Here is a 57,671-nt window from a genome sequence, read left to right as displayed (position 1 = left end):
AACAGCACCCGGCAATGGCATTTCTGATGCCAAGCATTCACAATCCAACGCTCGCAACCATGCCCTATGAGCGTAGGTTAGCTATTGCCAGTATCGCAGCACGTCATAATGTCTGGCTTATCGAAGATGACACCTACGGGGTCATGACGCGATCAAACATACCGAAAATCGCTGATATTGCGCCGGAACGCACTTTCTTGCTGGGCAGTCTTTCAAAGGCTGTGACTGCTGGCTTGCGTTGCGGATGGGTCGCCTGCCCTCCGCATTGCGCGCAGCGTTTGCGTGTCACGCACAAGCTGATGACGGGAGGCGTTTCGTTTCTGCTTGCTGAAACCACCGCTCAAATGGTGCTTTCCGGTCAAGCGACAGCTCTTCTGGACAAATGCTCTGCTGAAATCGAATGGCGGGAGCAACTGGCCCGCAAAATCTTTGCCGGTTATGACTTTGTTTCTTCGCCGCACGTGCCAATCCTGTGGTTGAAGCTGCCTGAACCCTGGCTCACGAGCACATTCAAAGCAGCCGCATATGAAAACGGCCTGTTGATCGATGACGAAGACGAGTTCAAAGCTGGACGCATTGATCGGACATACCACCGGGTTCGCATTGCGTTTTCTTCGCCAACAGACCGTGCTCTGGTGGAAAATGGCTTCACAACTTTGCGCCAACTGCTGGAAAATGAACAAGCAGGCTATGAAGGCAGCATTTGAGCCGGGAAATCGGCATTTTCCTGTCGCGCTTCTGACAGAGTTAGGTTAAAGAGGCCCCTTGAAACCTTAGGTGTCCGCCCTTCGGCAGAAGTTTTCGGGTACCGCAGCCTGCCACGGGGTCCCTCAGCTCAATGACTATTTCCAATAAGCGCGACATCACGCCGGAACTTATCTCTGCCCACGGCCTCAAGCCGGACGAATATCAGCGTATCCTCGACCTGATCGGACGCGAACCAAGCTTCACGGAGCTCGGCATTTTCTCGGCCATGTGGAATGAACATTGTTCCTACAAGTCGTCGAAGAAGTGGCTGCGTACACTCCCGACAACCGGCCCTCGTGTTATTCAGGGCCCCGGCGAAAATGCCGGTGTTGTGGACATTGGCGATGGCGATTGCGTCGTCTTCAAGATGGAAAGCCACAACCACCCATCTTACATCGAGCCTTATCAGGGCGCGGCAACTGGCGTTGGCGGTATTTTACGTGACGTGTTCACAATGGGTGCTCGCCCGGTGGCAGCAATGAACGCGCTGCGCTTTGGCGAACCTGATCATCCAAAGACCCGCCATCTTGTTTCCGGCGTTGTTTCCGGCGTTGGCGGCTACGGCAATGCTTTCGGCGTTCCGACCGTTGGCGGTGAAGTGAACTTCGACAAGCGCTATAACGGCAATATTCTCGTCAATGCATTTGCTGCAGGCCTTGCCAAACATGACGGCATCTTCCTGTCCGAAGCCAAAGGCGTTGGCCTGCCGGTTGTCTATCTTGGGGCCAAGACGGGTCGTGATGGCGTTGGTGGCGCTACTATGGCATCGGCAGAGTTCGATGAATCCATTGAAGAAAAGCGTCCTACTGTTCAGGTTGGCGATCCATTTACTGAAAAGTGCCTTCTGGAAGCCTGCCTTGAGCTGATGGCTTCGGGCGCAGTTATCGCCATTCAGGATATGGGTGCCGCTGGCCTCACCTGCTCGGCTGTTGAAATGGGTGCCAAGGGCGATCTTGGTATCGAACTCATTCTCGACCACGTTCCTGTACGCGAAGTAAACATGACAGCGTATGAAATGATGCTGTCCGAAAGCCAGGAGCGTATGCTCATGGTTCTCAAGCCGGAAATGGAAGAAGAAGCGCAGGCAATCTTCCGCAAATGGGGCCTCGATTTCGCAATTGTCGGCAAGACCACCGACGATCTGCGGTTCCGCGTCATCCATCAGGGCGAAGAAGTTGCCAACCTGCCGATCAAGGAACTTGGCGACGAGGCTCCTGAATATGATCGTCCATGGATGGAACCGGGCAAACATGCTCCGCTGCCAGCAAGCAATGTGCCTCAGGTTGAAGACTATTCTGAAGCCCTGTTGAAGCTTATCGGTTCGCCTGATGGCTCATCGCGTCGTTGGGTTTATGAGCAGTACGACACACTCATTCAGGGTAATTCTTTGCAGCTCCCGGGTGGCGACGCAGGCGTGATCCGTGTTGAAGGTCACGACACCAAGGCTCTCGCCTTCTCGTCGGACGTCACACCGCGCTATTGCGAAGCCGATCCGTTTGAAGGCGGTAAGCAGGCCGTTGCCGAATGCTGGCGCAACATCACTGCGACCGGTGCCGAGCCGCTGGCTTCAACCGATAATCTCAACTTCGGCAATCCCGAAAAGCCGGAAATCATGGGTCAGCTGGTCAAGGCTATCGAAGGCATTGGCGAAGCCTGCCGTGCGCTTGATTTCCCGATCGTTTCTGGCAACGTATCGCTCTACAATGAAACCAATGGTCAGGCGATCCTGCCAACACCAACCATCGCTGGCGTTGGTCTGATCCCTGATTGGTCACAAATGGCCAAGATAGGCGGCATGCAGGACGGCGATACGCTGGTACTTTTGGGCACCGACGGCACGCATCTCGGCCAGTCCGTCTACCTGCGAGATATGTTTGACCGCGCTGATGGCCCTCCTCCGCCTGTTAATCTTGCATTCGAAAAGCGCAACGGCGAATTTGTCCGTTCGGCGATCCGCAATGGTCAGGTAACTGCTTGTCACGATTTATCCGATGGCGGCCTTGCAATTGCGATTGCTGAAATGGCAATCAAATCAGGCAAGGGCGCTGTGCTTGACGCAGGTGACGGCCTGCCTCATGCGGCTCTCTTCGGTGAAGATCAGGCGCGCTATGTTATTGCCGCAACGCCAGAAATGGCAAAGCTCATTGCATTGAATGCCGAAGGTGCCGGGATTCCATTCCGCGTACTGGGCACAGTCGGTGGTGATCGCCTGCAATTCACAGGAACCGTGGACGTTGCTGTTGCTGATCTCAACCAGGCTTTTGAAGGTTGGTTCCCAGGCTTCATGAGCGGTGAAGCTGCAGTCGACAACTAAACCTTATTGGCCAGAACCATCACCAATGAACGCCCGGCTGGGGACACCTTGCCGGGCGTTTGCTTGCCGACAATTTAAGCCTTCGCTTTTCGCATTATCCGAAGCAATACCGCTGCGCACTTTTGCTGGAAATGCTGTAGACAGTTCAATGTTGACGTATCACGATGATACGTTACGATTCGATATACCTATTTGTTCTTCGCATTATCCAACGCAAAACCGCTATGCACGTTTGTTGGGAATGCTATAAAAAGCCAGAAATGGCGGGAGTTTTTGCATGGCTATGGACTCTCATGAGATCGAAAAACTGATACGCGAAGGGATTCCCGGCGCAAAGGTTACGATCCGCGACCTTGCCGGAGATGGAGATCATTATGCTGCCGAAGTGGTCGCGGAAAGCTTCCGTGGCAAGTCGCGCGTTCAGCAGCATCAGATGGTTTATGACGCTCTAAAGGGTAATATGGGCGGCGTACTTCATGCGCTCGCCCTTCAGACCAGCATACCGGAATAACTGAAATACACCGCCTCTGATTATTACGCTTGCGGGACAAACTATCTGGGCATGGAAACGTGCAAGAGCAGCATCGGAATTAACAATTAGAGGCGGTGATTTTCTTCCTGCGGCAAGATGTTGCCCCCAATCTAGCCCGAATTCGCGCTAATTTGACTTGCTTTCACCTCTAGAGGGTGATTACCAAAGCTCAGCTTACTATATTGAGGCAGAACCTCTCCCTACGCGGGCCGGGATTTGAACCGGCATCCTGAAAGGAATTGAAATGACCGGAATCAACGATTTTATCGACAATGAAGTGAAGACCAACGATATCGTGCTGTTCATGAAGGGCACGCCAGGCTTCCCACAGTGTGGTTTTTCCGGTCAGGTCGTACAGATTCTTGACTATCTCGGAGTCGACTATAAAGGCGTTAACGTGCTCGCTTCCGACGATATCCGTCAGGGCATCAAGGATTATTCCAACTGGCCAACCGTCCCTCAGCTCTATGTCAAGGGCGAGTTCATTGGTGGCTGCGATATCGTACGCGAAATGTTCCAGTCAAACGAATTGCAGACACTTTTTGCTGACAAGGGTATTGCCACCAAGGCTGCTTGAGGATTAATTACCCCTCATACGGCTTTTGCCTCCGTTTTATTCTAAAAGGCGCCGATTAGTGGCGCCTTTTATATTGGCCTGATATTCAGGCTAAACGGGTCTCGCCCGCCAGACTTGTTTAAGAAATCTCCGATCTCACGCCGCCTGTTCTGCAAGTGGCACATAATTATGCCAAGGAATACCAGTCATGCCGCTAGACATCAGGAACGGTTCGCCGGACCAGAAAGCATCCATGCGCGGACGCACCGAATTTATTGCTCTTATCGCTGCAATCATGGCAATCAATGCGCTTGCGGTTGATATCATGCTGCCCGGTCTGCCGCAGATTGGAGCTAGCCTTGGGGTTCTCACTGAAAACCACGCGCAGTTTGTCATCACGGCCTATCTGTTGGGCTTTGGCGTATCGCAGCTGTTTTACGGTCCACTGAGCGACCGCTTCGGTCGACGACTGCCGCTATTTGGTGGCTTGGCGATCTATATTCTCGCAGCTCTCGGAGCTGCGGTTGCAACCGATTTTACGACGCTCATTGTCTTGCGCGTGCTACAGGGGCTGGGTGCCGCAGCAACACGTGTCATTGCCGTTTCCGTCGTGCGTGATCGCTTTGCCGGACGCCAGATGGCTGAAGTCATGTCGCTTGTCATGATGGTTTTCATGATCCTGCCAGTCATAGCGCCGGCCACGGGACAGCTGATCATGTTGTTTGGCGAATGGCACCTGATCTTCCTCTCGATGGCGATAATGGCCGCTGTTGTCGCCGTCTGGGCCTATATTCGCCTGCCTGAAACCCTGCCCGTTGATCATCGCCGTCCGCTTACAGTGAAGAGCGTTATTGGAGGTTTCGGTATTGTTCTCTCCAACCGTGTTGCTCTTTTCTACATGTTCGGCACGTCATTCATTCTCGGCGCGTTGTTTGGCTACATCAATTCCGCGCAGCAGATTTTCGTCGGCATATACCAGCTCGGCACGATGTTCCCACTGGCTTTTGCTGCCGTGGCAATGACACTTGCACTCGCCTCATTCCTTAATTCGCGCCTTGTCGGGCGTTACGGAATGCGCCGAATTTCGCAGACAATGTTGCTGGTATTCGTCGGCTTTAGCCTGCTTTGGGTTGTGCTTTCAGTAGTGTTTAGTGGCCCTGTGCCGTTCTGGATTCTGATGGCGATCTACATGACTATCATGTTCTCGTTCAGCCTGGTTGTATCAAATTTTAACGCCCTCGCCATGGAGCCACTCGGTGAAGTGGCTGGCACGGCATCCTCCGTTCTGGGTTTTGCACAGACGGTGATCGGTGCAGCACTTGGCGCAGTCATCGGTCAGGCATTTGACGGAACGACGACGCCTGTTGCAGCAGGTTACTGTGTGTTGGGCTTCATTGCATTCATCTGCGTTTTGATTGCGGAGCGTGGTAAAATGTTCAAACCGCACAACAAACCGATCTGATTATCAATTAAAAAGCCCGCCAATTGGCGGGCTTTTCCTTATTCAGCCCAAAGGGCTGTCTGAATTGCTTTCCAGCTTTCCTTGTCAGGCGCGACGAGTATCCCGCCGCCTGTATGTGACGGCAGATACGGGCTTTCATCCCAGCGCGCGAGATATCCGCCTGCTTCCTGATGAATGAGTGCACCCGGTAAATGATCCCATGGCATCAGCTTGTTATAGACCGCAAAATGCGCGCCACCGGTCGCGATAATGCGATATTCATGTGCGGCACAGCGATAGCCGATTTGTGACAGGAACTTCGTGTGATTGCGCGCAAGACGCGACCGTGTCGGCTCGGCTGTATATTGCCAGGAAACCGATCCCGTCATCTGCGATATATCCGCAGCTTCTGCCACGCGCACGGGACTCGTGGAACCATTTAGGTAGCGGATATGACTACCACCGCCTTTTGCGGCCAGTATCCAGTCCTTGCCAACCGGATCATAAATAATACCGGCAACCGTTTCACCCTTCGACACAACTGCCAACATCACACCAAACAGCGGAACGCCTGATGCGAAGTTGAAGGTGCCGTCAACCGGATCAATGGTGAATGCAAGGTCCGCATCGCCGAGGCCATTCAACAGCGTTTCATCGTCGGAACAAGCTTCTTCGCCAACAATCAAAGCGCCGGGAAAGCGTTCATTGAGACGTGCTGTGATATAGCGTTCTGCGTTTACATCGGCTTCGGTCACGAGGTCTGCCGGAGAGGTCTTCTGGCGAATATCACCCTGCCCCAACTGCCGAAAGCGCGGCATGATTTCTTCGTTTGCGGCGTCTGCGAGAAGGTCAGCCAACCAATCGATCTGATTTTCATCAAACTTCACTATCATTCTCCATATCACCACCCGCCGTCAGGCCAGCGAAATCAAACAGGTTGCGATCAAGCAGATGGCTTGGGCGCACGTTAGTCATGGCGCGGATCATCGTATCCTTGCGGCCAGGCATACGCTTTTCAATGTCGGTCAGCATCGCCTTCATTGCATTGCGTTGAAGACCTTCCTGACTGCCGCACAGATCGCACGGAATGATCGGAAACTCCATTGCCGTGGCAAACTTTTCGAGATCTTCCTCAGCTACGTACGCAAGCGGACGGAACACCATCAGATCGCCTTCGTCGTTGAGAAGCTTTGGTGGCATGGCCGCGAGACGACCACCATGAAACAAGTTCATGAAGAAGGTTTCGAGAATATCTTCTCGATGATGACCGAGAACGATTGCAGAGCAGCCCTCTTCACGCGCGACGCGATAAAGATTGCCACGACGCAATCGCGAGCAAAGCGAGCAATAGGTGCTCGTTGCAGGCAGCTTCTCAGTCACAATCGAATAAGTATCCTTATATTCGATGCGGTGTTCGATGCCGTAATTGTTCAGAAATTCAGGCAGAATATGTTTTGGAAAATTCGGTTGCCCCTGATCCAGATTGACCGCCAGCAATTCCACCGGCAGCAAGCCACGCCATTTAAGATCGAGCAGCAAAGCAAGCAGACCGTAAGAATCCTTGCCGCCTGAGAGGCACACCATCCAGCGCTCACCGGGCTTTACCATGGCGAAGTCATCAACAGCCTGACGTGTCAGCCGCAACAGGCGCTTGCGCAGCTTGTTGAATTCGACCGACGTCGGCACATCACGAAAAAGCGGATGACAACCGTCAGCTCCGGCATCTTCAGCAATGTTTGGATCGAAAGCGTTCATAGTGCTTCCTACGAATGAGAGAAATTTAGACCTACATACAAAAAAGCCGCCCTTGGGGGAACCAAGGGCGGCCATTTATTTCTGCAGACTGAGCTAGAGGCTCAGAATTAACGCGAATAGAATTCGACGACGAGGTTTGGTTCCATCTGAACTGCGTATGGAACGTCACCCAGAACTGGAACGCGTGCGAAGGTTGCAACCATCTTGTTGTGATCGACTTCAACGTAGTCAGGAACGTCGCGTTCTGCGAGCGAAACTGCTTCGAGAACAATAACGAGCTGCTTCGACTTTTCACGAACTTCAACAACGTCACCAGCCTTGAGGCGGAACGACTGAATGTTGACGCGGCGACCGTTCACGTTCACGTGGCCGTGGTTGATGAACTGGCGTGCAGCGAAGATCGTTGGAACGAACTTTGCGCGGTACACAACCGCATCCAGACGCGATTCGAGCAGGCCGATGAGGTTTTCACCGGTATCGCCCTTGCGGCGAGCTGCTTCGTCATAGGTCTTGCGGAACTGCTTTTCCGAGATATCGCCGTAGAAGCCCTTGAGCTTCTGCTTTGCACGGAGCTGTACACCGAAGTCGGACAGCTTGCCCTTACGGCGCTGACCGTGCTGGCCTGGGCCATATTCACGACGGTTCACAGGGGACTTCGGACGGCCCCAGATGTTTTCGCCAAGACGGCGATCAATTTTGTACTTAGCGGATTCGCGCTTGCTCATCGCATTTCCTTTAAAAAGTTGGTGCGCCTTGCGGCACAGATAGGAAACGCGCCCTCCTCTGCCCTTGTTTTACAAGGACTGACAGAATGAAGCGCGCAGCTGCGATCTTCATCCACGGGACACGTCAAATGAAACGCCGGAGCGTTTAGGCTCCAGCGATGGCGGCTTTTAGTCATGGAGGTGTCATCTTGTCAAGGCTGAAGCCCTGATTTTCGGCCATTTCAGCCGTTTATCGCGCATCCAGAAAAGTGTGAAGCCATTTTCGGGTACATACACGTTGATATCCCCCCGAAGACTAAATGCAACGATCTGCCATCAAGTGTGAAGGAACGACAAGCCCTCCTTCGACATTAGGCCATAGCGCTCGCTATCAAAAGAGGTGAACATGGCCGTTTCTTTCTCTTTCTTTCAAAAGATTATTATTACCTGTCTCGTCGCCGTCGCTATCACGATACTCCCCGGTGAAAACATGACCGGACCTACAACGGCAAATGCACAGAACCTCATTGAAAGGGTGTTGAGCGGTAACGCAAAGCAGCCGTCTGCCAAAAAACGCCCAAAGAAAAAACGCAATACGAAGCGCCAGCAATCAAAGGCCGCCTCTTCGACCCAGAGCAAGGCGTTACCATCCTCCAACATAGTTCCGGTGCCAACGCCTGCCCCGGCACGTGAAGAGGCAAAAGAGCCTACACCAGTGGTGCCTGTGCCTGCGCCCGCCGATGTAACGCCATTGCCTGAGAAAAAACCCGAACAACCTATGAAACAATCCAAGCCCGTTGATGAACAGCCTGAGCCAAAAAAGGCCGAACGTATCTATCAGGTATCGTGTCCAGCATTGATGGCAGGCGACGTGGAGGGAAAGCTTTTGCCACCGATCGAAGATGGCTCGCAATGCAGGGCGCTTTCGCCGCTCTCACTCACTGCTATTGGCAAAAATGAACCTGTAAAATTTGCAAATGCAGTCACGACAAACTGCGCCATGGCCGTCACACTCGCTGAATGGTCTACAAACGTCAAAGATGCCGCTAAAAAAGTGTATGGCGATAGCGTCAAGATCACCGAAATTGGCACTGGATCGGATTATCAATGCCGCAACGTTAATGGCGCATCAACCGGCCGTGTTTCTGAGCATGCATTCGCCAATGCGCTCGATATCATGTCGTTCAAATTCTCGGATGGGTCTAAAACTGAACTCGAAAGCGGCTGGAACGGATCAGAAAAAGACAAAGCGTTCTGGCGTGCTGTGCATGGCGCAAGTTGCAAGCTTTTCATGACCGTGATCGGACCAGATGGGGATGCGGCACACCTTACAAACATGCATCTGGATCAGGGTTGCCACGGCAAATCCTGCCTTGCTCGAATCTGCCAATAAGATATTCTCGAGCTGGTATGATATTGAATCGAGTGTGGTTTACGGATTTGAAGTTCCTAAACGTGGATGCAACACAAATGATGGGAACTTCAAATCCACCACACTAGACGGGGGACATCATTAAAAAGCCCAAACTGCCTTTCTAATAGCATCGTCATTATCGATTTTGCTCACTGCACTTTTGCGCGGTGACCTTTCAAAGGAAACGATCCATGAAATCGACCAAAATTATACTTTCGGCAATTTTTACTCTTGGCATCGCGGGCGCGGCTCATGCAGACGCTGTACCGAAACGCTCCAAGGATTTCACTGGCAACTACCAGACCCTCGTGAAAGACCAGCAAGCTTCGCCACAAGTGGCTGATTGCATCGCCAGCGCCTATGATTACGTGAAGAAGAGCAAGAAATATGATCGTCTCGGCTTCACCAAGGACGATATCGCTGCTGCCACAACCAATGACAAATCATCGAAGTTCAGCGCGAAAGACGCGAGCAAGGTTTCTGCCGTTATTTCAGTACCCGGAGAAGCCCGCACCAAAAGCGGCGGCACACAATGGGATACGATCACCCTGCGCTGTGGCATAACTGGCGGTAAGCTTAAGGCAATTGAATTGGCACCCGGAAAAGGCGCGTAATAAGCGCTGGTTGCTCCGGATATCAGAGCAGCTGATGTTAATCAGTTGCTCTTTTTGTCTGAGACGTGTTCTGGCAGGCCTTTATGTTTGGTCTCAGCAAACTCTTCGAGCTCTTTCTCGGTCATCGATTCGTACATTTCTTTTGAAGCGCCGATCAGCTCGCTTTTCTTGATCTCGCCACGCTTGGCGGCAAGAGCGGCACCTGCAGCTTTTTGCTGAGCCTGTGATTTTGCTGGCATTGTTCTTACTCCCTTTGCTGGGAGAGTAACGAATGCGCCGGTATCAGGTTCCCTATTCTTCGACACCGCCATCAAAGCGTGAACGAGCTTCGCGCATTTCCTTACGATTCTTGACCGCCCACTGGCCAAGAACATCAATCGGCACCGCCAGCGAGTGGCCAAGCTCGGTCAGCGAATATTCAACCTCTGGCGGCGACGTTGGACGGACATGGCGCGCCACAAGCCCATCACGCTCAAGCGAACGCAAGGTGACAGTAAGCATCCGCTGGGAAATCCCTTCAATAGCACGACGCAATGCATTGAAACGCATCGACCCCGTTTGCAAATTGAAAACAACGAGGATGCTCCACGTATCACCGACCCGGTCGAGAACTTCGCGGATAGGACATAAGCCTTCGCCATCGGGGTCAGACTGAAACGCAGCCGTCGATGACAATAGCGGCGCTTTAGCATCCGGGCGTGTGTTGATCGTCATTCTATCTCCTTGGGCAAACTTCTGGCGCTTCATTCTCGACTGATCGCCCTTGCCAGCGGCGCGGTTACTTCCATGTACCCTAATCATGAAAAAGTGCGTTCTTCACAAGGCTCGTCGTATCGACTACCTAGTTACCATAAAGAACCTGATTATTAAATATCACTTCTCCAGTTGGAACTGAAAGGAAACTGTCATGGCTAAAATCGCACTGATCGGCGCTACGGGTTTTGTTGGCACTGCCGTTCTCAAGGAAGCCGCATCGCGCGGCCATAGCGTAACCGCGCTCGTCCGCAATACGGATAAGGTTGCGAAACTCGATAATGTTACTGCGGTGAAGACGGACATATTCGACACCGATGCGCTCGCAAAGCAGATTGCAGGGCATGACATCGTCATTTCTGCGTTCAATCCCGGCTGGGCGGACGCCAACATCCGTGAAAACCACATCAAGGGTAGCCGTTCCATCAATGAAGCTGCCAAAAAAGCAGGTGTTAAGCGTCTCATCGCAGTAGGCGGAGCCGGTAGCCTCGCGATCAAGGGCCACCAGCTTGTGGATTCCCCTGAGTTCCCTGCCGAATGGAAAGAAGGCGCACTAGGTGCACGTCAGGCATTGAATGAGTTGCGCGAAGAGAAGGACCTGGACTGGACCTTTGTCTCTCCTGCAATCATCCTCCAGCCCGGCGAACGCACAGGCAAATATCGCCTTGGTGCAGACGAGCCTGTTTTTGACGACAAGGGCGAAAGCAAAATCTCCGTAGAAGATCTGGCCGTTGCAATCGTGGATGAAGCAGAACAAGGCAAGCAAATTCGAAAGCGCTTCACCGCAGCATACTAAAACCATCTATTTCCGGGCGGGCAACCGCCCGGTTTCCTCAAGGTAACCCAATCACCTTTCAGTGCGTTCTTAACAAGCAGCATGAGTCATCTTAACTAGGTTGCGACAGCCAACGAATTGATGGAACGCCATGGAACTCGGTATTTATACATTCGGCGATATCGGGCCTGATCTCGAAACCAATCGCCTCCTTTCGCCGCAACAGCGGCTCAACAATCTTATTGAAGAAATCGAGCTTGCCGATCAGGTGGGTCTTGATGTTTTCGGTGTGGGCGAGCATCACCGCCCAGACTATGCCGTTTCTGCGCCACCAATTGTGTTGGCAGCAGCCGCATCGCGCACCAAAAACATCAAACTGACCAGTGCCGTGACGGTTCTCTCGTCCGATGATCCGGTACGCGTTTATCAGCAGTTCTCGACGCTTGATCTCATCTCCAATGGTCGCGCCGAAATCATGGCCGGACGCGGGTCGTTTATCGAATCCTTCCCGCTGTTTGGATATGATCTCGACGATTACGACACGCTTTTTGCTGAAAAACTCGACCTCCTCCTCAATACCCGGGAGAATGAACGCGTAGACTGGACCGGAACTACGCGCCCCGCAATTGATGGACGCGGTGTCTATCCCCGTGCCTTCCCGGGCTCTTTGCCAGTATGGCTTGCGGTTGGTGGGACGCCTGCCTCGGTGGGTCGCGCAGCGCTTCTTGGCTTACCGTTGGCAATTGCCATTATTGGCGGATACCCGGAACGCTTTTCACAGCTGACCGATTTCTATCGCGAGGCTGGCCTCAAGGCCGGTCATACCCCTGAAAAGCTCAAAGTTGGAATAAACTCACACGGCTATATTGCTGAAAACTCTCAACAAGCTGGCAATGAGTTTTTCGACCCTTACTCTCATGTGATGAGCAAAATCGGGCGGGAACGCGGCTGGCCACCAACCACTCGAGAACAATTTGATGCCATGTGCCAGCCGCGCGGTTCGCTGCTTGTCGGTAGCCCTCAGCAGGTGATCGATAAAATTCTAACCCAGCACAGCTATTTCAAACATGATCGTTTCTTGTTGCAGACCGCCCTTGGTAACCTGCCGCATAAGCATACAATGAAATCGATAGAGTTGTTCGGGACCAAGGTTGCGCCAGAAATACGCAAAGCATTGAACCTGAAAGCATCTGCATAAAGAAAAAACCGGCCAATCACCATTGGCCGGTTTTTCATTAAAGCGCGTTTCGATCTGATTGGATCAGATCGGCGCTCTAATTATCTGTTTTAACGCGCATCTTTGTCCGAAAACCGTTTCACACTTTTCGGGACGCGCTCTAAACCAGTTCGACTTCCACGACACCGGGAATTGCCTTCATGGCGCTGGCGATTTGTGGACTGACGCGATAGCGGTGCGGAAGTTCGATCTCGACTTCGCGCTGGCCTTCTTCCTTGATCACGATAAGGCTCACCTGACCGTCACCACGCGTGTTGAAATGCGGCACGATACTTTTAACCGCCTCTGCAGAGCGCAGATAAAGCCTCAATGCCTTCTGCATCCGACACGCTTCATCTTCGAGAGACTGGACCGTCTGGATGCGCAGACCAATGCCTTCTGGACGGTTTTCAGCAGCAACAGTTATCACCACCGATTTGCCGCTTTCGAGAAGATCGCGATACTGCGCAAGACCTTCCGAAAAGAGCACGGCTTCAAACTGACCACTGGCATCCGAAAGCTGCACGATACCCATCTTGTTGCCAGTGCGAGTCTTGCGTTCCTGACGGGTCGTGACAGTGCCTGCCAGACGCCCGGCATTTGCACCGCGCTTCACAGCAGCCGAAAAATCGGCCCAGCTCTGAACGCGCATACGGTCGAGAACCTGACGATATTCATCCAGCGGATGAGCGGACAGGTAAAAGCCTACCGCCTGAAATTCACGATGGAGCTTTTCTGACGGCAGCCAGGGTGCTGCCTGTGGCAGGATCAATTGTTCTTTCGGTGCTCCCGAAAGGCCGAAAATATCTGACTGGCCACTTGCTGCATTTTCCTGCGTGCGCTGTGCAAAGCCCATGATGCGGTCCATGCCGGCGCTCATAGCGGCGCGATCACGCCCGAAGCAATCCAGCGCGCCTGCATTGATCAGGCTTTCCGTCACACGTCGATTGACGATTTTCGGATCGATCCGCTCGCAAAAATCCTCGAGACTTTCAAAAGGCTTCTCAGCCCGTACGTTGACGATGTGGTCTACAGCCGCTTCGCCAACGCCCTTGATCGCCGCCAGCGAATAGAAAATCTTTCTTTCGCCCACCTCAAATGTGCGGAAGGAAGTCATGACGGATGGTGTCACGACATCGATACCCAGACGATTGGCCTCGCGCCGGAAGTCATTGAGCTTGTCGGCGTTGGACATATCGTAGGTCATAGACGCGGCGAGAAACTCGACCGGATAATGCGCCTTCATGTAGGCGGTCTGATAAGACACGATCGCGTATGCTGCGGCGTGAGACTTATTGAAGCCATAGTCGGCGAACTTGGCCAACAGGTCGAAGATCATATTCGCCTGCGCCTTATCGACACCGCCTGCAATCGCCCCTTCGACGAAACGAACGCGCTGCTTGTCCATCTCCACGCGGATCTTCTTACCCATGGCGCGACGCAGAAGGTCAGCTTCACCGAGCGAGTAGCCCGAAAGCACCTGCGCGATCTGCATTACCTGCTCCTGATAAACGATAACGCCTTGCGTTTCCTTGATCAGGCCATCAATTTTCGGGTGAATGGAGGCGATTTCCTCCTCACCATTCTTACGCGCATTATAGGTCGGGATATTCTCCATCGGACCCGGACGATATAGGGCCACAAGCGCGATGATGTCTTCAATGCGGTCGGGACGCATGCCGAGCAGCGCCTTGCGCATGCCCGCACTTTCCACCTGAAACACACCGACCGTCTCGCCGCGCGAAAGCATTTCATAGGTCAGTTCATCATCAAGAGGCAGGCGCGTAAGGTCGATTTCAATGCCTTTACGGGCGACAAGCTTAACCGCTGTTTCCAGCACAGTGAGCGTTTTCAGGCCAAGAAAGTCGAACTTGACCAGCCCCGCTTGCTCAACCCACTTCATGTTGAACTGCGTAACCGGCATATCCGAGCGCGGATCGCGATACATTGGCACGAGTTCAGAAAGCGGACGATCACCAATCACGATACCGGCGGCGTGCGTTGAGGCGTGTCGGTAAAGACCTTCCAGTTTCAGCGCCATATCGAGAAGACGGCCAACGACCGGTTCTTTCTCGCGCTCCTCGTTGATCTTCGGCTCTGTCTCAATAGCCTGCGCCAGAGAAACTGGGTTGGCAGGATTTTGCGGTACCAGCTTACAAAGACGATCCACCTGCCCGTAAGGCATCTCGAGAACGCGGCCCACGTCGCGCAGCACAGCGCGCGCCTGAAGCGTTCCGAAAGTTATAATCTGTGCGACCTGATCGCGCCCGTATTTCTCCTGCACGTAGCGAATGACTTCTTCGCGACGTTCCTGACAGAAGTCGATATCGAAATCGGGCATCGATACGCGGTCTGGATTGAGAAACCGCTCAAACAGCAGCGAGAACCGCAGCGGATCAACGTCAGTAATGGTCAATGCATAAGCGACAAGAGAACCGGCACCCGAACCACGCCCTGGCCCAACGGGAATGCCATGCGACTTCGCCCATTTAATAAAGTCCGCAACGATTAGGAAGTAACCCGGGAACTTCATGCGGGTGATAATGCCAATCTCGTAATCGAGACGTTCGGAATATTGTTCTTCCGTATATCCTTCAGCAAGACCAGCTGTTTCGAGCCGCATCTTCAAGCCTTCACGCGCCTGTCGGGCCAGCTCCTCTGCTTCGGCCTCAATAGCTGCTTCCGGATCGTCAGATTCGCCAGTAAAGCGCGGGAGAATTGGCTGGCGTGTCTGTGTGAACCAGCTGCAACGCTCTGCAATTTCAATCGTATTTTCGAGCGCTTCCGGCAGATCGGCAAACAGAGCCGTCATTTCGGCGCGGCTTTTAAGATGATGGTCGGGCGTCAGACGGCGGCGATCATCATTGGAAAGGATTTGTCCCTCAGCAATAGCGAGCAGCGCATCATGCGCCTCAAAGTCCTCCGCCTTGAGGAAGAAGGCTTCATTGGTTGCCACAAGCGGCAAGTCCATCGCATAGGCGAGTTCAACGGTCTTCGCCTCAAGCCCGCGGTCATAGCCTGATTGACGCTGCAATTCGACATATAGCCGATTGCCAAAAGCTTCTTTCAAGAAAGTTAGACGCGCTTCTGCACGGTCCGGGCGATCTGCAGCAAAAGCCCGTCCGATTGGACCGAGCTGTCCACCCGAAAGCACGATGACGTCATCGGACAAGCCGGACAGCCAGCTTGCATCAATGTGAACCGGATCGCCCGATGGGGTATCGAGGAATGCACGGCTGACGAGCCTTACGATATTGGCATAGCCCTCTTCGGTCGAAGCGAGCAAAACGATAGGCGCCAAATCAAGGACCAGTCGGCGATTGGCACTACGGCTATTATCGTTGTGATCGCCGAACCCTACGTCCAGTTGACACCCGATAATTGGCTGCAAGCCATCTTTCGAAGCCTTCTGGGCGAATTCCAGAGCACCAAAAAGATTATTGGTGTCGGTTATCGCGATGGCCGGTGCTTCATCGGCAATCGCCTGTTTGATGATCTTGCCGACGGGCAGAGCACCTTCGAGCAAGGAATAGGCAGAATGTACCCGCAAATGAACGAAACGAGGTGACGACTTGCCCTCGCCCGCTGCAATGCTTGCTGTATCACTCATTCTATTTCCCCGATCTATGCAGAGCTGATAGCACCGCCCTAACATGATAGCGAAATCATGTTCCGGCGCAGACCGAGCACGTCTCAGTGAATGAGAGCTGCACCCGGTAACGGGCGACTCTTATCGCCCACTACGCCAGTTTCGGGGAATACGGCAACGATGTCCAGAGCGACGGTCGTTACAATCAACGGGGTTCACAAGAGAACCCTTATCACGTTTTCAGATTACACTTACCCAGATGGCGAAAGTGGCAACGAACAGGCTGACGGAGACGAAAGACAAAACGTCGTAGACGAGATCGGTCATTGGAATAACTCCTCTTTGTTCACGTATGTTTAGTTTTTGTTCCATTTTTGTTCTAATGTCAACACCTGCCTTAATGACCACGTGTATTTAAGGTTTATGAAAAATAAACGTGCAATCGCCGGCAGCGTGGCTGTCGGCGTTGAACAAATGAGATATGTGGGAAATTGCTTTGATACCGCATGGCAGACACGCTTCCCGCCTTGCCATATGCTTACAGCGGCTCCAGTTGAGATCGAATTGTTGGAACCACTGTTACTATTTGTTTGTACGCATTTACCTCACGCAAAACCGCTTCGCACTTTTGGCTCAAACGCTATGATCAGACGTCGACGACCTTGCCTTCGCGAAGCGTCACGCGACGATCCATACGGCGGGCCAGTTCGTGGTTATGCGTCGCGATTAATGCTGCAAGCCCCGACTGGCGCACAAGAGCCTCCAGAGCACCGAAGACATAAGACGATGTCGTCGGATCAAGATTGCCCGTTGGCTCATCAGCCAACAGCACCAGAGGCGCATTGGCAACTGCACGCGCAATCGCGACGCGCTGCTGCTCACCACCGGAAAGCTCTGACGGACGATGGGATGCGCGCTTGCCGATCTTCATATAGTCGAGCAGCTGCTGTGCCCGTGCTGATGCTGCCTTCTGCGGCAAGCCACGGATCATTTGCGGCATCATCACGTTTTCGAGTGCTGAGAATTCCGGCAACAGATGATGGAACTGATACACGAAGCCAACATCGTTTCGGCGGATAGCCGTGCGTTCATCTTCAGAAAGCGTGCTGCACGAGCGACCATCCAGAATAACGTCGCCGCTGTCCGGACGCTCCAGCAGACCCGCAGTATGCAGCAAAGTCGACTTGCCCGCACCAGATGGTGCAACGAGCGCCACCATCTCACCACGACGCAAAGTGAAACTCGCATCCTTCAGGATAACCAGTTCACGATCGACTTCCTTATAGGCCCGGCTCACATTTTCCAGGCGCAGAATGACTTCAGCCGCCATTATTCATACCTCAGTGCTTCGACCGGATCGAGTTTGGCAGCGCGCCAGGCCGGAAAAATGGTGGCAATAAAGGAAAGGATCAAGGCCATCGCAATGACGGAAACTGTTTCACCGACGTCCATCTTTGCTGGAAGCGTACTCAAGAAATACAGTTCCGGATTGAACAATGTCGTGCCTGAAAGCCATGAGAAGAACTGTCGAATCCTCTCGACATTAAGGCATACCACGACACCTAAAACCACACCGGCAAGAGTACCGGTCACACCAATCGCCGCACCAGTCATCAGGAATATACGCATGACCGCGCCACGCGTTGCTCCCATGGTTCTGAGGATCGCAATATCCCGCCCCTTGTCCTTCACCAGCATGATAAGGCCGGAGATAATATTGAGCGCAGCAACAAGCACGATCAAGGTCAGGATCATGAACATAACATTGCGTTCGACCTGTAGTGCCGAGAAGAAAGTCTGGTTGCGCTGACGCCAATCGACCAGAGAAATCTGCCTTGCCGCCACCTCCTCGACAGGCGCGCGCATCGCATCAACCTTGTCAGGATTGTCGACAAATATCTCTAGTGATTGCACCTTGCCTTCCTGATTGAAGAAAAGCTGCGCCTCTGAAAGCGGCATCATCACAATTGACGCATCATATTCCGACATGCCGATCTCAAAGATTGCGGCAATCGGATAAGCCTTCACGCGTGGATTGACACCAAAAGGCGTGACGTCACCATCGGGCGAGATAACGCGCAATGAATCGCCAATAGAAAGGCCCAGATTTTCAGCCATACGGGTACCGATTGCCACGCCGCCGCTCTGATCGAAGCCCTTCAAGGTGCCCTGTTTTACGTTCGTGGAAACCAGCTTGAGCTTGTCCAGATCCTCTTCCCGAAGTCCGCGCACCAATGCACCGGTGCCAGCTCCGATGTTGCCCTGAACGAGAGCCTGCCCCTCGACCACAGGAATGGCGAACTGGACGCCCTTGATACCATCTATGCGCTGGATGAGGCTCGCATAATCATCAAGCGGCCGATCCATCGGCTGCATGATGAGGTGGCCATTGATACCCAGAATGCGGGTCAAAAGCTCGGCACGAAACCCGTTCATCACCGCCATAACGATGATGAGTGTGGCAACACCAAGCATGATGCCGGTGAAAGAAAAACCGGCAATGACCGAAATAAACGTCTCGCGGCGGCGCGCTCGCAAATAGCGCCATGCGATCATCCGCTCAAAGGCTGAGAACGGACCGGAAGAAGGCGCCTTGCTCGATGCCTTCTGCTTGCCATCAGATTTTGCTGCCGCCGCATTGCTCATATTTAAGCCGTCAACAGGTTGATTGCCGCTTCAACAGTGAGGTTCTGACGCTCACCCGTCTTGCGATCCTTAACTTCGACTTCACCCGCGGCAACGCTGCGTGGACCGACGATCACCTGATAAGGCAGACCAATCAGATCAAGAGTTGCGAATTTGGAGCCCGGACGGTTGTCCGTGTCGTCCAGCAGCGGATCGAGGCCAGCATTAGTGAAGGCTTCGTAGAGCTTTTCGCTCACGCCATCACAACCTTCGTCACCTGGCTTCATATTGACAATGCCAACGCCGAACGGTGCGATTGCCTTTGGCCAGATGATGCCTGCTTCATCATGCGAAGCTTCAATCGCGGCAGCAACCAGACGCGATGGGCCAATACCATAAGAACCCATTGATACAAGGTGGTCCTTGCCATCAGGCCCCTGCACTTTCGCACCCATTGGTTCGGAATACTTGGTGCCGAAATGGAAGATATGACCAACTTCGATACCCCGAGCCGAAACCTGATCGTCGGCTTTCACCGCAGACCATTCTGCTTCGTCGTGCATTTCATCAGTTGCCGCATAAGGCGTTGTCCAGCGTGTAACGATATCCGTTAGCTGCGCATCATTACGGAAATCCGTATCAGCACCTGGAACCGCCAGATCGAGATAAGCCTTGTCGCAATAAACCTGGCTTTCGCCTGTTTCCGCGAGAATGATAAACTCATGAGAAAGATCGCCACCGATCGGGCCGGTATCGGCACGCATCGGGATCGCCTGCAGGCCTACGCGGGCGAAAGTGCGCAGATAGGAAACGAACATGCGATAATAAGCCATTTTCGCGCCCTCATAATCGAGGTCGAACGAATAGGCGTCTTTCATCAGGAATTCGCGCGAGCGCATTACGCCGAAACGTGGACGTACTTCATCGCGGAACTTCCACTGAATATGATAGAGGTTGAGCGGTAGATCCTTATAGGAGCGCACATAGGAACGGAAAATATCCGTGACCATCTCCTCATTGGTCGGACCGAAGAGCATATCGCGCTCCTGACGGTCCTGAATGCGCAGCATTTCCTTGCCGTATGCATCGTAGCGACCACTTTCGCGCCAAAGATCGGCGGATTGGATCGTCGGCATGAGAATTTCGTTGGCCCCTGCACGGTTCTGCTCTTCACGAATGATGTTGCAGACCTTGTTGAGGACCTTAAGACCAAGCGGGAGCCATGAATAGATGCCTGCCGACTGCTGCCGGATCATACCGGCGCGCAGCATCAACCTGTGAGAGACAATTTCTGCCTCCTTTGGGTTTTCTTTCAGAATGGGCAAAAAATACTGCGACAGACGCATCGTGACCACCGATCAAGAGAGAGATTGCCTGAGTATCAACTGAGTGTGTGTAGAATCAGGCAAAAATTAAGCAAACTTGGCGGTTTCATATCGGGTTATGCCGCTGTTGAAAACCCGCCTCTCCGCGCTTTACTGAGGAGCCTTTTTGCCGTCCACAACCATCATCGGCGACTTGTTAAATACAGATAAGGAAAGACTGCTGAAGGATTCACTTTAATTTTCAATGTATTATGTATCTGAGATATTAAAACAGAAAAAAATACGAAGGAAATATGACGACTCGAAAGATTTTTGGTGACAAAAGGTGTGCAGTCCGCTATTTTTTTCATCAACAAGCCTAACAACGGAATAGAACCGTTGTATCACGCGGTCAAAGTCTTGGGAGGATGGATCCAGGCGCGAAATTCCGCCGCCGCCAGTAAAATGGAAACGGGTCGAACGCGTATTCGACTAGCAAGGCGTGAGCCTTGCTTTTTTTTTGGCTTTATCGCGACTGCAATCTGCGAAACCGCAACGCTCAGCACAAGCCTTTGATATTCTTTTTACTTTTCTTATTTTCATCATGCTGAACGGCTGGCGTTAAAGCATTTCCAGCAAAAGTGGAAACCAGTTTTGCGTTCGGAAATGCGTAAAAAGAAATAGTTACAGCGGTTCCAACGATTAAACATCAACTGGAGCCGCCGTAAGCTTAGTTTCGGTGCGCATCCATCTCGAAAAACTTCATTAAAATAAAGCATGTCGCTTCGCTAATTGTCTATCTATTCAAACAGTTATGCAGAAACAATAATTTTTAGATTCAAGGCATATTCTCAATAAAATGCGCCCACTGCCCAACGCAAAACGACGCCTAAATTTTAGGCGCCGCTCCGTCAAATCAGAAAAATAAGCACTATAGAACGACCGCTTTTACTTCAGATCAGGGAAGAAGTGCGGGATATCGTCAAGGCCGAAACCTTTGATCTGCGTCATGTAATAGTAAAGGCAGAAGATAGCCGTAGCCACCAAGGTTGTTCGCAGAAATGCAAGCCCGATGCGCGGCTTGGCAGGAGCGCTTGCAACCGTACCCAGTGTCACATCGTTTTCTTCTGCTTGCGTCCGCAAGCCGACAGGCAAAAGCGCAAACAGCGTCGTCCACCAGATGACAAAATAAATCGCGATGCCTGAAACCCAGGACATTATTATACCTCCTCCAGTTCGATCAGTGTCCCATTGAAGTCCTTGGGATGCAAAAACAGAACGGGTTTGCCGTGTGCGCCGATCTTTGGCTCACCATCACCGAGAATGCGCGCGCCTTCGGTCTTGAGACGATCGCGGGCAGCAATAATATCGGCGACCTCATAGCAAAGGTGATGCATGCCGCCAGATGGATTCTTTTCGAGGAAGGAGGCAATGGGTGATCCCTCACCCAATGGCTCAAGCAATTCGATCTTGGTATTGCCAACATCGATGAAGACCACCGTAACACCATGTTCAGGCAAGGCTTGTGGCGCTGTTACTTTCGCGCCCAATTGGCTGCTGTAAAGCGCGGAAGCAGCCTTTATATCTGGCACCGCGATTGCGACATGGTTCAGGCGTTCAAGCATCAGTGTCCTCCTCCCGAAAACAGAGCTACTTTATCCGGTTGATAAACACCGTCACTACCGGCTTTTTGCCCCATGCCTCATTTGTCGCAGAGCGAACAGCTCGGCGGACCGATTCACGAACCACTTCGAGATCTTTACGACGCGCGCGTGGAATGCTGTCGATGGCCTCGATTGCCGCATCGAGCAGAATGTCTTCCATCAGATCGCCCTGCCCGTCTTCTTCCGGCAATCCGAAAGCCACGAGATCGGGTTCATCCATAATCTTGAAATCACGATCGAGCAGTACTGAAACAGCGACATGACCGACAAAAGCGAGCTTACGACGCTCTACCATGCCTATCTCGTCTTCGTCACCGATCAGCTTGCCGTCCTTGTAGATGCGGCCAACCGGTGCTTCATCGATGATTTCGGCTCTGCCGGGTGCAAGACGCAGCATATCGCCGTCACGAACCTGAGCAATTTCTTCGATGCCTTCCATTGCACCAAGCGACCCTTGGGCAACCAGATGTGCTGCCTCTCCGTGTACCGGAACAAGAATTTTCGGACGCACCCAAGAATACATGCGCTTGAGTTCATTACGACGCGGGTGGCCGGAAACATGCACGAGCGCATCATCATCGCTGATTAGCTTGATACCCTGATCGATGAGCTTGTTCTTGATATCCAGAATAGCCTTCTCATTACCGGGAATAGGCCGCGATGAGAAAATCACTGTATCACCCGCCGACAAAGCGATGCTGCGCATTTCATCGCGAGCAAGTTTTGCAAGCGCTGCGCGTGGCTCGCCCTGACTACCCGTCAGAATAACAACGACATTTTCACGCGGAATATAGCCGTAATCGTCTTCACTGAGGAACTCCGGCAGGCCTTCCATATAGCCAAGCTCGGTTGCCACAGCGATCGTGCGCTTCATCGAACGACCGACCACCAACACCTGACGCCCAGCATCGCGTGCTGCTTCCGTAATAGAGCGGATACGACCGACATTAGACGAGAAGGTTGTAACAGCCACGCGACCGCGTGCATTTTCGATCAGCTCACGCAGGCTATCGCCGACTTGACGCTCGGAAGGAGATTCACCTTCGCGCATCGCATTGGTGGAATCGCAGATGAGTGCCAGAACACCCTGATCTCCAAGCGCACGAAACCGTGCTTCATCAATGAGCGGCCCCATCGAAGGATCGGGGTCCATCTTCCAGTCGCCCGTGTGAACAACCGTGCCAAGTGGCGTGGTAATAGCTAGCGAAACGGGTTCAGGGATCGAGTGCGTAACGGCAATTGCTTCGAGCTTGAATGGACCGACTTCGAAAGTTTCGCCAGCCTTGAAGATCGTGACCGGGATTTCCGGTGCACCAAATTCAGACTGACGTTTTGCTTCAAGCAAGCCTGCCGTGAATGGTGTCGCGTAGACCGGCGCTTTCAAGCGTGGCCAAAGATCGAGCAGCGCGCCGTAATGGTCTTCATGCGCATGCGTAATGATGATGCCGCGCAGATTGTTCTTCTCGGCTTCAAGGAAGCGAATATCCGGCAGGATCAGATCCGCGCCAGGATGTTCTGGACCGGCAAAGCTTACGCCCATGTCGACCACGATCCATTCACGATTGTCTTCTGGACCTAAGCCATACATAGCCAGGTTCATGCCGATTTCGCCGACACCGCCAAGGGGCAGGAAGACAAATTGGGTCGATGGTGAGCGGGGCATAATGCCTCCCTGTTCTAACTCATGGTTTAGAGCGACGACTTGCCGAGTTGATTCAGCTTTACGCTCTAACTTTTTGATTTAACGCATAACCTTTAGCAAAAGTGTCTAACACCTTTTGAGCTATGCGCCGTAAGTTTTCGTTCTTTCGCCTGTCATCATGGGAAAACCTGTTCCCATCATTCAACGACACGCCCTAATTATGACCCAGTTGAACCGGCTGCCGATAGTTTGCAAACCCGGAACAACGCGCACAGCGATCAATTGTGCACAATATTCACTCAGGAAACGGGTTTAACAGAGGCCGCTGTTCCAAAATAAACGTCCCCAGCTGTCACCGGAACACGTGTACCGTCATCCTCGCGAATGACAAGCCGGCAATCCGAATCGATAGTTTCAAAAACGCCTTCGACAATGCGACCATTCAATTGCATCACAACAGGCTGACCAAGTCCGTGTGCCCGCTTGAGCCACAGCTCACGGATCGTGTTGAGGCCACGGCCATCATCCCAAATGCTATAATAATGGCACCATGCATCAGACAACGCCAAAAACAAGATAGTAGCATCGGCGTTACCGCCCAATCCGTTGATGGACGTCGCAGCGTAAGGCAAGCCATCCGGAGCGGCCACGACATTCGTGCCCATACCCACAGCAAGACCAAACAGGCCTTCGGCAAGCAACGTCGATTCCAGGAGAATACCGGACAGTTTTGCACCGTCAACGAGAACGTCGTTCGGCCATTTAAGCGCAACGTTCACGCGGGCCGCAACAGTCGATGGCAGAACCGCATCGACAGCATCGGCCAAAGCCAAACCAGCCACGAAACCTAAAGTGGCGGCAATCTTGGGATCAAAACGATCAACCAGAAGCAATGTTGCTGCAAGATTGCCTTCAGGAGCAGTCCATGTACGGCCGCGTCGGCCGCGTCCGCTCTCCTGCTTGGGAGAAACGAACCAGAGGCGTCCTGCATCGCCGGCATTCGCCCGCTCCAGCGCCTCTGCATTGGTAGAACCAACGACTGGAAAAAACTCCAGTCTGTATCCGTCTGCTAAAGCCGCAGGTGCCAGCGTGAAACCCATGCCATCACCTGCGGCTTTATTTATTGTCATGCTCAGAAGAACGTCTTGGCTGCAGTTTCAGCCAAACCGCCAAGCCAGCCGCCAATCAATCCATAGAACAAAACGAATGCACCCGAAGCGAGCAGTACCAGACGAAGCTCGATTGCTGGTGTAACGAAGGTCGTTACCGGCTCATCGAACCACATGATCTTGATCATGCGCAGGTAGTAGAACGCGCCGACAACGGAAGCGACAATACCGATGATTGCGAGCGGATACAGACCCACTTCAACGGCTGCGACGAAGGTGTACCACTTACCGAAGAAGCCAGCGAGCGGCGGAATACCTGCAAGCGAGAACAGCATCATGGTCATGATTGTTGCCATAACCGGATTGGTCCGCGACAGGCCTGCCAGATCTTCAATCTGCTCGACATTGCCTTCCTTTGTCCGCATGGACAGGATGAAAGCAAAGCTACCAAGCGTCATGACGAGATAGATCAGCATGTAAAGCGCAACGCCGCGAACACCAACAACCGTACCAGCTGCCAGACCAACGAGCGCATAGCCCATGTGGCTGATCGATGAGTAAGCCATCAGGCGCTTAATGTTACGCTGGCCGATAGCAGCAAAGGCACCCAGCACCATCGACGCGATTGCGACGAAAGTAATGACCTGCTGCCAGTCGTGGGTGACAGGAGCGAAAGCGCCTTCCACAACACGAACGATCAGAGCCATTGCAGCCATCTTAGGGGCAGCAGCAAAAAACGCGGTTACAGGTGTTGGCGAACCTTCATAAACGTCCGGCGTCCACATATGGAACGGAACGGCAGAAATCTTGAAGCAAAGGCCTGCCAGAATGAACACCAGACCGAAGACCAGACCGAGCTGACGCTCGCCACCGGAAATAGAACTGGCGATTTCCGCAAAGCCGATGTGACCAGTGTAGCCATAAACAAGACTGATACCGTAAAGCAGCATGCCCGAAGAGAGCGCACCCAGAACAAAGTATTTCAGTCCGGCTTCTGTCGAACGAACGCTGTCACGATTGAAAGCTGCGAGCACATAGAGTGCGAGCGACTGCAGCTCGAGGCCCATATAAAGCGTCAGCATGTTGGATGCTGATACCATGATGAGCATGCCAAGCGTCGCAAGAACGATCAGCACTGGGAACTCGAACTTGTCGAACTTCTCTTCACGCGCAAAACCAACGGACATGACGAGCGTCACGATAGAGCCGATCAATGTCAGCACTTTCATGAAGCGTGCGAAACCATCGTTCACAAAGCTGCCGCCAAAGGCGATACCGTTGTGCGGGAAGATAACGACAAGAGCCAGTGCAGCAATCAAAACGGCGACAGCGAGCCCATTGACGAGTGTGGAGGCGCGCTCTCCGGAGAACACGCCGATCATAAGCAATGCCAGCCCGCTCAGCGCGAGGAGAACCTCGGGTGCTGCGAGAGACAGGGAAGCAATCAGGTCGGTTTGCATCGGGCCTTTGCCTTTACTACTGCGCCAGCGTAGCGCTAGCGGCATTCGCCAGCGCTGCGTCGTAATTATTAACCAGTGCATGCACAGCGCTTGCGGTCGCATCGAAGACCGGCACTGGATACACACCGAAGAAAATGGTGAGGATCACAAGCGGATACAGGATCAGCTTTTCACGCGGGCTGAGATCGAGAAGGCCTTTGAGACTTTCCTTGGTCAGCGCACCGAAAACCACGTTGCGATAAAGCCACAGCGCATAGGCTGCCGACAGAATCACACCAGAGGTTGCGAACAGAGCCACCCACGTATTGACGCGGAAGACACCGAACAGCGTGAGGAATTCACCGATAAAGCCTGACGTACCCGGAAGACCGACATTCGCCATCGTCAAGATGAGGAATGCAACGGCATATTTCGGCATGTTGTTGACGAGACCGCCAAAGGCCGAAATCTCACGGGTATGCATACGATCATAGATCACGCCGACACAAAGGAAGAGTGCTCCTGAAACGATACCGTGCGAGAGCATCTGGAAGATTGCACCCTGCACACCCTGCTCATTGGCTGCGAAAATACCCATGGTGACGTAGCCCATGTGCGCAACCGAGGAGTAAGCAATCAGCTTCTTGATATCTTCCTGCACCAAAGCAACGAGCGAGGTGTAGACGATAGCAATTGCGGAAAGTGCAAAGACGAATGGAGCGAAATCGGCAGATGCCAGCGGGAACATCGGCAACGAGAAGCGCAGGAAGCCATAGCCACCCAGCTTCAGAAGGATACCGGCCAGAATAACCGAGCCTGCCGTTGGTGCTTCAACGTGCGCGTCCGGCAACCAGGTGTGAACCGGCCACATCGGCATCTTTACAGCGAACGATGCGAAGAATGCCAGCCATAGCCACGTTTGCATGCCTGCAGGGAAATCGTACTTGAGCAGCTCCACGATATTCAATGTACCGGCCTGCCAGTACATTGCCATGATCGCGATCAGCATCAGTACCGAGCCGAGCAGCGTGTAGAGGAAGAACTTGAAGCTTGCATAAACGCGGCGCTTGCCACCCCAGACACCGATGATGATGAACATCGGGATAAGGCTTGCTTCAAAGAAGACGTAGAACAGGAACAGATCCAGCGCGCAGAACACGCCGATCATGAGCGTTTCCAGAATAAGGAACGCGATCATGTATTCCTTGACGCGCTTGTCGATAGCGATCCAGCTTGCCAGCACGCAGAAAGGCATGAGGAAAGCAGAAAGCACGACGAAGAGCATTGAAATGCCGTCAACGCCCATGTGGTAGGAAATCCCACCACCGAGCCAGTCGACCTGTTCGACCATCTGGAAGCCTGGATTTGAATTATCAAACCCAGCCCAGATAACCAGAGACAGAATGAACACGAAAACCGTAGTCAGCAGCGCAACATTCTTAATGTTACGACGCGAGGCTTCGCTGTCATCCTTGATGAGAAGGATCAACAAGGCGCCGACGAGCGGCAGAAATGTGACCGTAGAAAGAATTGGCCAATCGGTCATCAGAGAGAGCTCCCGAGCATCATCCAGGTGACGAGCGCGGCGACGCCGATAAGCATCGCGAATGCGTAGTGATAAAGGTAACCAGACTGCATCTTCACAACGCGACCTGTAACATCAAGAACGCGTGCAGCGACACCGTTTGGACCGTATCCGTCGATAATCTTGCCGTCGCCGACCTTCCAGAAGAAGCGGCCGAGCCAACGTGCAGGACGAACGAAGATGCGGTCATACAGTTCGTCGAAGTACCACTTGTTGAGAAGGAACTGGTACAGACCGCGATGACGTTCTGCGAGTGCCTTCGGAATGTGTGGTGCTCGGATATAGAACACCCAGGCCGTAACCAGACCGATCACCATCGCGATGAACGGAGACAGTTTAACCCACAACGGAACGTGGTGATAATGATCCAGGATTTCATTGCCTGGAGCGGTGTAGAGCGCGCCCTTCCAGAACTCTGCATATTCGTGTCCGAAGAAGTATTCCTTGAAGACGAAACCAGCAAACAGAGCACCAACAGCAAGCAGCAACAACGGAACGAGCATCACTGGCGGCGATTCATGCACATGATGCATGACTTCAGCGGAAGCGCGTGGCTTGCCATAGAAAGTCATGAAAATCAGACGCCATGAATAGAAGCTCGTGAACATCGCTGCGATAACCAGAAGCGTGAAGGCGTAACCTGACGCAAGGCTGTGCGATGCGAAGACCGACTCGATAATAGCATCCTTCGAGAAGAAGCCAGCCGTACCGATGATCGTTCCTGGAACGCCCAGACCCGTAATCGCAACAGTACCGATCATCATCATCCAGTAGGTGATTGGGATCAGCTTGCGCAGACCACCCATGCGACGCATGTCCTGCTCGTCCGAAACGGCATGGATAACCGAACCGGCGCAAAGGAACAGAAGTGCCTTGAAGAATGCATGCGTGAAGAGGTGAAATACAGCCGCGCCATAAGCGCCGACACCCAGAGCCGCAAACATATAACCAAGCTGCGAACAGGTCGAGTAAGCGATAACGCGCTTGATGTCGTTCTGTACAAGCGCAACTGTTGCAGCAAAGAATGCTGTCGTTGCGCCGATAATCGTCACGATCAACAATGCGGTGTGCGAATGTTCAAAGATCGGCGACAAACGTGCAACCATGAACACACCCGCGGTCACCATCGTTGCCGCGTGAATAAGTGCGGAAACAGGTGTCGGGCCTTCCATCGCGTCAGGAAGCCATGTGTGCAGCAGGAACTGCGCGGACTTACCCATCGCACCCATGAAAAGCAGCAGGCAAACAACAGTAAGGGCTGTTTCCTTGTGCAGTTCATAGCCGAGGAAGTTGAGAACAACCGCACCGGTATCGGCAGCACCTTCAGCAGGCAAATAATTCGCAGCAGCAGCAAAGATCGTGTTGTAATCGACCGACTGGAACAGTGCGAACAGGCCGAAGATACCGAGCAGGAAGCCGAAGTCACCAACGCGGTTGACAACGAAGGCTTTCATTGCGGCGGCATTTGCCGATGGCTTCTGGAACCAGAAACCGATCAGAAGATAGGATGCCAGACCCACACCTTCCCAGCCGAAGAACATCTGAATCAGATTGTCCGACGTTACCAACATAAGCATGGCGAAGGTGAAGAGCGACAGATAGGCAAAGAAGCGCGGACGATGCGGATCGTGGTGCATATATCCAATCGAATAGATATGCACGAGTGCCGACACCGAGTTGATCACGACAAGCATGACGCCGGTCAACGTATCGACGCGCAGCGCCCAATCAAAGGACAGCGAACCGGACGTAACCCAATGAAGCACGGGGATACGAACCGTTTCGGCATCGTGGCCGAGCGGGATTTGAAAGAACACGACCCATGACAGGATCGCAACGATCACCATCAGGCCGGAAGTAAGATATTCACTCGCTTTGGCACCAATCTTGTTGCCGAAAAGACCGGCAACAAGAAAGCCAATAAGCGGAAGGAAGACGATCGCGTTATAGAGCATTTGCCCGTCAACCTTTCATAACATTGACGTCTTCCACCGCGATAGAACCGCGATTACGGAAGAAAACAACGAGGATTGCCAGACCGATAGCCGCTTCTGCAGCTGCAACAGTCAGAACGAAGAGCGCGAAAACCTGCCCGACCATATCGCCAAGCACAGAAGAAAACGCCACGAAGTTGAGATTGACCGAGAGGAGGATCAATTCGACAGACATCAGGATGACGATGACGTTCTTGCGGTTTAAGAAAATACCGAAAACGCCAAGTGTGAACAGGATGGCTGAAACGGTCAGATAATGAGAAATACCGATTTCCATATTCTTATCCTCAGATGCCTTTGCCCGTTTCGACCTTCTTGATCTCGATCGCCGTTTCAGGCGTACGAGCAACCTGATCCGGGATCGACTGGCGCTTTACATTTGGCTTGTGCCGCAGCGTCAGAACGATCGCACCGATCATGGCAACGAGAAGAACCAATCCGGCAATCTGGAAGTTGAAAACGTAGTCGGTGTAAAGAATGTCACCGAGGGCTGCAGTGTTGGTGCGTTCTGCGAGATCAGGGATAGGAACCGAGCCCTGCCCCAGCTTAGGAGCGAACATCGAACCTGCGAACACAACGATCAGCTCGCCAAGCAGGATCAGACCAACAAGAGCACCAACCGGCGCATATTGCAGCGCACCACGCTTGAGCTCAGAGAAATCGACATCCAACATCATGACGACGAAGAGGAAGAGAACCGCCACAGCGCCGACATAAACGACAAGCAGGATCATGGCGAGGAACTCGGCCCCCGTTAGCAAGAACAGTGCCGCCGCATTGAAGAAAGCGAGGATCAGAAACAGCACCGAATGCACGGGGTTGCGCGCCGCAATCACCATGAACGCGCTGGCGATCATGATAAAGGCGAACAGATAAAAGAACGCTGCCGCAATACCTGTCAGCATGGGGATCCCCCAACACCTTTCCGTGGACAAAGCCCTATTGCTTTGCCCGCTTTAGTCTTTGTTTGTCGCGAAAAATCGCGAAACTTAAATTCAGGCAACAAGCGAGGCTGCCCCCTCTTGTTGCCGCTTTTCAAACCGGATGCCGAAACAGAGGTTTCAGCAAAACCAATCAGCGATATGGCGCATCAATAGCGATGTTGCGCGCAATTTCGCGTTCCCAGCGATCGCCATTGGCAAGGAGCTTGTCCTTGTCATAGTAGAGCTCTTCGCGGGTTTCGGTCGCAAACTCGAAGTTCGGACCTTCAACGATCGCATCTACAGGGCAAGCTTCCTGACAGAAGCCGCAATAGATGCACTTCACCATATCGATGTCGTAACGCACCGTGCGGCGCGTGCCATCATTGCGGCGGGGACCCGCTTCAATGGTGATAGCCTGCGCCGGGCAGATCGCTTCGCAAAGCTTGCAAGCAATGCAGCGTTCTTCGCCGTTGGGATAACGACGCAGCGCGTGTTCGCCACGAAAACGTGGAGAAATCGGACCCTTTTCATGCGGGTAGTTCAACGTCGCTTTTGGCGCGAAAAACTGGCGCATGGAGAGGAAGAAAGCGCCGACGAATTCCTTGAGAAGGAGTGATTTCGCGGCCTGTGCGAAAGAAGCCATTTTTCTTTCTCCTTACACCAGATCGAAGACTTTGATGACGGTCGCGGTCAGAACAACCATGAAGAGCGAGATCGGCAGGAACACTTTCCAGCCCAGACGCATCAACTGGTCGTAGCGGTAACGCGGTACGAAAGCCTTTACCATAGCGAACATGAAGAAGCAGAAGCAAAGCTTGAGCATGAACCAGATGATGCCCGGAACCCAATTGAGGAACCATACGTCGACCGGAGGCAACCAGCCGCCAAGGAAGAGCGTCGTCATCAGGGCGCACATCAGCGTGATCGCCACATACTCGCCGAGGAAGAACAGAAGGAACGGTGTGGACGAATACTCGATCATATGACCGGCCACGAGTTCCGATTCAGCTTCGACAAGGTCGAATGGCGGGCGGTTCGTTTCAGCAAGTGCCGAAATGAAGAAGATCACGAACATCGGGAACAGAACCAGCCAGTTCCAGTCGAGGAACGAAGCCGGCAGTCCGAGCGATGTACCGATACCCGTATTCTGCGACAACACGATATCTGTCAGGTTAAGCGAGCCAACCGTCAGAAGAACCGTAACGATCACAAAACCGATCGACACTTCATAGGAGACCATCTGCGCTGCCGAACGAAGTGCACCCAGAAACGGATACTTCGAGTTCGAGGCCCAGCCGCCCATGATAACGCCATAAACTTCAAGCGAAGAAATAGCGAAGATGTAAAGCAAACCGACATTGATGTTGGCGATTGCCCAACCTTCATTGACGGGAATGACCGCCCAGGTTGCCATTGCCAGCACAGCGGAAATGAAAGGTGCAAGAAGAAACACACCCTTATTCGCGCCGGATGGAATGATCGGCTCTTTGAAGACGAACTTCAAAAGATCGGCAAAAGCCTGAAACAGACCCCATGGGCCAACGACGTTCGGTCCACGGCGAAGCTGCACGGCTGCCCAAATCTTACGATCCGCATAAAGCAGGTAAGCCACGACGATCAGCAATACGACAAGCAGAACGACCGACTTCAGCGCTATAATCAGCGCGGGCAAGACGTAAGCTGCAAAAATTCCGTCCATTATTCCGTCTCTCTCTCGCTTACTCAGCTGCCTGTTGGAAGCTGCCGGCCGCAAGCGCCGAGCACTCGGCCATGACAGCGGAAGCACGCGCGATTGGGTTCGTCAGGTAGAAATCCTTGACCGGGGAAACGAACGCAGCGCCGCCACCCAGGTTGGTTGCCTTACCAGCCAGCGCGACCAGATCGTCGGCAGCGGCAGGTGCAACAGTGTCAATGGCCATCATATGCGGGTAATCTGCATAGAGCTTGGCGCGAAGCTGTGCGAGGCTGTCAAATGGCAGACGCTTGCCGAGCGTGTCGGAAAGAGCGCGCAGAATTGCCCAATCTTCCTTTGCTTCGCCCGGTGCGAAACCAGCACGGTTGCCGAGCTGCACGCGACCTTCAGTGTTAAGCCATGTACCCGATTTTTCGGTGTAAGCCGCACCTGGCAGGATAACGTCAGCCGCATGTGCACCGGCATCGCCATGCGTACCGATATAGACAACGAAGCTCGAACCCTTGGCCGTCATGTCGAGTTCGTCTGCACCGAGCAGAAACACAACATCAAGATTGCCGAGCATTTCGCCTGCAACCTTGCCGCCCTCACCCGGCACAACGCCGAGATCAAGAGCACCGACGCGCGAAGCCGCAGTGTGAAGGACCGAGAAGCCGTTCCATTCGCCATTGATCGCGCCGACATCTTGCGCGAGCTTTGCAGCTTGAGCCAGAACAGCAGCGCCGTTTTCGCCAGTCAATGCGCCCTGACCAACAATGATCAGCGGACGTTCGGCTTTCGCCAGCACGTCGCGGAATGCATTTTTGCCGGAAGCGACAGCTGCAAGTGTGTCTGCACCTGCGCCAAGATATTCGTAGTTGTAACGCAGTTCAGCCTGTTCACCGATCAGAGCGATTGGGAAATGGCCCATGCGCTGACGCTTGCGAATACGAGCGTTCAGAATAGCCGCTTCAACACGTGGGTTGGAGCCGATGATCAGAAGAGCGTCAGCATTTTCAATGCCTTCGATCGTCGTATTAAAGAGATAGCTTGCACGACCCAAAGCTGGATCAAGTGCTGCGCCATCCTGACGGCTATCAATATTGGCAGAACCAAGCGACGCGATCAGGCTCTTCAGAGCATAAAGTTCTTCAACCGAAGCCAGATCGCCAGCAACAGCCCCGATCTTGTCAGCAGATGTTGCCGAAACCTTGGCAGCGATTGCTGCAAAAGCTTCAGGCCACGATGCTGCTACCAGACGACCATCCTTACGAACATATGGGCGATCAAGGCGCTGGGTGCGCAGACCATCCCAGATGAAACGGGTCTTGTCGGAAATCCACTCTTCGTTCACGGCTTCGTTGACGCGTGGCATGATGCGCATCACTTCACGACCACGGGTGTCAACGCGGATGTTCGAACCAACTGCATCCATCACGTCGATGGTTTCAGTCTTGTTCAATTCCCACGGACGCGCCTGGAATTCATATGGACGTGAGGTCAGAGCACCAACCGGGCAAAGGTCGATGACATTGCCCTGCAGCTCCGAAGTCATAGCGCGCTCGAGATAAGTGGTGATTTCAGCATCTTCACCACGACCAATGAGGCCGAGTTCAGAAATACCAGCCACTTCGGTCGTGAAGCGGACGCAGCGCGTGCAGTGAATGCAGCGTGTCATCACAGTCTTGACGAGCGGGCCGATATACTTGTTCTCAACCGCACGCTTGTTTTCGCGATAGCGTGAACCGTCGGTACCAAACGCCATTGCCTGATCTTGCAGATCGCACTCACCTGCCTGATCGCAAATCGGGCAATCGAGCGGATGGTTGATGAGTAGGAATTCCATCACGCCTTCGCGGGCCTTTTTGACCATCGGCGTGTTGGTGAAAATTTCAGGTGCTTCGCCATTCGGGCCGGGACGCAGATCGCGTACGCCCATAGCGCAGGATGCAGCCGGCTTTGGCGGTCCACCCTTCACTTCAACAAGGCACATGCGGCAGTTTCCGGCGATGGAAAGCCGTTCGTGGAAACAAAAACGCGGGACTTCCGCCCCCGCGGCTTCGGCAGCCTGAAGGAGCGTATAGTGATCGGGTACTTCGATCTCTGTGCCGTCAACCTTAATATTTGCCATCGCTTATCCAAACCTGCGGCTCTTGCCGCATCTTCCAGATGTCAAACTCTATTACGGCCCGTGGGAGACGGACCGCACCACACAATGCGTCAGCCTTATTCCGCTGCTTCCAGACGGATGTTGCGGCTCTGAACAGCGTTGCGCGTATAATCGTCAATGCGCTTTTCAATTTCCGGACGGAAATTGCGGATCAGGCCCTGAATAGGCCATGCAGCAGCATCACCAAGCGCGCAGATCGTGTGACCTTCAATTTGCTTGGTCACATCAAACAGCATGTCGATTTCGCGCTTCTGCGCGTTACCCTTGACCATGCGTTCCATGACGCGCCACATCCAACCAGTACCTTCGCGGCAAGGCGTGCACTGGCCGCAGCTTTCATGCTTGAAGAAAGCTGCAAGACGAGCAATTGCCTTGATGACGTCAGTGGACTTGTCCATGACGATCAGACCGCCTGTTCCGAACGACGATTTTTTGTCGCGCATACCGTCGAAATCCATGATGGCGTCCATCATGTCTTCGGCCTTAATAATCGGGCATGATGCGCCGCCAGGAATGACTGCAAGCAGATTGTCCCAGCCGCCGCGAATACCGCCGCCATGCTTTTCGATCAGCTCGCGGAAGGTGATGCCGAGGCCCTCTTCCACGGTGCATGGCGTATTCACATGACCGGAAATCTGGAACAGCTTCGTGCCGACATTGTTCGGACGACCGATCGACGAGAACCATGCGCCGCCGCGACGAAGGATCGTCGGAGCAACAGCAATCGATTCAACGTTGTTCACTGTCGTCGGGCAGCCATAGAGGCCCATATTTGCGGGGAAAGGAGGCTTTAGACGTGGCTGGCCCTTCTTTCCTTCAAGGCTTTCCAACAGAGCGGTTTCTTCGCCGCAGATATAAGCGCCAGCGCCGTGATGGAGAAGAATCTCCATATCCCAGCCGCACTTATTGTTCTTGCCCAGAAGACCTGCATCGTAACATTCGTCAATCGCTGCCTGAAGCGCTTCACGCTCACGCATGAATTCGCCGCGCAGATAGATATAAGCAACGTGAGCGCCCATGGCGCAACCGGCGATAACGCAGCCTTCGATCAGCGTATGCGGATCGTGGCGCAGAATTTCGCGGTCCTTACAGGTGCCCGGTTCGGATTCGTCGGCATTGACGACGAGGTAATGCGGCCGGTCCGTAACTTCCTTCGGCATAAAGGACCATTTCAGGCCGGTCGGGAAGCCAGCACCACCACGACCACGAAGGCCAGATGCCTTCATCTCGTCGATGATCCAGTCACGACCCTTGTCGATGAAGCCTTTGGTGTTATCCCAATGGCCACGCGACATAGCGCCCTTCAGGGACATGTCCTTGAAGCCATAGATATTGGTGAATATGCGATCCTTATCAGCCAGCATGTCTCACCTGTTTCCGTTTCTGTTTGCCAATGTCGAAGTCATCATACGGGCTTCTTTCCGAATACCTTGATGTATTCTTCGACGCCGCCCTTGGCCAAAGCCTTGGCCTGCTTAACCCAGTCTTCACGATCAATGCGACCGTGGAAGCTCAGATAGCCGTCAACCCATTCGCGCTCGGCTTTCTTCCAGGAAGCAACCTGCTTGAAGGTGAAAACACCCAGCTCATGCAGGGTTTCCTCAATCTTCGGGCCGACGCCGGAAATAAGCTTCAGATCGTCAACAGCTTCTGGACGCTCAATTGCTTCCGGACGGTTCTTATCGTCAAGCTTGTAATCTTGCTTGCTGTCAACCGAAGCAGCCTTCTCAGCAGCGTTTGATGCCTTAACATCAGACGGCGTCTTGAGGCTTGGATCGGTTTCTGTAGCATTGGTCACTGGTTTGGCTGCATTCGACGGTGCAACGTTCTTGGCTTCTTCCGCAGCTTTCGCTGCAGCTTCTGCCTTAGCCTTTGCTTCAGCTTCCGCCTTGGCTTTGGCAACTGCAGCATCGGATGCCTTACGGGTTTCCAGACCGATCTTCTTGTAGTCCAGATCTTCAGTCAGCGCTGTTAGACCGCCCATAGGTTCAGACGTAATACGCCCATCCTGCGGACCCGTCTTAACAGTGTCGCCCTTACCTGCTTCGAACGCATCGATAATTTCAGCAAGGCGTTCCGGTGTCAGGTCTTCATAAGCGTCCTTGAAGATCATGACCATCGGTGCATTGACACAAGCGCCCTGGCATTCAACTTCTTCCCACGACAGCGTGCCTTCGGCGTTAAGCTCAAAAGGATCGTGGTGGATTTTATGACGGCAAACATCCATCAGTGCTTCCGAGCCACGCAACATGCATGGCGTGGTGCCGCAAACCTGAATGTGCGCGCGCGTGCCAACTGGCTTCAGCTGGAACTGCGTATAGAAAGTAGCGACTTCGAGAACGCGGATCAGCGGCATATCGAGCATGTTTGCGACATGTTCGATAGCAGCCTTCGTGACCCAGCCATCCTGCTCCTGCGCACGCATGAGCAAAGGGATAACAGCCGACTGTTGGCGGCCTTCAGGGTATTTTGCGATCGTCTTGTGCGCCCAGTTCTGATTTTCCGCGTTAAAAGCGAAACCAGCCGGCTGGACGGCATCATCTGCGAGACGGCGAACGGACATCAGCGGTCAACCTCACCAAACACGATATCGAGCGAGCCAAGAATTGCCGACACGTCAGCCAACATGTGACCGCGGCACAGGAAATCCATGGCCTGAAGATGGGCAAAGCCCGGGGCGCGCAGCTTGCAGCGATAAGGCTTGTTGGTGCCATCCGATACGAGGAAGACGCCAAATTCACCCTTTGGTGCTTCGACAGCTGCATAAACTTCACCGGCAGGCACGTGATAGCCTTCCGTATAAAGTTTGAAGTGATGGATGAGCGCTTCCATCGAACGCTTCATCTCGCCGCGCTTCGGCGGCACGATCTTGTTATCGGTATTGGAGACAGGACCTACGCGTTCCTTGCCGAGCAGAAGATCAACGCACTGGCGCATGATGCGGGCCGATTGGCGCATTTCTTCCATACGGATCAAGTAACGGTCATAGCAGTCACCGTTCTTACCGATCGGAATATCGAATTCCATTTCGTTGTAGCATTCATAAGGCTGCGACTTGCGCAGATCCCATGCTGCACCCGAACCACGAACCATGACGCCCGAGAAGCCCCATGCCCAAGCATCATCAAGCGAAACAACACCGATATCGACGTTACGCTGTTTAAAAATGCGGTTTGGCGTAATCAGATCGTCGAGATTGGCAAGCGTGGTATTGAGGAACGGATCGATCCACTTGCCGATATCTTCCACAAGCTGATCAGGCAGATCCTGATGAACACCACCTGGACGGAAATAAGCTGCGTGCATACGTGCACCACAAGCGCGTTCATAGAACACCATCAACTTTTCACGTTCTTCAAAGCCCCAGAGCGGCGGCGTCAGCGCACCAACGTCCATAGCCTGCGTGGTCACGTTAAGAATGTGATTCAGAATACGGCCGATTTCCGAGTAAAGCACGCGGATCAGCTGGCCACGCTTAGGCACATCAACGCCGAGCAGGCGTTCGACAGCGATCGCATAGGCGTGCTCCTGATTCATCGGCGCCACATAATCGAGACGGTCGAGATAAGGCAAAGCCTGAAGATAGGTCTTCGTTTCCATCAGCTTCTCGGTGCCGCGATGCAGCAGACCGATATGCGGATCGACACGTTCAACGACTTCGCCGTCGAGTTCAAGAACTAGACGCAAAACGCCGTGCGCAGCCGGATGCTGCGGACCGAAGTTAATATTAAAGTTGCGGACCTGAGTCTCAGCCATGTTCAGCTTCCTGTTTGGCTGCTATCGCCGTCAAGAATTCCTCGCCGGTCATCCGGTGGGTCTTGTTGGCAAAATCGTAATTTGCAGGCTTGTTATCGATGAAGATTTCTTCGGCGAAATGAAACAGCTCCGGCTCGGCAAAAGCCTGCATGGACACCATCGTCATTCCATCGTGCACGCCGCGCCAAAACAGCGAGGCACCACACTTCGAACAAAAACGACGCTCACCCCACTCTGAAGAGCTATAGGTCGCAAGCGCAGCTTCATTTTCAATCTCGACCGAAGTACCACAGTTCACAGCCATAAACGCGCCACCGGACCAGCGACGGCATATGCTGCAATGGCAAACGTCCATTTCCATCTTCGCAGGAGAGGCTGTGAATTTCACCTCTCCACAAAGACATTGGCCGTTCAATCTTTCGACAGAGCCCATCATCTCACCTTAATTCGTCTTTGCCTTCTCGTCGCCGGGCAGGACGTAGTCAGTCCCTTCCCACGGCGAGAGGAAGTCGAAATTGCGGAATTCCTGTCGCAGAACGACGGGCTCGTAAATGACGCGCTTTGCTTCATCGCTATAGCGAACTTCAACGAAACCAGTCGTTGGAAAGTCCTTGCGCAGCGGATGACCTTCAAAACCATAATCGGTCAGAATACGACGCAGATCAGGATGGCCGGAGAACAGAATGCCATACATGTCGTAAGCTTCACGTTCGAACCACTCGGCACCGACATAGACAGACACTGCAGACGGCACCAGCGTATCTTCATCAGCGCGAACCTTAATGCGGATACGAAGGTTCTGACGTGGAGACATGAGCTGATAGACAACGTCGAAGCGCTGTACGCGCTGCGGATAGTCTACGCCGGAAATATCCGTCAGGTTCACGAACTGGCACTGCACGTCATCGCGCAGGAACGTGAGAACGCTGATCAAGCTTGCAACTGGAACGCTGAGCGTCAGCTCACCATAAGCCAGATTCGCCTCTTCGATCGCATCGCCGAGACGTTCCTTGATATAGCCGGAAAGTTCACCAAGAGCTTCTTCGCTCATATCTCTAACTTCCTTCTTTAGAACCCGACCCATCCTTGGGAAAACAGATCGACTTCTAACAAACCCTCTTGCACAATTCAGACAGCAACGGCCCGATTAGCGCTCGATAGTACCAGTACGGCGGATCTTCTTCTGAAGCATAAGAATGCCATAAAGCAGCGCTTCCGCGGTTGGCGGGCAGCCTGGAACATAAATATCGACTGGAACCACACGATCGCAGCCACGCACTACAGAATAAGAGTAGTGATAATAGCCGCCGCCATTGGCGCAGGAACCCATCGAAATAACATAGCGAGGCTCAGGCATCTGGTCATAGACCTTACGCAAAGCCGGAGCCATCTTGTTGGTCAGTGTACCTGCAACGATCATGACGTCGGACTGGCGCGGAGATGCGCGTGGCGCAATACCGAAACGCTCTGCATCATAGCGCGGCATGGAAATATGCATCATTTCCACAGCGCAGCATGCGAGGCCGAAAGTCATCCACATCAGCGAGCCCGTACGTGCCCAGGTGATCAGAGCGTCAGCAGAGGTGACGATGAAGCCCTTGTCGGACAGTTCGCTGTTGAGATCATTGAAGAATGCGTCATCGGAGCCGACAGGCTTGCCCGTGCGAGGGTCAAGAATACCCTTTGGCTGCGGGGCAATGAGCGTCAAACCCGACGCCTGATTTGTACCGGTCAATCCCATTCCAGCGCTCCCTTCTTCCATTCGTAGATGAAGCCGATGGTCAAAACACCAAGGAAAAGCATCATCGACAGAAAGCCGAACCAGCCGATTGCGCCGAAGGACACAGCCCACGGGAACAGGAAGGCGACTTCGAGATCGAAGATGATGAAGAGAATCGACACCAGATAGAAACGGATGTCGAATTTCATGCGAGCGTCATCAAAGGCATTGAACCCACACTCGTAAGCTGAAAGCTTTTCCGGGTCGGGCTGTCTGTACGCGACAAGAAACGGCGCAACCAGAAGGGCTACACCAATTACCATCGCGATGCCGAGAAAGATGACAATCGGCAAATAGGAACTTAAAAGCTCGTTCATGATCCTTATCCGGCTTGAATACGAGGCTGCGCCGCCTGTCATAAGCTTTTTAGAGCCTACCACCATGCGACACATTGCATCTCTTGCGACCTCGTCGCCTCAAGCAGCTTCAAAAGGCATGCCGTGCGAACTTAAGTATTTGGCGGGACGGTTAGCGCAGCATGCGCGCGAGCGCAAGCCCTCCAACACGAACAGGCGGGTATAGTCCGGCCAAGATGCTTAATAAGAGGCAACATCAAGCCCATATATGCCACCCAAACCCCATATAGCACGAAAACATCATAATTTCGTGAGGAAAAGGCAAACAGCGATCTTTCGCCATTATCCACCCGATAGAATCAATCGATTTAAATCATTCGGCTCATTCTTGTGACCGATTCAGATGGATCTCAACGCGCGTGAAAGAAAGTAAAGCGTGCAGAAATGTGTAGCGATAATGCAATCCTCAGCGGACAAACTTTATACGCCGGATTTCATATGAGGCATAAGCCTCAACAGCATTTCGGACTCTCTTTATATATAGGGGTCAAAATCGAGCCCCATATCTGAAAGGCATAACAGCGCCCTGCCCCACTGAATGAAACATTCTCCGCGTTCGGAAAATTATCACCGCGATCGTTACGGTTTTTGGAAAGATTTGGCGCATGTGAGCCAACGCGCAAGATTGCTTGCCTTCAATTAACTGGGCGCGCCTCTAAAATCCCATGGATCGCACATAGCGACATCGGCTCAGCACGCAGAATCGATGACTTTCAAATTTATGTACCCGAAGGGACTGACTTTCAGCCTTGGGTGCCGGACAGGATTCGCAAGGAGAGAGCGTTGGGCACATATCTGCTCGCCAGCGGCGACGTTCTGGTAATTCTGGCCGGAATCCTCTCCGTCATTTATCTTTCGTTGAAGAAGAAGGCAAAATAGCCTCAGCTTTCGGCACGGAATCACATCGCTCTTTGGCACGTGAACCCCATTTTTTGAGGCAAACTCACAAACGCAAAAAACGCTGAATCAAAACAATGACTGCAGCGATCAAACTCAAATATTTAGTAGATAAGGAAAAGAACGCGAGGTGCGCCATTTTCATCAAGATTTCTGTTTGATTTCCTGAATGAAAATGGCGCGAGTGACGGGGCTCGAACCCGCGACCTCCGGCGTGACAGGCCGGCACTCTAACCAACTGAGCTACACCCGCGCATTTCATTTTCAGCCGCTTGGCTGAGTAGTCACCGGCGTTTCCGTTCGGTGTGAGCGGTCGTTTAAGGGGTTCTCTCACCAGTGTCAAGCGAGTGGTTTGAAGAAAAAAGAAGAATTTTGTTTTTATTCGAAAAGCCGCGCATTTATGGGGTTCCGAGTTTGGCCTGCTTTATCCACACCGGCACGCCCCTCCCCGGAAGGTATTCAAAATTCACATGAATTGGAATCGCGATTCAAATCGGCGATCATGAAGCGTACAATTCCAGGTGCTCTAATAGGGATGTCTCTGCCAGTTATAATTGATGAAGCTTGTGGATTGTAGCCGGAGAAATAAAAAGAATGCATTTTTGTAATTTTGCGCTTGCACTCTTCGAACGAATTGCCTAAACGGCTCTCACAGCGGCTGATAAGTCAGTCGGGCGATTAGCTCAGTTGGTAGAGCGCTTCGTTTACACCGAAGATGTCGGGAGTTCGAGTCTCTCATCGCCCACCATATTTTCCAATCACTTAGATCGAAAATATAAAGTTTCCCATAGGTTCAATGAACCTCTCCGGCTTAAGAGCCCACATACGTCCCTCCCTAAAATATCCTTCGAACTGGCTCTGAATAATAGACCATCTCAACGCTGAGAATTTGCGCCCTATTTTGTCCTGTTCGGGAGAATCATACGTGCGGGCGGTCCACACATACTTACCCATGGCGGAGATACAGGCGATGGATTCTCTGTAGAAACGCTCGAATCACATTTCGATTTTATTTCCCACAGATCTCGTGATTGCCCGGAATCGCCCACCTCACAAAACTCGTATGAGAAAGACAACTCAAAACTAGCAACAGTTGCTAGGGCTGCGTTGGGTTGCGCCTTGCACGAATAGGCTTGCGTTCTTCAGCCCCTTCAGGCGCCCCCATTTTACAGCACCCAATGCCTGCTCCGATTCAAAACTTCACGCTAAAATTGGCATTAACGCCGTTTTGAATATAATCCGAGCCAAATTGTCCCTGATAAGCAACCCCAAGCTTGGTAGTTGGTGTCATCGCGAAATCGAGCCCGGCTTCGATGAAAGCTGTATCCCTGCCAATCGAATTGCCAGCCGACGTGAAGGCGTTGGAGCCCACCGCAAAGCTCGCCGTTGACGTTGGGATTACATCGCCAAAGGCATGCCTCCAACCGAGATCCATACGGACAGTTGTGAGGGCGTTGCCAAGATTAAAGCTGGTCGCTGCGCGAATGCCGAGCATCGACAGTGTTGTATCCATGCTACCAGATTGAACCGCGAGCGCAGCACCATTCTGATCGCTTTCTGTAAAGCCATCAGTTCTGACATGCACATAAGCAAGATTGGCGTAAGGCTCTAGAGTAGAACGCTGGCTGAGATTGTACTTATACCCAAGTTCGCCAAAGGCTTGGAAAGTACCGGCATTATAGTCAGCCGACAGGTTGTCGGAGAATCCATTGAAGCTGACCGAACGGCTCAATTCAATATTATGCCAGGAATAGCTCAGACCGGTGCGCAGACCGATGGAGCCCTGTGCCGCGGCCCATTCAGTTCCTGTATAGGCACCCAATGTATAATTATCGCTGGAGCCGGAAGAATGGAGGCTCGCAGTTTTAAAGGTAGAACGGCTGTAACCCGCCATAACGCCGAGCCGCCAGTTATCATAGACACTGCCGTCAATACCGGAAATGAAACCACCCAGTGTGGATTTGGTGCGAGCAGCATTGTCATCACCCGACTGGCTTGCCCAACTACCAAACACAGTTCCCCAAGCTGCATAGCGGTTAAGATCTTCCGAACTGTTTGTCTCAGACGCGACTTTATCAATAGCGCCTGCAGCTTGAGTTGATTTTTGTTGCGGAGCGAAGGCAAGTACTGAAACCGGATTGACTGGCGTACCGCCAAATGCCTGCGACAGACGGTTAGTGACCGACAAACGTGTCGCCCCGCTGGCGTTGATCAATACCCCGTTCGCGGATGCATAGGCCTCGCCGCTCAATTGCGGCAATGCCGAACGAATGGTTGAACCGTCAGTGGCTGAGAAATCCAGAGCTGCGATAAGCGGTTCGAGCTGTGGCGAGGGATTAACAACAAGCCTGTCCAGAACATTCCCCACATTGTGGGCGTTTTCGCTACCGGCGTATTGTTCATAGGCATGAACATCACGGCTCAGAGAGACGGTATAGGATGCATTGCCATTATCGGTCGCGGTTGCATTCAGTGTTGGCGAGGCAAGCGTGGTGGTGACTTCGGTAAAAGCACCATTCACCGTATTGGCCTGCAGCCACAGATCCGAAGTAATGCTGAAACCATTGCCATAGAATCCGCGCTCGGGCGCAAAGCTTAAGGTGCCGTCGAGATCGGCACCTCCAGTCACGATCAGGTTGCTGATATGCTTCTGGTTATTAAAGGCCAGTTGCAGTCTGCCACTATCGGACTGCTCATAATTGCCATCAATGAAGATGGCACTGCCCGGCAGAGATGAGAACAAGGTCCCTCGATTAACGAAGTAACGATCGTCATTGATCCGGTACTGACCACGACCTGCAAGTGTCGCTTCTTGACCCACAATAACTTCGTAAAGATCGTGATTGCCAGTAAGGGTTGATGAACCACCCCAAAACTGCAGCGACAGGTTATCGCCAGTAATGTTGTCAGCATAACTGATATTGAAATTTGCGTCCGTGTTATCGGTGGCTTTCCCCTGATCATCAGCTTCCAGTCCGAAGCGAAGCTGGGTCAAACGCAGATCGTTATTCTCATCCATTTCCCGATAATTGGAAACAATGTCACCAGTAATGCTTGCTCCCTGCATCACATTGATTTCACCGACATAGGCATTGTCCGACATGTAGATCGCGGCCCTGCTTCCTGCCACTCGCCCCGTCAGGTCGAACGTTGAGACAAGCGGGCCGCTGACTTCGGCGAGCGCTGCTGCATAATAGTCGGGAAAATAGTTTTCGAGATCAGCCACCTGCGAAGTGACAAAGTAAGAGCCACGATATTCAGTATCGTCACCCATAGAATTGTGACCAAAGTCAAAGCTGACCGCGATACCGTTTTCACCCAGCGCCTCGACATCGCCGCGCTGTGTCAGAGTGTGATCTCTTCCATAGGCAAACATAACGCCAAGGCCATTTAAACCGTCAGCATAGACGCGTGTGCCAGGTAAAATGATCAAATCATTGCCAATACCATCGACACGAATGCCTGCGCCGCCAGCACCTGCAGAGAGCAAATCGGCGCGTTGAATTACGGTGTTGTCACTGCCATAGACATGCAAGCCAAGGCCCATCGTTGCCGTGTTGAATGTATTGGGAATATAGCCAGTACCTTCACTATTACGAGCGAAGAAAGGATTGTCATTGAGAAGCGTGACGCCATCGTTATAGACCGAGTATCCAAATAAATTGCGACGATCAATCGTATAGCCAATATCCTGCAGCGCCGCGAATTCAGCCTCCCTCAACGACATATAGTTGGAATATTGCTGATGGCTCATCATGCTGTTTCTCAGCTCGACATGCGAAAAAGGCTGATCCAGTCTTCCAGGCTGCAGACTTGAGTCAACGCGCAGTGGGATGCCCGGCATTGCGCCGTTGAGAACCTCATCCACGTGAGAGCCGGAAAAGTAAGCCCAACCAGCACTGACATCAAAAGTGTCTGCACCTTCCTCGGCGGCGTAACAATAATTGCAGATTATGGTCTGATTGGCTGCCGCTGCCTTGCCATTACCATCGATCAAATGGCTGCTCCAGGCATTGAGTACAGATTGGAATTCCGCTTCCACCGGAGCGCCAGGTTGTTGATCGTAATTGACCGAAGCCGATATACCCAGCGCATGCGCCATTTCATGAATGAGCGTACTGGTCATATCTACCTGAGAGGTCTGAATCAGTTGTGATGGAACAAATGGCTGCTCCCAATCCCAATCCATCTTGCCAATTGATATCATCCCATGCGCTCCGTCGAGGAGTTGTGCCGGATCGATCAAGCCATTGTTTAAAGCCGCATTGACCAGTGTGCCGGCGCCATTCACCTCTGTGGCAATAGGGCTGTATGCAAATGCGTTTTCTTCTTCTTCTGTACCGATATTGATGATGGCGGGGTTTATTCCCGGTCTAATCTTTATAATATCTGACCAGTATTGAGCTGCTGAATAGATACGGTCTAGCGTTGCGGGATCAAAAACCCAACTCGACGGCTTTTCCCCATCATAAGTTCCATCATTTGGATAGAACAGATGCAGGTCAAAAACTTTATTGCCATTGGCATCATGAATTTCATGGGGCGTGAATGCGTGAGCAGAGCCGGAAAAAATGCCGGACAAAAGTCCCGCTGAAAGACAGGTGCTCGATGCCAAAGCCAACATGGATACTAGTTTCATTCTGATTCCCCTGCCCCAAATACACTTACCGCTAATACAGGACAGTAAAGTGTCAGGAAAAACCATCACTGAAATTTGGTAGCTGTTAAAAGGGTAAACACGACATCGGAAAGAAGGGGAGTTTCTATTGAAGGGGTATATTTCGAGTAAGGCGATAGCTTTTGGTTCTTCCATGCCGGCTGGAGAATCCACGCCGTCCTAAAGCATGTCGCGCTCAAATGGATTCATTTGAGCTCCCACCCACATGCGACAGTTAAAAGAATCCAGAGTGAGCGCCGTGGGTGCGATTAAGCGCGACACGCTCTAACGCTGCGTTCCTTTAGAAAAATTTGTGGCCGAGGCCCCCGCCCGAGATGCAACCAAGAACGCACTTTCACTCAAATCACGCTTTAAGTAAGTGGGTCCAAAGTCAAGGTGCGCGACGGGCTAACCATGACCTTTTACCCCCCCGTTAGAATACGAGCTTTGTTTCCTAAATCTCATCTTCTCAAAGTCTACCTACAAATATGGCCCCATCTCCGGGGCCATATTTTTTTACTATCATAGTCTCTTTTTAGCAGAATTCGTTCACCACTTGGCTTTGAACCCAACGGTCCCTTTGAGCGCATAACTGTCCGCGAAGTGATTGAGGGCCGTGTTGATGGAGCCCTCGCCATAAATGGCATATTTATTGTCAGCCCAGGCATAAGTGCCGCCAGCACCAATCCCGCCCCAGGTCTTGTCATTGTCGGTGTCAAAATCAACCCCTGCCACGTTGACTGTCGTACCGCCCAGGAACTGCTGATAGAGATTGGCAATGCCATAGACATTGGTGTTGACAGTCATGCCGTCATCGTTCTTCCAGTCATTGCGATAATTGGCGGCAAGGCCGATGCGACCAGTCAGACTGTCGCCATCATGCAAGCTGACCCGGCTGCCCCAAGTATCATGAAACGCATCCGCATCGATTGAAGACCACATCAGTTGTGCCTGCGGTGTCAGAGACCAGCTCTGATTGATGGCAAACCGCTGACCGGCTTCAAGGCTCATCGCATAGCCGGTTGCTTTGCTGCCATCAGCAAGACCTTTATTGGCCGTGGTGGAGTTGAGATCATTGTCGAACCACGTCACCTGTGCCTGACCGTCGACATAAAGACCGTCATTGCCATACCAGGTGGCCGTAGCACCAAGGCTCCAAGCATCGGTGCTGATATCGCCATCACCATGGAAAGAAGAGACGTCGCCCTTGGCATGTCCATATTGGCCAGTGATGCCAGCGATCAGTTTGCCGTTCTCACCCTCATAGAATTGGCCATCAACGCCCGCCTGCATTGTAAGCGTGTTGATGTCCTGCTTCATGCGCGATGTAGAGGTGTCCGGTTCCAGACGGTTATGTGCTCCTTCGACGCGCGCCCAAATGCCGTAATTGTCCACAACGGCACCATTATCTGCACCATTGCCGTTCTCTCCGGTCCAGTAGCGGTTGCCCACGCGTTGCTGGAGGGTTGGCAACTTGTTGAGCGCCAGCATATTCTGCGCATAGCCTTCATAAACTGGCACACCCGCACTGTAACGAGGTTCTGGATCAGGGCCGGGATTTGGACCATCGACGTGGCTTGAGAGATACCAGTCACCGTCATCCGGTGTATTGGTGCCGCCTTGCTCCAGCGTATAGGCATAAGCGCCGCCCACCACCGCCTGTTGGCCATCTTTAGTCTGATAGCTGTTGGCGAGCGAAAAAGTCCCACCAGAGTTGCCGCCAATATCGACAACCTTAATGCCATTGACCGTCTGCGCACCTGTGCCGCCGACATTGTTGACATAGAGCTTCGTGGAACCGGACGTGTTGCCGCCGACTTTCAGCATATCGGTCTTGGAATCGTCACCGCCCAGAACCGTATTGATCGTCATCATGCCGCCGTTGCCAGCATAATTGCCTGTCACATTCAGTGTGGTGCCACCATTGCCGCCAAAATTGACATGACCGTCATTGATGAGCGCAGCCATCGACGTCGAGAAGCCACCAAGGTCAATGCCTGAGCCATTTGCAACCGTGTAAACAGATGCACCAGACAAAGCGCCTTGTGCAGCCTGTATGAGTTTGCCTTCGTTAACATTCGTTGCGCCACTGTAGCTGCTGGTTCCCGAAAGAGTCAGGTCACCAAGACCATTCTTGGTCAGAGAACCCGAACCATCGATTACACCGGCAAATGTCGTATCGATCGCTTGATCAAGAGTGAGATCGCCGGACCTCATCGCCACATTGCCCGCGCCAGCCAGACCACCAACGGTGGTGTTGAAACCGGCAAGGTCAGCTTTTGCGCCATCATTGACCGTTAGAAGACCAGAACCGAAGGCATGATCGGCGGCACCCGCCTGTGCTGTGCCCTTCTCGACCGTCAGACCACCAGAGAAACTGTTGCCGCCGGAAAGGAGCAAGGTGCCGTCACCACGCTTCCAGACGCGACCATCACCGGAAAGTGCTTGTGTAACGGCAAAGCTATTGCTGGCATCGGCGATGTCAAACCCGCCGCCATGACTGCCAAGCGTCATGGCGCGATCTGTCGACGTATACTGTGTACCAGTAACCTGCAGCGTACCGCCATCGAGCGTCAGCCCACCATCTGCATTGCCAAGCTTGGCATCAGACGAGACCGAAAGTGTGCCGCCTGTAATCGTCGTACCGCCGGAATAACTATTATCCTCGGTCAGCGTGGTCGTCCCGGCTCCCATTTGGGTGACTGAACCCGTACCGCTGATTACATTCGAGAATGTCACATCATCGGAACGATTAAAGGCCAACACGCCCTTATGCGTCGCATCCGTCCCCGTGCTAACATCAACCGCGAGATCACCGCTCGTGCCCCCCATCCCCAAGCTGCAACATGCCGCCAGTAATGTTCATCGTGCCGGTATAAGCAGAATTATCACCCGTAAAGACAGTCGTTCCAGCAATCTGGTTGATCGTGCCCTTGCCGCTGATCGCTGCGCGAACCGTGGTTCCATCTGTCGTGTTGAAGTTCAGAACGCCGTTGCTGCCGCCACCGTTCCGATTGAACTTGATTGCATCAACGTTCAAGTTTCCTGCGGCTTTTGCGGACTGACCGACCTCACCGCCAACGTTAACAATGCCGGTTGTCCCATTGTCATAGGCAATATGCAGTAAGCGATCATTGATGCTACCGCCGTCATAGATATCCAGTTTACCATCGCTCTGCTGCCCGACGATGATGCCATCCTGACCATTCCACGCAGAACCTTCGCCCGATATAATGGCAGTCCCTGTTCCTTTAAAAGAACCCAGGCTGATCTGGCTCCCCGTCACCTGCCCACCATCGGCTATCATCAGATCGCCCTCCCCTTCAAAGCCAACGTTGATGACATTATCGTGAGCATTAAACACCGACCCCTGACCCGTAATAATCAAGTGCCCCGTGCTTCCCGCTTCGGCCCCAACAACGATGTTATTACCAACAGCTGTCGGTGAATCTACACGGCCACCATTACTGACAGTGAGAGTTGCACTATCACTTAACTCTTCTCCAATAGTGATCCCCCCGGTGGTCACAGAAAGAGTGGAACCCTTGCCATCAACAGTAACAGATGCCGGATCGGAAAGATTCCAGTAGCCGATCAGCAAAGTTTGACTGGTTACAGAGGCACCACCCATAATGTTCAATGTACCTGAGCCGGAATCCCCGACTGTCAGACTCTCGTCCGACAGATCCCAGTTGGTCACTCCTGCTGGCGGGGGTGGTGAAACGCTACCGGTATAGGTAATCGAAGGATCGGCGAAAGCAGCCGAGGACAACAGCATGGCGCAACCCAGTACGAGGGCCGCGAGAGAAGCACCTGACCTTAGTGCAATTTGGCTGTGATTTAATATTTTGATGCTTGGCATTAATATTCCTGCTCCACAGACCCTAAGTCTAGAATTCAAAGCTTCGTTAAATTAGTATTCAAATAAATATATTTTATATTACTAAATTAAATAAACATTAATATTGATTTCAATATACTTATTATTTGAATGGATATCATAAAAATAACGTTAATCAATCCGGGATATTATTTTTAATATTAAACATTAATAATATTAATTGTTACGTTTACTTCACTACAGAACACGCTTAATCCAATTCTCTGAGAGACATTCTGCCGATGCGGCCCCAGATCAGCTGGTTGCTGCGATGGAACAATATCTCTTATAGCGACACGAACAGCCGAACACATTCGAGCGCCGAGATATGCAATTGTCATTGAGCATTGCGCTCCCGTGTTTCGATGATGGCGATCAGTCCAGCCACGCCGAAACCGGCGGACGCACATGGCATAGGCTGTGGACCGATCAGATTGAAGATGAAGCCGCCGAACAGCGTGTCGACACCTGAACCGGGCGACGTAAGCTTCAGACCATTCGCCTTTTGGGGGCAATGTATATCATTGGAATTTTCAGAGAATTCACCGCAATCCTAGAGCGAGTGCCGTGGGTGCGATCAAGCGCGACACGCTCTACAGCATAATTCTTTAAACTTGAATCAGTTTAAGGTAAAATTATGCTGTAAATATAAAGTGTTAGAGCGACCTTTGTGCGCCCAAGAGGGCGCACGGCGCTCTAATGCGTAGACCCAAGCAAATCAGCGCAACAAAAAAGGCCGGGGCAAAAATGCACCGACCTTCCTGATCATCAATGTCTACCAGTGCCAGTACATCCGTGGTCAAAAGCGTCAATTGATGAAGGCTATTGCGAGCGACAGACGCGTTCCAGCGCTCATCAGCAATGCCTATGCCGAGATGTATAGAATGATATTGTGTTCAAAGAAAGTTTGATAACAAAAAACTCAGGTTCGACGAGAAAACTTCAATCTTCCGCGCAACTCAAGACATGTAATGATCAGCACGGCACCGATGCCATAGGCCAGCACATCAAGCCAGTCAGGTGTAGCACCGAGGATGATCCTCAGTGCTCGATTGCCAATTTCGATACCGGTAATCTTTGCGAGATATTGACCCAGCTCGATGGCGACACCAATCAAGAAGGCTGCAACGGCCAACAAAATTCTGTTCCCATCAATCATGATGCGCAAAGCGGAATAGACAAAGATCACTGCGATCACATCGCCCAGAAAGCTTCTTATCCAGCCCAAGCCAGCCCCCGCTGTGGCTAAGGCCGCTAACGCGAGGAAGAGAGCAATGGCGGTGATGAGTGCCGTCAGAGAAAACTTGAACTGCAACAAGATCTCCTCAAAATCAGCCCTCGAAGGCTTTGAGCGCAAATTGTTTAGCCTGAAACAATTGAATTAAAATCCGCCACCCCTGCAAAGCGCGCAGCGCGGACCTTGCCGAATTTACTTTCATCAACGACCAGATGCTTTTGTAAAGCTCGCTGCATCGCCATCTGCTTGACCGGCACTTCATGAAAGTGAGAGCAGGTTACACCGTGCTGATCATCCACTCCGCCTGCTGACATGAAAGCCTTGTTGATATTCACGCGCTTGAGAACTTCAATGCCCTCGTCACTCGAAAATGAAGCCGCTTCGGGGTGATAAACACCGCCAAGCACGATCAACCGGACATCATCCCGACGAGATAGAATCTCAGCAACATTCAGGGAATAACAAACCACAGTGATGTGCTGATTATGCGGAATCAACTGCGCCAGATGCGGTGTTGTCGTGCCACAATCGATGAACACGGTATCATGCGGCTCGATGAGCGCGGCGGCAGCGGCACATGCCAGAATCTTCGCGTTGGCATGACAGTCTTTTTCAAAATCAAAGACATAATCGCTGTCGTTTCCATTATCCTGAACAGGAATAATGTAACCACCCAAACAATTGAGCGGTCCGGTATCATTGCTTATATCCCGGCGGATTGTCATTTCTGACACGCCGAGCCTCAAGGCCGCATCGCGAATACGCACGACTCCTGTTTCGTCCACAAGGGCTGCGAGTTCGGCAATCCGTTCGTCTTTACGGCTGATTCTGCTCACTGATTCCCCATTTCGGTTGCTGCTCACCTTCGTTTAGCTTGCCGCATCAATTGGTGCAATTGCGACGACACATACTTGACAGGTCGAACAGAAATATGAAACGATCCAAACATAATGATCGAATTGTAACATTATAATTCGCATTATCGGGAGGTTCTGACAACAAGAATTTATGGCAAGCGGCAGCGCAACATGCAGCCAGCGCCAAAGAGAGGAATTTGCGGCGCTTAGTGCTGCAAAGGAGGAGACACTGGTGTCAGCATCAAGCAGCGAAGCACCAGCGTAAAAATCAGTAGTCACCAATCTCGTCTGACGATGATGCGTTTAGGCGGGGGCTATTCATTTCCAGGGAGGAAATACCGGTGAAGAAGTTTATCGCGTCCATGGCTATTGCCATGTCTGTTGCCGTGCCACATGCTTTTGCTGAAGGCGTCGTCGATACATCCAAGATCAACAAAGATCTGATCACAACCGCAAACGATAAGAAATACACGATTGCGACGGTTGTTAAGGTCGACGGAATTGCCTGGTTCGACCGTATGCGTGATGGTGTTGAACAGTTCAAGTCAGATACCGGCAACGACGTGTGGATGGTCGGCCCAAGCCAGGCAGATGCTGCAGCTCAGGTGCAGATCGTCGAAAACCTGATCGCACAGGGCGTTGACGCTATTGCCATCGTGCCGTTCTCGGTTGAGGCGGTGGAACCAGTCTTGAAGAAGGCTCGTGAACGCGGCATCGTCGTCGTCAGCCATGAAGCTTCCAACATTCAGAATGTCGACTATGACATCGAAGCCTTCGACAACAAGGCTTACGGCGCGAACCTGATGAAGGAACTCGGCAAGTCGATGGGCGGCAAAGGTAAGTATGTTGCTACTGTCGGCAGCCTGACCTCGAAGTCACAGATGGAATGGGTTGATGGTGCCGTCGAGTACCAGAAGGCCAATTTCCCGGAAATGTCGCAGGCAACCGAACGTCTCGAAACCTATGACGATGCAAACACCGACTATAACAAGCTCAAAGAAGCGATGACCGCTTATCCGGACATCACCGGCATTCTCGGGGCTCCGATGCCAACTTCTGCTGGCGCTGGCCGTCTGATTGCCGAAGGTGGCCTGAAGGGCAAAGTCTCTTTCGCAGGCACAGGTCTTGTGTCGGTGGCCGGTGAATACATCAAGAATGATGACGTTCAGTACATTCAGTTCTGGGACCCGGCCGTCGCAGGCTATGCCATGAACATGCTGGCAGTTGCAGCGCTTGAAAAGAAGAATGAGCAAATCAAGGCTGGTCTAAATCTCGGCCTGCCTGGCTATGAAAGCCTGATCGCTCCTGACGCTTCCAAGCCAAACCTGCTCTACGGCGCAGGCTGGGTCGGCGTAACCAAGGAAAACATGGATCAGTACGATTTTTAATCGTTGCTGAACAGGAGAAAGAGGCCCTCGCCTCTTTCTCCCCATTCCATCTGCATTTGCAGCCTTGCACGAGGCCTTTATGACTGAGAATCTCATCGAATTGCGCCATATCGGCAAGCGCTTCGGCGGCGTTAAAGCGCTGGACGACGTATCTCTTGCCATCAAGCCGGGCGAAATTCATTGCCTTGCGGGCGAAAATGGCTCTGGCAAGTCCACTGTAATCAAAATCATGTCTGGTGTTTACACGCCTGAAGACGGTGAAATCCTTATCGACGGCAAGACAGTCGGCAAGCTTGATCCCGTCAAATCCGTGCACCACGGCATTCAGGTTATTTATCAGGACTTCTCCCTGTTCGGGAACCTGACGGTCGCAGAGAACCTCGCGATTAATACTTTTCTCATGGAAGGCCGCAAGGCTGTTGACTGGAAGCGCGTGCGCGAACTTGCGCAGCAGGCGCTTGATCGTCTTGGCGTTCAGATGGATCTGGATGCCGATGTGGACAGTCTACCAACCTCCGGCAAACAGATTGTAGCAATTGCGCGCGCGATGATGGCTGATGCGCGGCTATTGATCATGGATGAACCGACAACCGCCCTCACCCGAAACGAAGTCGACGCACTTTTCAAGATCGTGCGCGATATTCAGGCGCAGGGCATCGCGGTACTTTTCGTCAGCCATAAAATGCGCGAAATGCTGGAAATCAGCGAGAGGCTCACGGTTTTTCGCAATGGCAAGAAGGTTGCGGAAGGTCCGATCAACGAATTTGACGAACCGGCTATCACCCGCGCCATGACCGGTCAGGAATTGATGGCGCACAGCTATCATTGGGCACTGCGTGATGGAGCGGCCAGCGCACCAAGCCTTGAAGTCGAAAATCTGACCGTACCAGGTACCGTGGAAAATGCCAGTCTCACACTTCATGCTGGTGAGATTGTAGGGATTTCCGGGCTGATCGGCTCAGGCCGCACGGAACTTGCGCTGGCGCTCTTCGGCATGAAACCGGATTTTACTGGCGCTGTGCGGATTGATGGCAAGTCCGTTCATCCCAAAACCGTGCAGGAAGGCATCGCCAGCGGCGTTGCTTATGTGCCGGAAGATCGCCTCACCGAAGGGCTGTTCCTCACCCAGTCGATTGAGCGCAATATTATTGTGACCTCGATTGAGAAATTCGTGCGCGGCATATTTATCAATCGCAAAAAAGCTGACGCAACAACCCGCGATATGTTCTCTGCGATGAATATCGTCGCCCCAGGCCCGCATACGCCGGTCAGCCATCTCTCCGGCGGCAACGCGCAGCGCGTGGTGCTGGCGCGCTGGCTTCTTACAGGTGCAAAAATCCTGATCCTCAACGGCCCAACAGTTGGCGTGGATGTGGGTTCAAAAGCTCAGATTCACAACATCATCCGCAAACTCGCACAGGATGAAGGTCTGGCCGTTCTGATGATTTCCGATGATGTGCCAGAGCTTGTTCAGAACTGTAACCGTGTGCTGGTGATGCATCGTGGACGTTTTGTCGATGAACTCTCCGGTGAAAACATGACTGAAGACGCCGTCAATGACCGGCTCAAGACGTTGAATTGAGGAACCGGCACATGAAATTCTTTCGCAGTACCGAATTCATCATTGCCTGTGTGCTTCTGGCCGCAATGATCATCATTGGTCTTATCAACCCGGCCTTCTGGTCACTGGATAATATTTTCGGGCTTCTTCGTTCCAATGTCGTGATCGGCATCATGGCGCTTGGCGTTCTGCTGGTGATGATTTCCGGCGGCATCGACGTATCGTTTACGGCTTTTGCCATTGCCGCAATGTATCTGACCGTCCGTGCCATGGTTTACCTTGGCTATGACGGCGTGTTCATTCCTTTTGTAGCGGCAACGCTTATCGGCCTACTGCTTGGCGCATTCAATGGCTTCATCATTCATCGCTTCAAGATGATCCCGCTGATCGTGACGCTCGGCACCGGCTCCATTGTGCGCGGCCTTGTGCTGGGTCTCGTTGGCACCAGCATCGTCAACATCAACAAGATGCCCAAAGAGCTAATCGAGTTTGGCAAGACAGATGTAATCTCGCTTACCTCGGCTACCGGCACGACCTTCGGTCTCACAGCGATGTTCCTCGTCTATCTGGTGCTCGCCCTGCTGATCCACCTGATCCTCACTCACACCATGATCGGGCGCAGTGTTTATGCCTATGGCGGCTCGCCCGAAGCTGCAAAGCGCGTCGGCTTTAACACGCGCCGCACGATCTTCTTCGTTTATTGCGTGGCGGGTGCCTTGGCAGGTTTTGCGGGGTTGCTGCATTCATCCATGATCTGGCTTGCCAATCCACGCGATTTTGTAGGCCTTGAGCTTGATGTGATCGCAGCCGTGGTTCTCGGTGGCGCGTCGATTTTCGGCGGTCGCGGAACGGTACTCGGCACACTCATGGGCGTCTTCATGCTCGTGATGGTCAAAAACTCGCTCATCATCATGAAGGTCGACACCACATGGCAGCGCGTTGTGGTTGGCCTCATCATCATTGCGGCCACTGCCATCACAGCGTGGCGTGATCGCAAAAGCATCGCCTAAAGGGAGAAAGCGACATGAAACAGTCTTTCGACATGCGCCGCATCCTTGGCGGAGACAACAATATCATCCAGCTCGTTGTTATCACCGTGCTTGTTTTTGCACTGATGACATGGATGAACCCGGACAAGTTCCTGCGTTACTACAACTTTGAATCCATCAGCTACATCATGCCAGAGCTGGGCATCCTGGCTATCGCAATGATGATCGCAATGTTGACCGGCGGGATTGATCTTTCGGTCGTCGGCATTGCCAATCTGGCAGGCATTGTCGCTGGCGTCTATTTCCACTCAAGCATGGTACAGGCGGCGCAGACGTCGGGCTCTGGAATATTGTTCTACACCATCATCGGCATACTGCTTGCCATGCTGATCGGCCTTTTATCCGGACTGGTGAATGGTTTGCTGATTGCCAAGCTGCGGATCACGCCAATCCTTGCAACACTAGGCACCGGACAGGTCTTGATGGGACTGGCACTGGTACTCACGGGGGGACCGGCCATCGTCGGCTTTCCTGATGCGTGGAACTGGGTAGGCAATGGCAAGATCATGGGCATCGCTACACCTTTCCTGTTGTTCATTGTCGTCTGCATTCTCGTCGGAATTTTGCTGACGCGCACCACGCTTGGTATCAATCTGATGTTGATTGGCACCAACCCGCGCGCAGCCGTGTTTGCTGGCATCCGCAAAGAGCGCATGATCCTTTATTCCTACATGCTGACGAGCGTTCTGGCCTCGCTTGCGGGGATCATTTTGTCGGGACGTACCAATGCGGCTAAATCCGATTATGGCGCGTCCTATCTGTTGCAGGCAGTTCTGATCGCCGTGCTGGGTGGCACCAATCCGGCTGGTGGCAAAGGGCGTGTTTTGGGCATCGCCATAGCGCTGATCGCTCTCATGCTTCTTTCCTCCGGCTTCCAGATGATGCGGTTTTCCAACCACCTGATCGACTTCATCTGGGGCGCGTTCCTCATCCTCGTCATCGCGATCAATGCTTCGCGCAATCAAGGCAGGTGATCCCAAATGCAGGATATTGAATTTCATCTTCGTCGTCAGGACTTTGTTGAACAACCGCATGTCATTGCCAGTGCAGACGGGCTGAGTGTGACGGCATTTCGTTATCCAAGCGGCATCGAAGCTCTGCTGATCGAAAACGAACGCGGCAATATCATCGTGCTTCCATTCATGGGGCAGATGGTATGGGCCGCAGAGTTCGACGGCATTGATCTCACCATGGGCAACAGCTTCTCCATGCCGCGTCCGGCAACGACCATCGTCGAGACTTATGGATGCTTTGCTTTTCACAGCGGAATCTTGCGCAATGGCTGCCCTTCGCCGCAGGATAATCACCTTCTGCATGGTGAAATGGCCTGCGCAAAGATGGACAAAGCAGGCCTTTTGTTCGGCGCAGATGAACATGGCAGCTTTGTCGAAGTCACTGGCGAATATGAATATGTCATGGGCTTTGGCGCGCATTATCTCGCTCGGCCAAGCGTTCGGCTTCATGCGAAGGAAACGCTTTTCGACATCACCATGGATGTTGAAAACCTGTCATCGGCTCCGATGGAGCTGATGTATATGTGCCACGTCAATTTCGCCTATGACGAAGACGCGCGCATTGTGCAGCCGGTCGCCTTTACACCAGATCAGGTGCAGGTTCGCACGGCCGTTCCGGGCCATGTGACACCCAATGACGATTACCTCTCCTTGATTGATGAACTGGCCGCAGATCCTTCCGTGATGGAAGTGCTCGATGAGC

48 protein-coding genes and 2 tRNA genes (2 of these 50 only partly in view) are annotated in these 57,671 nt (G+C 52.7%); 16 read left to right on the top strand and 34 right to left on the bottom strand.

Going from position 1 to position 57,671, the window contains the following annotated elements:
* From CES85_RS13610 to CES85_RS13590, 5 genes are all read left to right on the top strand, one after another.
* A protein-coding gene (locus CES85_RS13610; protein ID WP_095446467.1) for an aminotransferase-like domain-containing protein crosses the window boundary here: on the top strand, nucleotides 1-707 show its final stretch. Its footprint begins 709 nt before the window's first position; 707 of the gene's 1,416 nt are visible here — the last part of the coding sequence; its start codon lies off the left edge, out of view; its stop codon occupies nucleotides 705-707.
* Between the two features lie 131 nt (nucleotides 708-838).
* The gene (gene purL, locus CES85_RS13605; RefSeq protein WP_095446466.1) at nucleotides 839-3,061 is read left to right on the top strand and encodes a phosphoribosylformylglycinamidine synthase subunit PurL; all 2,223 of its coding nucleotides are present in this window, start codon (nucleotides 839-841) and stop codon (nucleotides 3,059-3,061) included.
* 277 nt (nucleotides 3,062-3,338) lie between these two features.
* Nucleotides 3,339-3,572, top strand: coding sequence for a BolA/IbaG family iron-sulfur metabolism protein (locus CES85_RS13600; protein ID WP_095446465.1), 234 nt, complete (start codon nucleotides 3,339-3,341; stop codon nucleotides 3,570-3,572).
* Nucleotides 3,573-3,837: 265 nt separating this feature from the next.
* The gene (gene grxD, locus CES85_RS13595) at nucleotides 3,838-4,170 is read left to right on the top strand and encodes a Grx4 family monothiol glutaredoxin (RefSeq protein ID WP_095446464.1); all 333 of its coding nucleotides are present in this window, start codon (nucleotides 3,838-3,840) and stop codon (nucleotides 4,168-4,170) included.
* A 187-nt stretch (nucleotides 4,171-4,357) separates the two neighbouring features.
* On the top strand, nucleotides 4,358-5,611 hold the full coding sequence (locus CES85_RS13590; protein WP_095446463.1) for a multidrug effflux MFS transporter: 1,254 nt from the start codon (nucleotides 4,358-4,360) through the stop codon (nucleotides 5,609-5,611).
* A gap of 38 nt (nucleotides 5,612-5,649) precedes the next feature.
* On the opposite strand, the gene CES85_RS13585 is transcribed toward CES85_RS13590, so the two are convergent.
* The 3 genes from CES85_RS13585 to rpsD all read right to left on the bottom strand — a co-directional run bounded on the left by CES85_RS13585 (nucleotide 5,650) and on the right by rpsD (nucleotide 8,070).
* A complete protein-coding gene (locus tag CES85_RS13585; protein ID WP_210318531.1) occupies nucleotides 5,650-6,483 on the bottom strand; it encodes an inositol monophosphatase family protein in 834 nt (277 codons plus the stop codon).
* Nucleotides 6,467-7,345, bottom strand: coding sequence for a tRNA 2-thiocytidine(32) synthetase TtcA (gene ttcA, locus CES85_RS13580; protein WP_095446461.1), 879 nt, complete (start codon nucleotides 7,343-7,345; stop codon nucleotides 6,467-6,469). Before ttcA ends, CES85_RS13585 begins: the two co-directional genes overlap by 17 nt.
* 107 nt (nucleotides 7,346-7,452) lie before the next feature.
* Nucleotides 7,453-8,070, bottom strand: a complete 618-nt coding sequence (gene rpsD / locus CES85_RS13575) for a 30S ribosomal protein S4 (protein WP_024897500.1) — start codon at nucleotides 8,068-8,070, stop codon at nucleotides 7,453-7,455.
* A gap of 385 nt (nucleotides 8,071-8,455) precedes the next feature.
* Here rpsD and CES85_RS13570 point away from each other — a divergent pair, with 385 nt between their 5' ends.
* Entirely contained in the window at nucleotides 8,456-9,442 is a 987-nt protein-coding gene (locus tag CES85_RS13570) for an extensin family protein (protein WP_095446460.1), read from the top strand.
* A gap of 212 nt (nucleotides 9,443-9,654) precedes the next feature.
* Nucleotides 9,655-10,077 carry a type IV secretion system effector BspC gene (gene bspC / locus CES85_RS13565; RefSeq protein ID WP_095446459.1) on the top strand — a complete coding sequence of 141 codons (423 nt, stop codon included), beginning with the start codon at nucleotides 9,655-9,657 and terminating at the stop codon, nucleotides 10,075-10,077.
* A gap of 41 nt (nucleotides 10,078-10,118) precedes the next feature.
* Here the strand turns inward: bspC and CES85_RS13560 are convergent, their stop codons facing one another.
* Nucleotides 10,119-10,316, bottom strand: coding sequence for a DUF3008 family protein (locus CES85_RS13560; RefSeq protein ID WP_094576906.1), 198 nt, complete (start codon nucleotides 10,314-10,316; stop codon nucleotides 10,119-10,121).
* 52 nt (nucleotides 10,317-10,368) lie between these two features.
* Nucleotides 10,369-10,791, bottom strand: a complete 423-nt coding sequence (locus CES85_RS13555; protein ID WP_095446458.1) for a winged helix-turn-helix transcriptional regulator — start codon at nucleotides 10,789-10,791, stop codon at nucleotides 10,369-10,371.
* A gap of 193 nt (nucleotides 10,792-10,984) precedes the next feature.
* Here CES85_RS13555 and CES85_RS13550 point away from each other — a divergent pair, with 193 nt between their 5' ends.
* Both CES85_RS13550 and CES85_RS13545 read left to right on the top strand, forming a co-directional pair.
* The gene (locus tag CES85_RS13550; protein WP_095446457.1) at nucleotides 10,985-11,626 is read left to right on the top strand and encodes an NAD(P)-dependent oxidoreductase; all 642 of its coding nucleotides are present in this window, start codon (nucleotides 10,985-10,987) and stop codon (nucleotides 11,624-11,626) included.
* Nucleotides 11,627-11,756: 130 nt separating this feature from the next.
* Nucleotides 11,757-12,803 (top strand): LLM class flavin-dependent oxidoreductase, encoded by a 1,047-nt coding sequence (locus CES85_RS13545; protein WP_095446456.1) that lies wholly within the window; start codon nucleotides 11,757-11,759, stop codon nucleotides 12,801-12,803.
* 139 nt (nucleotides 12,804-12,942) lie between these two features.
* Here CES85_RS13545 and dnaE read toward each other — a convergent pair whose 3' ends face one another.
* From dnaE to CES85_RS13415, 24 genes are all read right to left on the bottom strand, one after another.
* Entirely contained in the window at nucleotides 12,943-16,431 is a 3,489-nt protein-coding gene (dnaE, locus tag CES85_RS13540) for a DNA polymerase III subunit alpha (protein WP_095446455.1), read from the bottom strand.
* 625 nt (nucleotides 16,432-17,056) lie between these two features.
* A complete protein-coding gene (locus CES85_RS13530; protein WP_095446453.1) occupies nucleotides 17,057-17,740 on the bottom strand; it encodes an ABC transporter ATP-binding protein in 684 nt (227 codons plus the stop codon).
* Nucleotides 17,740-19,056, bottom strand: a complete 1,317-nt coding sequence (locus tag CES85_RS13525; protein ID WP_095446452.1) for a lipoprotein-releasing ABC transporter permease subunit — start codon at nucleotides 19,054-19,056, stop codon at nucleotides 17,740-17,742. Before CES85_RS13525 ends, CES85_RS13530 begins: the two co-directional genes overlap by 1 nt.
* Before the next feature lie 2 nt (nucleotides 19,057-19,058).
* Nucleotides 19,059-20,381: a proline--tRNA ligase gene (gene proS / locus CES85_RS13520; protein ID WP_095446451.1), complete on the bottom strand. Its 1,323-nt coding sequence runs from the start codon at nucleotides 20,379-20,381 to the stop codon at nucleotides 19,059-19,061.
* 906 nt (nucleotides 20,382-21,287) lie between these two features.
* Nucleotides 21,288-21,557 (bottom strand): DUF1467 family protein, encoded by a 270-nt coding sequence (locus CES85_RS13515; protein WP_095446450.1) that lies wholly within the window; start codon nucleotides 21,555-21,557, stop codon nucleotides 21,288-21,290.
* 2 nt (nucleotides 21,558-21,559) lie between these two features.
* Entirely contained in the window at nucleotides 21,560-21,964 is a 405-nt protein-coding gene (gene mce, locus CES85_RS13510) for a methylmalonyl-CoA epimerase (RefSeq protein ID WP_095446449.1), read from the bottom strand.
* Nucleotides 21,965-21,989: 25 nt separating this feature from the next.
* Nucleotides 21,990-23,666 (bottom strand): ribonuclease J, encoded by a 1,677-nt coding sequence (locus CES85_RS13505; protein WP_095446448.1) that lies wholly within the window; start codon nucleotides 23,664-23,666, stop codon nucleotides 21,990-21,992.
* 278 nt (nucleotides 23,667-23,944) lie between these two features.
* Nucleotides 23,945-24,745 carry a biotin--[acetyl-CoA-carboxylase] ligase gene (locus CES85_RS13500; protein ID WP_095447877.1) on the bottom strand — a complete coding sequence of 267 codons (801 nt, stop codon included), beginning with the start codon at nucleotides 24,743-24,745 and terminating at the stop codon, nucleotides 23,945-23,947.
* A gap of 32 nt (nucleotides 24,746-24,777) precedes the next feature.
* Complete coding sequence (nuoN, locus tag CES85_RS13495) at nucleotides 24,778-26,214, bottom strand: NADH-quinone oxidoreductase subunit NuoN (protein WP_095446447.1); 1,437 nt, start codon at nucleotides 26,212-26,214, stop codon at nucleotides 24,778-24,780.
* 16 nt (nucleotides 26,215-26,230) lie between these two features.
* On the bottom strand, nucleotides 26,231-27,739 hold the full coding sequence (locus CES85_RS13490) for an NADH-quinone oxidoreductase subunit M (RefSeq protein ID WP_095446446.1): 1,509 nt from the start codon (nucleotides 27,737-27,739) through the stop codon (nucleotides 26,231-26,233).
* The gene (gene nuoL, locus CES85_RS13485; protein ID WP_095446445.1) at nucleotides 27,739-29,733 is read right to left on the bottom strand and encodes an NADH-quinone oxidoreductase subunit L; all 1,995 of its coding nucleotides are present in this window, start codon (nucleotides 29,731-29,733) and stop codon (nucleotides 27,739-27,741) included. Before nuoL ends, CES85_RS13490 begins: the two co-directional genes overlap by 1 nt.
* 7 nt (nucleotides 29,734-29,740) lie before the next feature.
* Nucleotides 29,741-30,049, bottom strand: a complete 309-nt coding sequence (nuoK, locus tag CES85_RS13480; RefSeq protein WP_007874552.1) for an NADH-quinone oxidoreductase subunit NuoK — start codon at nucleotides 30,047-30,049, stop codon at nucleotides 29,741-29,743.
* A 10-nt stretch (nucleotides 30,050-30,059) separates the two neighbouring features.
* A complete protein-coding gene (locus CES85_RS13475; protein WP_095446444.1) occupies nucleotides 30,060-30,677 on the bottom strand; it encodes an NADH-quinone oxidoreductase subunit J in 618 nt (205 codons plus the stop codon).
* 169 nt (nucleotides 30,678-30,846) lie between these two features.
* On the bottom strand, nucleotides 30,847-31,338 hold the full coding sequence (nuoI, locus tag CES85_RS13470; RefSeq protein WP_094576849.1) for an NADH-quinone oxidoreductase subunit NuoI: 492 nt from the start codon (nucleotides 31,336-31,338) through the stop codon (nucleotides 30,847-30,849).
* A gap of 12 nt (nucleotides 31,339-31,350) precedes the next feature.
* On the bottom strand, nucleotides 31,351-32,394 hold the full coding sequence (gene nuoH, locus CES85_RS13465) for an NADH-quinone oxidoreductase subunit NuoH (RefSeq protein WP_095446443.1): 1,044 nt from the start codon (nucleotides 32,392-32,394) through the stop codon (nucleotides 31,351-31,353).
* A 19-nt stretch (nucleotides 32,395-32,413) separates the two neighbouring features.
* A complete protein-coding gene (nuoG, locus tag CES85_RS13460; RefSeq protein WP_095446442.1) occupies nucleotides 32,414-34,498 on the bottom strand; it encodes an NADH-quinone oxidoreductase subunit NuoG in 2,085 nt (694 codons plus the stop codon).
* A gap of 95 nt (nucleotides 34,499-34,593) precedes the next feature.
* Nucleotides 34,594-35,901: an NADH-quinone oxidoreductase subunit NuoF gene (gene nuoF / locus CES85_RS13455; protein WP_095446441.1), complete on the bottom strand. Its 1,308-nt coding sequence runs from the start codon at nucleotides 35,899-35,901 to the stop codon at nucleotides 34,594-34,596.
* A gap of 41 nt (nucleotides 35,902-35,942) precedes the next feature.
* Nucleotides 35,943-37,100, bottom strand: coding sequence for an NADH-quinone oxidoreductase subunit E (locus CES85_RS13450; protein WP_095446440.1), 1,158 nt, complete (start codon nucleotides 37,098-37,100; stop codon nucleotides 35,943-35,945).
* Nucleotides 37,100-38,293, bottom strand: a complete 1,194-nt coding sequence (locus CES85_RS13445; RefSeq protein WP_095446439.1) for an NADH-quinone oxidoreductase subunit D — start codon at nucleotides 38,291-38,293, stop codon at nucleotides 37,100-37,102. The genes CES85_RS13450 and CES85_RS13445 overlap by 1 nt, the downstream gene beginning before the upstream one ends.
* Nucleotides 38,286-38,726, bottom strand: coding sequence for a GFA family protein (locus tag CES85_RS13440; protein ID WP_095446438.1), 441 nt, complete (start codon nucleotides 38,724-38,726; stop codon nucleotides 38,286-38,288). The genes CES85_RS13445 and CES85_RS13440 overlap by 8 nt, the downstream gene beginning before the upstream one ends.
* Nucleotides 38,727-38,735: 9 nt before the next feature.
* Nucleotides 38,736-39,344, bottom strand: a complete 609-nt coding sequence (locus CES85_RS13435; RefSeq protein WP_095446437.1) for an NADH-quinone oxidoreductase subunit C — start codon at nucleotides 39,342-39,344, stop codon at nucleotides 38,736-38,738.
* A 96-nt stretch (nucleotides 39,345-39,440) separates the two neighbouring features.
* Nucleotides 39,441-40,034 carry a NuoB/complex I 20 kDa subunit family protein gene (locus CES85_RS13430; protein WP_095446436.1) on the bottom strand — a complete coding sequence of 198 codons (594 nt, stop codon included), beginning with the start codon at nucleotides 40,032-40,034 and terminating at the stop codon, nucleotides 39,441-39,443.
* Nucleotides 40,025-40,390 carry an NADH-quinone oxidoreductase subunit A gene (locus CES85_RS13425; RefSeq protein WP_007874537.1) on the bottom strand — a complete coding sequence of 122 codons (366 nt, stop codon included), beginning with the start codon at nucleotides 40,388-40,390 and terminating at the stop codon, nucleotides 40,025-40,027. The genes CES85_RS13430 and CES85_RS13425 overlap by 10 nt, the downstream gene beginning before the upstream one ends.
* Nucleotides 40,391-41,502: 1,112 nt before the next feature.
* Nucleotides 41,503-41,579 (bottom strand) — tRNA-Asp (locus CES85_RS13415).
* Between the two features lie 419 nt (nucleotides 41,580-41,998).
* On the opposite strand from CES85_RS13415, the gene CES85_RS13410 reads away from it, so the two are divergent.
* Nucleotides 41,999-42,074, top strand: a tRNA-Val gene (locus CES85_RS13410).
* 444 nt (nucleotides 42,075-42,518) lie between these two features.
* Here the strand turns inward: CES85_RS13410 and CES85_RS13400 are convergent.
* The 3 genes from CES85_RS13400 to CES85_RS13390 form a co-directional block, all read right to left on the bottom strand.
* Nucleotides 42,519-45,965, bottom strand: coding sequence for an autotransporter family protein (locus CES85_RS13400; RefSeq protein WP_244923284.1), 3,447 nt, complete (start codon nucleotides 45,963-45,965; stop codon nucleotides 42,519-42,521).
* Nucleotides 45,966-46,532: 567 nt separating this feature from the next.
* Entirely contained in the window at nucleotides 46,533-48,815 is a 2,283-nt protein-coding gene (locus CES85_RS13395; RefSeq protein WP_095446433.1) for an autotransporter family protein, read from the bottom strand.
* The gene (locus tag CES85_RS13390; protein ID WP_167388295.1) at nucleotides 48,796-49,761 is read right to left on the bottom strand and encodes a hypothetical protein; all 966 of its coding nucleotides are present in this window, start codon (nucleotides 49,759-49,761) and stop codon (nucleotides 48,796-48,798) included. The genes CES85_RS13395 and CES85_RS13390 overlap by 20 nt, the downstream gene beginning before the upstream one ends.
* A 430-nt stretch (nucleotides 49,762-50,191) precedes the next feature.
* Between CES85_RS13390 and CES85_RS27155 the strand changes: the two genes are divergently transcribed.
* Nucleotides 50,192-50,335, top strand: coding sequence for a hypothetical protein (locus tag CES85_RS27155; protein ID WP_157743457.1), 144 nt, complete (start codon nucleotides 50,192-50,194; stop codon nucleotides 50,333-50,335).
* Between the two features lie 450 nt (nucleotides 50,336-50,785).
* Here CES85_RS27155 and CES85_RS13385 read toward each other — a convergent pair whose 3' ends face one another.
* Nucleotides 50,786-51,178, bottom strand: coding sequence for a ribosomal maturation YjgA family protein (locus tag CES85_RS13385; RefSeq protein WP_095446431.1), 393 nt, complete (start codon nucleotides 51,176-51,178; stop codon nucleotides 50,786-50,788).
* A 47-nt stretch (nucleotides 51,179-51,225) separates the two neighbouring features.
* The gene (locus CES85_RS13380) at nucleotides 51,226-51,936 is read right to left on the bottom strand and encodes a DeoR/GlpR family DNA-binding transcription regulator (RefSeq protein ID WP_095446430.1); all 711 of its coding nucleotides are present in this window, start codon (nucleotides 51,934-51,936) and stop codon (nucleotides 51,226-51,228) included.
* A gap of 362 nt (nucleotides 51,937-52,298) precedes the next feature.
* Here CES85_RS13380 and CES85_RS13375 point away from each other — a divergent pair, with 362 nt between their 5' ends.
* The 5 genes from CES85_RS13375 to CES85_RS13355 form a co-directional block, all read left to right on the top strand.
* Nucleotides 52,299-53,345: an autoinducer 2 ABC transporter substrate-binding protein gene (locus CES85_RS13375; RefSeq protein ID WP_167388294.1), complete on the top strand. Its 1,047-nt coding sequence runs from the start codon at nucleotides 52,299-52,301 to the stop codon at nucleotides 53,343-53,345.
* A gap of 79 nt (nucleotides 53,346-53,424) precedes the next feature.
* Nucleotides 53,425-54,927 carry a sugar ABC transporter ATP-binding protein gene (locus CES85_RS13370; RefSeq protein ID WP_095446428.1) on the top strand — a complete coding sequence of 501 codons (1,503 nt, stop codon included), beginning with the start codon at nucleotides 53,425-53,427 and terminating at the stop codon, nucleotides 54,925-54,927.
* Between the two features lie 11 nt (nucleotides 54,928-54,938).
* Nucleotides 54,939-55,916, top strand: coding sequence for an ABC transporter permease (locus CES85_RS13365; protein ID WP_095446427.1), 978 nt, complete (start codon nucleotides 54,939-54,941; stop codon nucleotides 55,914-55,916).
* A gap of 14 nt (nucleotides 55,917-55,930) precedes the next feature.
* Nucleotides 55,931-56,929 carry an ABC transporter permease gene (locus CES85_RS13360; protein WP_095446426.1) on the top strand — a complete coding sequence of 333 codons (999 nt, stop codon included), beginning with the start codon at nucleotides 55,931-55,933 and terminating at the stop codon, nucleotides 56,927-56,929.
* 6 nt (nucleotides 56,930-56,935) lie between these two features.
* Nucleotides 56,936-57,671 carry the 5' portion of an aldose 1-epimerase family protein gene (locus tag CES85_RS13355; RefSeq protein WP_095446425.1) on the top strand. The gene runs 347 nt beyond the window's last position, so 736 of the gene's 1,083 nt are visible here — the first part of the coding sequence; its start codon is at nucleotides 56,936-56,938; its stop codon lies off the right edge, out of view.

It is taken from the genome of Ochrobactrum quorumnocens, from assembly GCF_002278035.1.
Lineage (GTDB): Bacteria > Pseudomonadota > Alphaproteobacteria > Rhizobiales > Rhizobiaceae > Brucella > Brucella quorumnocens.
The sequence above is the reverse complement of the archived record's forward strand: the minus strand, read 5'-3'. Positions and strand labels throughout refer to the sequence as shown.

What these genes read in the sequence shown, in the direction of transcription:
- purL (WP_095446466.1), top strand. Translation starts at nt 839, where the DNA reads ATGACTATTTCCAATAAGCGCGACATCACGCCGGAACTTATCTCTGCC.
- CES85_RS13600 (WP_095446465.1), top strand. Translation starts at nt 3,339, where the DNA reads ATGGCTATGGACTCTCATGAGATCGAAAAACTGATACGCGAAGGGATT.
- grxD (WP_095446464.1), top strand. Translation starts at nt 3,838, where the DNA reads ATGACCGGAATCAACGATTTTATCGACAATGAAGTGAAGACCAACGAT.
- CES85_RS13590 (WP_095446463.1), top strand. Translation starts at nt 4,358, where the DNA reads ATGCCGCTAGACATCAGGAACGGTTCGCCGGACCAGAAAGCATCCATG.
- CES85_RS13585 (WP_210318531.1), bottom strand. Translation starts at nt 6,483, where the DNA reads ATGATAGTGAAGTTTGATGAAAATCAGATCGATTGGTTGGCTGACCTT.
- ttcA (WP_095446461.1), bottom strand. Translation starts at nt 7,345, where the DNA reads ATGAACGCTTTCGATCCAAACATTGCTGAAGATGCCGGAGCTGACGGT.
- rpsD (WP_024897500.1), bottom strand. Translation starts at nt 8,070, where the DNA reads ATGAGCAAGCGCGAATCCGCTAAGTACAAAATTGATCGCCGTCTTGGC.
- CES85_RS13570 (WP_095446460.1), top strand. Translation starts at nt 8,456, where the DNA reads ATGGCCGTTTCTTTCTCTTTCTTTCAAAAGATTATTATTACCTGTCTC.
- bspC (WP_095446459.1), top strand. Translation starts at nt 9,655, where the DNA reads ATGAAATCGACCAAAATTATACTTTCGGCAATTTTTACTCTTGGCATC.
- CES85_RS13560 (WP_094576906.1), bottom strand. Translation starts at nt 10,316, where the DNA reads ATGCCAGCAAAATCACAGGCTCAGCAAAAAGCTGCAGGTGCCGCTCTT.
- CES85_RS13555 (WP_095446458.1), bottom strand. Translation starts at nt 10,791, where the DNA reads ATGACGATCAACACACGCCCGGATGCTAAAGCGCCGCTATTGTCATCG.
- CES85_RS13550 (WP_095446457.1), top strand. Translation starts at nt 10,985, where the DNA reads ATGGCTAAAATCGCACTGATCGGCGCTACGGGTTTTGTTGGCACTGCC.
- CES85_RS13545 (WP_095446456.1), top strand. Translation starts at nt 11,757, where the DNA reads ATGGAACTCGGTATTTATACATTCGGCGATATCGGGCCTGATCTCGAA.
- dnaE (WP_095446455.1), bottom strand. Translation starts at nt 16,431, where the DNA reads ATGAGTGATACAGCAAGCATTGCAGCGGGCGAGGGCAAGTCGTCACCT.
- CES85_RS13530 (WP_095446453.1), bottom strand. Translation starts at nt 17,740, where the DNA reads ATGGCGGCTGAAGTCATTCTGCGCCTGGAAAATGTGAGCCGGGCCTAT.
- CES85_RS13525 (WP_095446452.1), bottom strand. Translation starts at nt 19,056, where the DNA reads ATGAGCAATGCGGCGGCAGCAAAATCTGATGGCAAGCAGAAGGCATCG.
- proS (WP_095446451.1), bottom strand. Translation starts at nt 20,381, where the DNA reads ATGCGTCTGTCGCAGTATTTTTTGCCCATTCTGAAAGAAAACCCAAAG.
- CES85_RS13515 (WP_095446450.1), bottom strand. Translation starts at nt 21,557, where the DNA reads ATGTCCTGGGTTTCAGGCATCGCGATTTATTTTGTCATCTGGTGGACG.
- mce (WP_095446449.1), bottom strand. Translation starts at nt 21,964, where the DNA reads ATGCTTGAACGCCTGAACCATGTCGCAATCGCGGTGCCAGATATAAAG.
- CES85_RS13505 (WP_095446448.1), bottom strand. Translation starts at nt 23,666, where the DNA reads ATGCCCCGCTCACCATCGACCCAATTTGTCTTCCTGCCCCTTGGCGGT.
- CES85_RS13500 (WP_095447877.1), bottom strand. Translation starts at nt 24,745, where the DNA reads ATGGGTTTCACGCTGGCACCTGCGGCTTTAGCAGACGGATACAGACTG.
- nuoN (WP_095446447.1), bottom strand. Translation starts at nt 26,214, where the DNA reads ATGCAAACCGACCTGATTGCTTCCCTGTCTCTCGCAGCACCCGAGGTT.
- CES85_RS13490 (WP_095446446.1), bottom strand. Translation starts at nt 27,739, where the DNA reads ATGACCGATTGGCCAATTCTTTCTACGGTCACATTTCTGCCGCTCGTC.
- nuoL (WP_095446445.1), bottom strand. Translation starts at nt 29,733, where the DNA reads ATGCTCTATAACGCGATCGTCTTCCTTCCGCTTATTGGCTTTCTTGTT.
- nuoK (WP_007874552.1), bottom strand. Translation starts at nt 30,049, where the DNA reads ATGGAAATCGGTATTTCTCATTATCTGACCGTTTCAGCCATCCTGTTC.
- CES85_RS13475 (WP_095446444.1), bottom strand. Translation starts at nt 30,677, where the DNA reads ATGCTGACAGGTATTGCGGCAGCGTTCTTTTATCTGTTCGCCTTTATC.
- nuoI (WP_094576849.1), bottom strand. Translation starts at nt 31,338, where the DNA reads ATGGCTTCTTTCGCACAGGCCGCGAAATCACTCCTTCTCAAGGAATTC.
- nuoH (WP_095446443.1), bottom strand. Translation starts at nt 32,394, where the DNA reads ATGGACGGAATTTTTGCAGCTTACGTCTTGCCCGCGCTGATTATAGCG.
- nuoG (WP_095446442.1), bottom strand. Translation starts at nt 34,498, where the DNA reads ATGGCAAATATTAAGGTTGACGGCACAGAGATCGAAGTACCCGATCAC.
- nuoF (WP_095446441.1), bottom strand. Translation starts at nt 35,901, where the DNA reads ATGCTGGCTGATAAGGATCGCATATTCACCAATATCTATGGCTTCAAG.
- CES85_RS13450 (WP_095446440.1), bottom strand. Translation starts at nt 37,100, where the DNA reads ATGTCCGTTCGCCGTCTCGCAGATGATGCCGTCCAGCCGGCTGGTTTC.
- CES85_RS13445 (WP_095446439.1), bottom strand. Translation starts at nt 38,293, where the DNA reads ATGGCTGAGACTCAGGTCCGCAACTTTAATATTAACTTCGGTCCGCAG.
- CES85_RS13440 (WP_095446438.1), bottom strand. Translation starts at nt 38,726, where the DNA reads ATGGGCTCTGTCGAAAGATTGAACGGCCAATGTCTTTGTGGAGAGGTG.
- CES85_RS13435 (WP_095446437.1), bottom strand. Translation starts at nt 39,344, where the DNA reads ATGAGCGAAGAAGCTCTTGGTGAACTTTCCGGCTATATCAAGGAACGT.
- CES85_RS13430 (WP_095446436.1), bottom strand. Translation starts at nt 40,034, where the DNA reads ATGGGATTGACCGGTACAAATCAGGCGTCGGGTTTGACGCTCATTGCC.
- CES85_RS13425 (WP_007874537.1), bottom strand. Translation starts at nt 40,390, where the DNA reads ATGAACGAGCTTTTAAGTTCCTATTTGCCGATTGTCATCTTTCTCGGC.
- CES85_RS13400 (WP_244923284.1), bottom strand. Translation starts at nt 45,965, where the DNA reads ATGAAACTAGTATCCATGTTGGCTTTGGCATCGAGCACCTGTCTTTCA.
- CES85_RS13395 (WP_095446433.1), bottom strand. Translation starts at nt 48,815, where the DNA reads ATGGGGGGCACGAGCGGTGATCTCGCGGTTGATGTTAGCACGGGGACG.
- CES85_RS13390 (WP_167388295.1), bottom strand. Translation starts at nt 49,761, where the DNA reads ATGCTGTTGTCCTCGGCTGCTTTCGCCGATCCTTCGATTACCTATACC.
- CES85_RS27155 (WP_157743457.1), top strand. Translation starts at nt 50,192, where the DNA reads ATGCAATTGTCATTGAGCATTGCGCTCCCGTGTTTCGATGATGGCGAT.
- CES85_RS13370 (WP_095446428.1), top strand. Translation starts at nt 53,425, where the DNA reads ATGACTGAGAATCTCATCGAATTGCGCCATATCGGCAAGCGCTTCGGC.
- CES85_RS13365 (WP_095446427.1), top strand. Translation starts at nt 54,939, where the DNA reads ATGAAATTCTTTCGCAGTACCGAATTCATCATTGCCTGTGTGCTTCTG.
- CES85_RS13360 (WP_095446426.1), top strand. Translation starts at nt 55,931, where the DNA reads ATGAAACAGTCTTTCGACATGCGCCGCATCCTTGGCGGAGACAACAAT.